This is a genomic window from Thermus kawarayensis JCM 12314, assembly GCF_055393575.1.
Window position 1 is genome coordinate 1 of the sequence record NZ_AP043758.1, and the last position, 50,994, is coordinate 50,994.

Genomic DNA, 50,994 nt, shown 5'->3' on the forward strand with positions numbered 1-50,994 from the left:
GTACACAGACTCTTACACATGTATCTTGCCTCCTGAGGGAGGCCCTACCGCCCTTACACTCGGGCCCCCACGCCCGCAGTTTTGATCGGTAGCCACCCGCCCCGGCCTCCCCGCCGCACAGTATCCCGGTCGTGAAAGACCGCATCCACATGGAAGGCCCACAGGGTCGGGTGGCCACCTCCCTCAGTCTACCCAAAGGAGAAAGACCATGCTCTGCGCAGGCATTGACGTCAGCAAGCCCCACCTGGACCTGGCCCTGGCCTCCGGCACCGCCAAGCCCACCCGCCTCCGCTTCCCCAACACCCCTGAAGGCCGCCAAGCCCTCCTCGCCGCCCTCGCCCACCACCGCCCCGCCTGGGTGGCCCTGGAGCCCACGGGCGCCTACCACTTCCCCCTCCTCAAGCTCCTGGTGGAGAAGGGCTTCCAGGTGGCCCTGGTCAACCCCTATCACCTGGCCGCCTTCCGCAAGGCTAAGGGAGAACGCAACAAGACGGACGGCCACGACGCCCTCCTCCTCGCCCGCTACGCCCAGGTCTACCACGCCGAGCTCCGGGCCTACACCCTCCCCCCAGAAGCCCTCCGGGAGCTCAGGGCCCTGGTGGGCTACCGGGAGGACTTAGCCGGGCGGGAGCGGGCCATCCTGAACCAGATGGAGGCGGTGGAGTGGGCGGGGAGTGAGGGGGTCCTCGCCCTCCTCCAGAGGGAGCTGGCCTGCGTGAGGGGGCTCCTTGGGGAGGTGGAGGCCAGGGTCCAGGCCCTCCTGGCCACCCTCCCTGAGGCGGAGGTGCTGATGGGCCTGCCCGGGGTGGGGCCCCAGGTGGCGGCGGCGGTGCTGGCCCTCCTGCCCCCGGAGCTCTGGGGCCGGGCGAAGGCGGCGGCCTCCTACGCGGGGCTCATTCCCGAGCGGGAGGAGTCGGGGAAGAGCGTGGAGAGGAGCCGGCTCTCCAGGAAAGGGCCTCCTCTCTTGCGGCGGAAGCTTTACATGGGGGCCCTGGTGGCGGTGCGGCACGACCCGGAGATGCGGGCCTTCTACCACCGCCTGCTCTCGCGGGGAAAGAGGAAGAAGCAGGCCTTGGTGGCTGTGGCCCACAAGCTCCTCAGGCGGATGATGGGGAGGCTCAGGGAGTACTACGCCGGTCGGTGGGCCCAGGGGGTGGCTTGACGTTCAAGACAGTATCATAACTCTTGACACGACCCTCCTCTTTCTTCCACCGGCCCGCCCGCCGGGCCGCCTCCTTTAGGAGGTATTCTATCTGGGCATTGACGCTCCGAAGCTCGTCCTGCGCACACTTCTCCAGGACGGCGTAGAGCCTGGGGTCCAGGCGCAGGAGGAAGGTGCGGAATGTGGAGTCTAGGGGGTGCATATGCGGAGCGCGCTCCAGATGAGCCTGGTCATAGGGCAAAAGAGGGAGCTAAGCCTGCTCTCGGATCAGCTCGTGAAACACCTCTTCTAGGGCTGGTTCACGCACCTCCAAGTCGCTCAGGTTGGGATCAACGGCTAGGATCTGGGGAATGACCGACTCGGGCCGCTCGGTAGCCAGCTCAACATAATCCCCCACTGCGGAAGCCTGGAGCACACCGGGCAGGCTTTCAAAGGCTTTAGAGCCGATGTGGCTGCGAAAGCGGATAACCTTGCCCCCTAACTGCGATTTTACCCACTTCACCGGCCCATCGGCCCGCACCCGCCCTTTGTGGAGCACGACGACCCGCTCCGCCCAGCGGTCGGCCTCATCTAGGTAGTGGGTGGTGAAGAACAGGGTCTTCCCCTGAGCCCATTCGTATAGGGATTTCCAGAAAGCCCGCCGGTAATCTGGATCTAAGCCTACGGTGGGCTCGTCAAGCACAAGGAGCTCTGGATTGCCGCAGATGGCTAGGGCAAACTGCACCCGCCGCTGCTGCCCTCCGGAGAGACGACCATACCAACGATCCTCGAGGCCCTCTAGCCCCGCCAGGTGGAGCGTTTCGGCCAAAGGGAGCGGGTCGGGGTAGTAGCTCCGGAAGAGCTCCACCGCCTCGCGCACCCGCAGGGTCGGGGGGATGGCGGCCGACTGCAACATGACCCCTAACCGGCGGCGGGCCCTGAGCGATTTAGGGCTCTCACCGAACAGCTCCACCCGGCCTGTGTCCGGGCGTAGGAGTCCCACGGACAAGTGCACCAAAGTGGTCTTTCCTGACCCATTTGGCCCCAGGAGCGCCACCTTTTCCCCCGGGGCAAGCGTCAGGCTCACCCCTTCAAGCGCCCGCACGCTGCCGTAAGCCTTGCTGACCTCTTGGAAGAACAGGATGCTATCTCTCATCATGCCCTCTACGCCAACAAGAAAACCGCGTCCCAGGCTTCCCCCAACATCCCTGACGCGGCCAGCAACACCAGAGCAACCCCGGCCGCTTGCTGCAAGCCAAATTCTTCGTAAAGGGCTTTGAGGAGCTTGGTGCCTTCCCCAATCTTCGTCGCATTGATTTCTTGAATAAGCCTCGAAGCTTGTAGCACCCTTTCAGTCGTCTCGCTGGGTGGGGAGGTTGGCGGGATCATGCGCGCAAGGTACGAATGAGGTTCCATCTCGGTGAGGGGAGGTCGCAAGGTGCTCAGGAGCACGCTTTCGTCCAGCAGTTTGAGCAGGAAGAGGTCGATATCGACTTCTGAACTCTGTGGGTAGCGCTCTTGCAGCCGGCGGATTAAGTCGCCATACTGGACTGGCCGAGCAGCGTATTCGAGGATTACTTGCACCGGATCGGTAAGGCGTATCCAAGCCTGTCCTGGATCCTGGCCCCGACCGTAGCCATCCCGGCAGGTAACGCGAATCCGGCTGTACCAGCGCAACAGTGCTGGATTGGCGTAAACGTAGAGTTCAGAGCGCAACGCCGGATCGCGCTCGAGGGACTGCACAAAGGCGAGCGCCTGGCCATAGTCCAATCGAGCCCGCTTCTGATGGCTGCCGAGGCCAGCCAACCGCAGCCGTGTCTGCTCCTCAATCGGTACAAATGCCACTCCAGCGAATAGACCAAACGGGGTGGGTCGCGTGGTGGCCCGAATGAGGTACCGCAACAGCCCTAACAGCTGACTTGTACCCGGCGCTTTCTCTCCGTCTCGCCAACGCTCGGCCTCGCGTGCCAGGCTTGGGCTCGCCAGCCACAACGCCTCCATGAAAGCCGGTTCGCGCAGGATTTCCAAAAGATAGTCGGCGAGCCCGTCTGGTGCAGATAGCGCCTGAAGATACCACTCGACGGGGAACAGCGGGACGCGCACCATAGCCCCTTGCACCGTGCACCCCCAGATCATCCGAAGGTGCTGCCCTCGTCGCGGCCAAAAAGCCACGCGGCCAGCAGCAGGAAGGCTATGGTATACGCGGCGAGCAGCACGAAAGAAGGAAGCGAGGGCGAGGCCAGGCCTACCGCACCAAGCGCTAAATCAATGAAGAGGGCGCTCGGAAGGTACGAGAAGATGGTCTGGATCCACTCTGGGAGGCGAAGCAAAGGCATGAACACCGGGAAAAGGACGAATGCCGCGGTATAGACGATAAGCGGCTGAGCCGAGTTCGGCCGCACGAGGTAGGCCGCGGCCAGGCCCAAGGCGGTGAAGGGCAGACTGCCCAGCACCAGGGCCAGCGTCAGCGAAACCCAGGCGTAGTAGGGCCAGGAAACCGCCCCGAAGACCAGCTCCACCAGGAGCACACCCAAGGCGGTCAGGGCGGCCATAACCGCCCCTGTGGAAACCTTCCCCAGGAAATAAGCCAGGGGCGGCATGGGCGCTACCTGGCGCAGGCGGATCCAGCCGTAGGCGCGCTCCGAGGCTGCCCCTAGCCCTATCGCGAGCAGCCCTACGTTCATGACCCCTAAGGCGGCGAAGCGGACGAGGAATTCCTCGCCGAGGCCGCCGAGGTCGCGGCCCATTAGGAGGAGCAGCCCATAAGCACCTACACCGCCAAGCGGGGTGCCGATGAACTGCCCGGGGATCCGCAGCTGCTGGAGTAGGTCGTATTTAGCCTCCAAAAAGTAGGGGTTACCCCTCGTCGCGTTCATAAGCTGCTTTGAGAAAAAAAAGGGGCCCCAACGACCGCTGAGGCCCGAAAGCGGCGCTCAAGCCGGCAGTTCCTCAGTTCGGGGACAGGCCAGCAGGGTGATGGTGACAACGCAGCACAAGTTGCTGCGAAAACTAATGACGATGGTTGCGCAGACCAAAGTACTTTGCGGGCTCACCGTACCTGCATCCATTGCGGCACTGGTCCTGATGTCTAGACTAGCCAGATCAAAAGGGTTGAGGCTTGCAACTGCCATACACAACCTCCCTCCTCTTTCCGCCCCAACTCTTGGGGGTCGCCTTTAAAATAGAGCCACGGGATTTTGGATTCAAGAGAAAAGCTCACATCCAAGCCAGTAAAAACTCACATCCCACGCCACCCACGGCAGTGGGGGAGCAAGCCCAGGTAGTACAGCGCGAGCTCCACTCGGTTCTCCAAGCCCAGCTTGTCCTGTAGGCTGGACACCCAGTTATACACCGTCCGCTTGGATACACTCATAAATCCTTACACGACCAGGGGGGTAGGCGCCTCAGCAGGTAGAGTCCCCCAGAAGCCGGAGACCTTCAAGCTCCTGGCTTGTGACCGAGGAGCCCAAAAGGAGCCGGTGGACCTCCTTGAAGGAAATGCGAAGGCCAACCCTAGAAGGGCAGGTACAGGATGGCGTTCTCCAGCTCCCCAGGTCGCGCGGCGGTCAGAAGGAGCTCCAGATCCTCCAAGATCCGGCCCACGCCGACCCCCCGGCGCAAGAGGATGAGCCCAGACATGGGCCTGCCCTCCTCTATGCGCCGCGCGGCCTCGGCGCTCAGGGTGGCGTGGTCCCTAGACACCAGTACCCGTCCTTCCCGGGCGGCCCACTCCAGGACCTCAGCGTCTGATCTCCCCCCAAGGCCCACGTCTACTACCCGCACCACGTCTAGCCCGGGATGGCGCCGCTTCAGGCCCAGGAAGAGGGCCTTTTCCACGTTCTCGTCCAAAAGGAGCCTCACGCCCTACCCAGCCGGGCGAGAAGGGCCTTGGGGAAGTGGACTCGGGCCCGCTCCTCCGCCTCCTGAGCCGCCCTCTTCGCCCTCTCCCGATAGGCGGCCACCTCCTCCGGGTGGCGCAGAGCCCAGGCGAGGACGGCGTACACGTCCGCAAGGCTTAGGCTGGGGTAGGCCAGGACCATCTCCTCGGGGGAGAGCCCCCCCTCGTAGGCGTCCAGGAGGTCTTCCAGGTAGACCCGGGTGCCCTCTACCCGGAGGCCTCCGGCCTCGTCCGCCACCAGGGGGATCCGCTCGGTCAGGACCATGCGCCCCTCAGTATACTCAGGAGCCGCTCCGCGCGCCTAGATTTTGTAGTCGGTCAGCACATGCCTTCGTACGCTCCTCCTCGCGGAGATTGGAGTGCCCTACGCCGTTTTGCCCGCTGACCGAAGAACCTTGGGTGGAGGGCTTGCATCCCTCGGGGTACTGTTATAAAACAGGTAGAGGAGGACCTATGGCACCCCCTTTGCCGGCTGGGCAAAAGCGGGTCTTTTTAGAAGTGGCGCGGCTCCTGCGCCAGGGCCTTTCCCCCACGGCCCACGACCTAACCCGGGCCTTGGGCTTGCGGCCGCAGACCGTGCGCCAGCACCTGGAGGCCCTGGCCCGGAAGGGCCTGGTGGTCCTCTATCCCCAAGGGCACGGCCGCCCCACCCACGTGGAGCTCACACCGGAGGGGAGGCTGCTTGCGGGCCTCGCCATTCCGGTGGTGGGAAGGGTTCCTGCGGGGCCCCTGGAGGAGGCTCTGGAGGAGGTGGAGGGCCTCATCCCCCTGCCCGCACGCCCTAACCTTTTCGCCCTCGTGGTGGAAGGGGACAGCATGGCGGAGTACCTCCTGGATGGGGACGTGGTGGTGGTGGAGCGGGGAGTAAGGCCGAGGCGAGGGGAGATTGCCGCCGTGCTTCACGAGGGGAAGACCACGCTCAAGTACATCTACCCCGAAGGGGACATGGTGGTCCTCAAACCCCACAACCCCGCCTATCCCACCCTACGCTTGCCCGCCTCGGAGGTGGAGGTCCAGGGAGTGTTTCGCTTCCTCCTGAGGGGAAGGGAGGCCCTCGAGGCGATGCGGCTTCTTTTGAGGTGGAGCTATGAGCACTGAAGCCCTTTTCCGCGTTCGGGTTGAAGAGGAAGGGAGGTCAGGGTTCCGGCTGTTGCGGTTGCTCCCCTCGCGGGAGCGGTTGGTGGTGGTTCTACGCGAAAGCGCCCTCGAGGGGCTTTTGCGCCTTCCCGAGGGCTCCTTCCGCAGGCTGGCCCATGGCGAGGCCAGCGTGGTGTCTATGGCCAGCCTGCTCCCCGAGGAGCGGCTGCAGCTGGAGACCCTGGGCTATGCTCGGACCTTCAGGCGGCCCAAGGGGGAGGTGGCGGCGGAGGTCTTCTTCCTCCAGGAGGAGATCCCCCTGGTTTGGGCGAGACTGGACCTGGACGGGGCGGGGGTGGTGCTGGAGGCCTTCTTGGAACCCGAGGAGGTGCTCTAAGGGCCCGGGGGCCTAGCGGCCCCACGGGAAGGGGCGTGGACCCACTCACCCAGGCGATCGAACACGGTGGACCTGCCGGAGCTCGTGGCCCGGCTCTTCCCAGAGTCGGGGGGGGCCAGGCCCGGCAGGCCCGGGCTTTACCGGGCGGTCTGGCGGGGGGACAGGAAGCCCTCCCTCTCCCTCTTCAAGGCCGGGGGAGTGTGGTTCTTCCGGGACCACGCCACCGGGGAGAGCGGCAACGCCTACCACCTGCTCCTGGCCGCGGGCTTCTCCAAGGAGGAGGCGGTGGCCATCCTTCTTGGGGAGAGGCCCCTCCCCGAGCTCCCGAAGCGGCTCCGGCGCGGGAAGGAGAAGCCCAAGCCCCCGGTGGACCTGGGGGCCGCCCTTTCCGAGGCCCAGGCCCGCCTCCGGGAGGCGAAGGAGCTTCCCGAGGTCCTGAGGGGGCGGGGCCTCACCCTAAAGGAAGCGCTCCTCCTCGGGATGGGGCTTTCCCCCGAGGGGGACCTCTACCTCCCCATCCACGACCCCGGGGGGAGGCTGGTGGCGGTGAAGGTGCGGCACCTGAGGCCCAGGGAGGGCCAGCGCTACCGCTACCTCACCCGGGGGTGCGGCACGCCGCCCTGGTACGGCCCGGGCTACGGGAAGCGGGCGGGGGTCCTGGTGGTGGAGGGGGAGCTCAACGCCGTGGCCCTCTACCTCGCCGTGGGGGACCTCCTGGACGTGGTGGGGGTGGCCGGGGTGAACGGCACCCTCCCCGAGCCGGACGGCAGGCCCACCTTCCTCCTCCTGGACGGGGACGAGGCCGGGAGGAAGGCGGCGGAGAGGTGGCAGGCGGAGCTTGGGGGCTACCTGCTCACCCCCCTCGAGGACGCCGACGCGTGCGAGGTGGCCGAGGCCAAGGGGCGGGAAGCCCTCAGGAAGGAGGTCCTGGCCCGGGTAGCCGAGGCTTTCCTGGAAAAAGGTGTAGCATGGAGTCCGTGAACGCTCACCTGGTCCCCTTCAAGGAAGGCCACCTCCTGGTCTCGGAGGCGGGCGTCTTCGCCCTGGCGGAAGAGGCGAAGAAGGCCGAGGCCCTGGGCCGGGAGGCCTACGCCCTCCTCGCCCTTCCCGTGGTGCCCCTGGTGGTGGGGAGCTACCGGCGGGGGTACCACGGGGGGGTCCTCCACGTGGCCTCCCTGGAGGAACACCTCCAGGCCCTTCCCCGCGTCCTCTCCCCGGCGGACGTGGACCGGATCGTCGCCTTCCTCAAGGGGGAAGGGGAGAGGCCGGAGGTGCGCCTCCTCGAGCCGGGGCGGCCCTCCTCTCCCCGCCCCCAGGAGGTGGCTCCTGGGGAGAGAACCCCGACAGGCCCTCCCTCGCCACCCCAGGACGGGGAGGCGCCTCCCGAGGTGGCCCCGCAAGGTAGCCCCGCCGACCGGGAGGGAAATCGGCCCGCCCCTCCCAGGGGGAGGGTCCTCACCCGGGAGCGGGAGCCCTTCCCCTTTCCTGAAGGGGAGAGGCGGCTTCCCCTGGTGTCCCTTCTCCTCCTCGCCGCCTCCCTTCCCCTCGTCCTCTACCCCGCCCTGGTGGGGGCCATTCCCGGGGCCCTGGCCCTCTTCCCCGCTCTCAACCTCCTCCTGGTGCAGGACCGCCTCCTGAAGCGCGGGGGGCTTGCCCGGGAGTACGTGGGCGCCTTCAAGGGGCTCCTCTTCGGCCTGGCCCTGGTGGTCCTCCTGGGGGGAGCGGTCCACGGAGTCCTCCCCTCCCTGGCGGGGGGCCTGGCGTGGGCCCTCCTCCCCGCCCTCTACGGGGTGGCGGCGGGCCTTTGGCCCCTCCCCTTGGGACGCCCCGCCCGCCTCTACGCCCAGGCGGTGGGGGACGCCCTGGGGCCCGCCGCCCTCTTCGCCCCCCTGGCCTTCCTCTACGCCGTGCCCCTGGGGCTCGCCCTGGCCGCCCTGGGCCTCCTGGCCCTCCTGGGGAGGTACTTGGGGGAGGACTAGCAACAAAAACTTGCTTAGAAGTGCAGAATGTGGCAACATGAGGGTATGCGGTTGCCTACCGTGTTGCTTGCCCTCACGATGGCCTTTCCGGCCCAGGCCCAGGTGGTGCTCAAGACCTACTACGCGGAGGACCTGGTGAAGACTCCGGGTCTTCTGGAGGTGAGCCCCGGCTTCACCACGGTCATAGACTTCTGGGACACGGTGGACGCGGCATTCTCCGCCAAGCGGGAGCTCCTTCGCCTCGAGGGGGGCGGGAGCAGGCTCCTCCTCTCCACGGGGATGATGGGCACCCAGGCGGGGGCCGTGCCCGTGAAGAGCGGGATGACCGACCTGGTGGTGGAGGTGGGGGGGCGGACCCTCCTCTTCACCGTGCGCATCGGGCCGGGGGAGTACCCGAGGCGCTACCAGGTCCTGCTCAAGAGGACCCAGGGGGGCACCTACGCTCCCGTGGGGGTGGGTTCCACAGGCTTCCGGGAGGCCCCGGCCCTCCCCGCTCCCCAGTCTCCCGCTCCTTCCCGCCCCGCCCAGGGGGTGCAGGCCTCGCCCCCGGAGCCCCAGGTGGCCTTCACCACCACCGTGGAGGCTCCTTCCGGAGAGGGAGGGAAGGTGAGCGTCTTCTTCACCCTGGAGAACCGGGGGAGAAACCCGGTGAGCTTCGCCCTCAACGACCTCCAGGTGCTTCAGGAGGGAAAGCCCCTCCGGTTTGAGGTGCGCCGGGACCCCCTGAAGGCGGTGCTCGGCCCTGGGGAGGGGCAGAGCGGGGTCATCGTGGTGCAGGGGGCGAAGCCCGGGGAACTCCTCCTCAGGTGGCGAGGGGTGGAGCTCGGGCCGGGGCGGAGCTTCCTTCTGGAGAGGCGGCTTCTGGGCAAGACCATCGAGGTCCAGACGGAAGGGAGGTAGGCCTTGGACCTCCTCGCTCCCTGGCTGGAGGGCCCCTTCACCCTGAAGGAGGCCCTGGAGCGCTACGGGGAGGCCCTGGTGGCGGAGGCCCTGAGGCGGCGGGCGCTGAAGCCGGTGATGACCCGGCTCGGGCCCGTCCTGGTCCCCGGGGGACGGGGGCGGGTGCTCCTCGGCCTCACCCGGTACTACACTCCCAGGCCCGGGCCCCTGGAGGTGGCCCTCCTGGTGCGGCGACAAGCGGAGGCCATGGCGAGGGAGGGCTACCGCGTCCTGAGGCGCGAGGGGGCGAGGGCCGTCCTGGAGCGGAACGGGGAGCGGGTCCTCCTGGTGGGGAGTCGTGGGCCCTTGGGAAGACGGCCCAAACCCCTGGACGACCTCGAGGCCACCGCCACCCGGGTGGTGGTCCTGGTCCCCGAGGGGACCGTGAAGCGGTCCCGGATAGAGGTGAGGGAGGTGGGGGTTGGAAGTAGCTAACGCCATGAGGGAACTCGTCCTGAGCCTGAAGCCCCCCGAGGGGGTCATCCTGGCCATCACCACCCTGGGCATCGCCCTGGGGGGCTTCCTCATCGCCATCGGGGAGCGGGAGCGGGGGGTGGGCTACCTCATCGCCGCCCTCCTCGGGGGCATCCTCGCCTGGAACGCCCAGGCCCTTTTGAGCCTCATCGGCATATGAACGAGGTCCTCTGTGCCGTGAGCCGGCTGGTGTGCGCCCTCACCCCACCTGTGGTCCTGGTGTGGGCGCTGGTCCTCTTGGCCGTGGTCCTCCTGGGCTACCGGGTGGTGATGGGGGACCTCCGGCGGGCCAAGTGGAGCCTGGTGGCCCTCCTCCTCCTCGCCGGGCTCCTCGCCCCGGTGCCGAACGGGCAAGGGGGGAGGACGGCGGCCTTCTACCCCCTGATCCGCATGCTCACCGGGGGGTACGGGGCCTGCACCTTCATCGGGCCGCCTCCCCGGTACACCCCTTCCCCCGACGAAAGGCCCGTGAAGGGCCTCTCGTGTGGGGGGTCGTGAGAGCTTTGGTGTAGAATGGCTTATATGGTGAAGAAAGCAGAGTTCACCACGCTCACCCTGGACGCCCAGGGCCGGGTGCTCCTTCCCCGTCCCCTCCGCCAGGCCCTGGGCCTGGGGCCGGGGGCCAGGCTGGTGGCCCTGGTGGAGGAGGGGCGTCTGGTCCTCATCCCCTGGGAGCGGGCGGAAGAGGAGCTCTGGGCGGAGCTCGCCGACCTCCGGGAAAGCCTCGCCGAGGAGCTTCTGAGGGAGCGCCGTCTTGAGGCCGAGCGGGATGCCTGAGGGGCCGCGAAAGCTCCTTGACGCCTCGGCCCTCCTCGCCTACCTGCAGAGGGAGCCGGGCTTTGAGGCGGTGCGGGAAGCCCTCCGGGAGGGTGCGGCCATCAGCGCGGTGAACCTGGCCGAGGTGGCGGGCAAGCTCAAGGCCAAGGGAAAGGACCCGGACCGCATCGTGAGGCGGCTTCTCGCCATGGGTTTAGAGGTCCTGCCCTTCACCCTGGAGGAGGCCCTGGAGGCGGGCGCCCTGGACCCCCTGACCCGGCCCCTGGGCCTTTCCCTGGGGGACCGGGCCTGCCTGGCCGCCGGGAAGGTGCGCGGCCTGCCCGTTCTCACCGCCGACCGTGGCTGGCTCGGGGTGGTGCCGGGGGTGGAGGTGCGTGTGGTGCGCTAGGTCCAGGGGGCCTCGAGGACCCTCACCCCGGGGAGGAGGGTCTTCAGGTAGGCCACCCGCTCCGGGACGGGAGCTCCCCAGACCTGGCCCACGAACCTCCGGGCGAAGGCCTCCCTCTTGGCCCGCACCCGGGCCCGGGCGTAGCCCCCGGCGTCGTACTCCACCGCCACGGGGCCCTCGGGGGTGAACCACACGGCATCGGGCTCCTCCACGGGGTGGCGGGGCTTGAGGCTTACCCGCCACGCCCCGGGGTCAGGCGGGACCCCCAGGCGGAGCCTCAGCTCGGCCACCCCCGCCAGGTGGCGTAGGGCGGCGAGGGGGTAGCGGGCCACGCTGGGGTGGGCGTAGAAGACCACGGGCTCGCTCAGGCGGTAGTAGGTGAGGCCCAGGTAGCCCTCCACCCGCACCGCCTCCTGGGGAGGGAGGAGGCCCCAGCGCCTGGCCTGCCCTTCGGACCAGGCGAGGTCCACGTGGAGGGGGCTCACTGCCCTCCCGCCCCCAGCACCAGGACCGTGAGGGGCGTGCCCTGGCCCACCTCCGCCACCCGCACCACGGCCCTGGTGCCCTCGGGGACGGAAAACAGGTCCGCCGCCGCCGCCCCCAGGAAGAGCTCCAGGGGCGGGGCCTGGCCCTGCTGAATCACCGTGCCCGAAGGCGTGGTGGTGACGGTGGTCTGCTGGCTCCGGGCCCGCACGTAGTCGGAGAGGCCCCTCAAGGACCCCCGCACCAGGTCGGCCACCAGGGAGGGGGCCTCCTCCCGCACCTGGGCGGGCAGGCCCTGGGCCAGGTCAGCCCCTAGGACCACGGCCCGCACGGGGAAGACCTTCCCCGCCAGAACCGCCTGGTCCAGGTTCACCTCCACCCGGCGGGTGGGGGAGAGCTTGGCCTTGCCCAGGAAGGTGGCCCCGTCCTCCGTCTCCAGGGCCACGGGGACCTCCTGCCCCTCGGGCACCACCAGCTTCACCGCGAGCCTCCCGGAGAGCCGGGTGCCGGGGAGGTAGGGGGAGGAGGTGGTGGCGGAAGGCGTGGTGGCCGGGGTGGAAGGCGTGGAGGAGGGAGCCTGTCCCCGCCCGAAGACCTCGGGCAGGTTGGCCTCGAAAAGACCGGGCCCCTGGGCCTGGGGCGGGGCGGGAGAGGAGGGGGCCGCCTGGGGCGCCTCGGCCTTCCTGTAGGCCACGAAGGAGGAGACGGGGGCCACCTGGCCCGAGGCGCTACCCGCCTGGCCCTGGTAGACGGCGAGGCCCGGCCCGGCGGAAGCTTCTTGGGCCTGGGCCTTGAGGGGCACGGAGAGGGAGGTCTGGGCCGGGGCCTCCCCCTGGGCCTGGGGGGCGTAGAGGACCATGGAGGGCGAAGCGGCCTGGGCCTCCCCGGTGGGGCGGAGGTAGAGGGTGAGGGAAGGCCCCTCAAGGTAGCTTCCCTGACCGGTGGCCCCGGCCTGGACAGGGTAGGTTCCCGTGCTCCCCATGGTCTGGGGTGGGGGAGGCACCTCCCCGGCAGACGATGGCGTGGGCGGAGGGGGGACTTCCCCTGACGGGGAAGCAACCTGGGCCTGCCCGCCCTGGGGGGCCTGGGCCCCGGTTGGCCCCGGGGTGGCTGTTCCGGGGGACGCCTGGGCTCCCACTCCCTGGGGGGCGGCCCCGAGGTGTTCCCCTGATGGGGAAGCGACCGCAGAGGCCACGCTCTGGGCCGGGGGAGGGGTCTGGGCCTGGGCCGCCGGGCGCTTGGGGCCACCCAGGTTGTTCATGGCCCACATGAGGATGAAGACGCTCATGACCCCGCCCACCCCCACCATGATCTGCTTGGGCCTCGAGGGCACCCACTCCCCGGTGAGTTCGTCGTAGCGGTTGAGGAGGCGGTTGTAGAGGTCCCGGAGGAAGGCCCGCTTCCTCACCTCCTGCCTCACCTCCTCCTCGGGGGGCTTCACCTGCTCAAACTCAATCCCCCCCTCCAGGAGGGCGGCCAGCTCCGGGTCCTGCCCCCTGAGCTCCTCCAGGAGGGCGTAGAAGCCGGGCTCATCCGGCTCGGGGAGCTTCCTGCCGAGCTTCTCCTCCACCTCCTTGCGCACCTCTGGGTTCAGCCTCACGCCCCTATGTTGCCACATAAGGGCGTGGATTTGCTATAATGGCAGTAGTGTGAGGTTGAAAGGGGGTGGAAACCTGGGGTGAGCGAGAGGGCGGGTTCGTAGGTCCTAGGCAGGAGGCTCGGCTCAGAGTAGGCGGCAAGGAGGTTCAGCGTGAAGGCGGTTCTAGAGAAGGTGAAGCGGTTCCTCGGCACGGAGCACGGCAGGTTCCTGGCCCTGGCCCTGGCGGTGGGCCTTACCCTCTTCGGGGTGGCGGAGGCCCAGACCACCCAGAACCCGGCGGACCAGGCCTTCGGCAACGTGGCGAACGCCATCTGCACCATCGTGGGCTACCTGAAGGGCCCCGTGGGCCTGGGGATCATCATCCTCATGTTCGCCATAGGCGGCATCAGCCTCGCCATCGGTGGGCGCAACGCCTTGCCCCTCATGATCGGGGCCGGGATAGGGGGCATCATCATCGCCGCCGCGCCCTACTTCGCCAAGATGTTCTTCGGAAGCGCCGGCACCGTGACCAACGCCCCCGCCTGTACGAACATCCTCTGATTAGCCATGCTCAGGCTCCGGGTGTGGCGGCTCTACCAGCCCCTGACCCTCCTCGGCCTCGAGCTGTGGCAACTCTTCCTCGGGGCCGTGGCCATGACCGTGGGGCTTCAGGTGGGCGGGGCCCTGCCGCACCCGGCCTTGGGCCTGGTGCTGGCGGGCGCGGCGGGGTTTCTGGCGGTGAAGTTTTCCGACCGCTTGCGGGTACGCTTCCCTGGGGCGAGCCTGTGGCAGGAGATCGCCTGGCTCACCCAGAAGGAGCGCTACCGCCCGGAGCGGGACGAGGACACGACTCCCCTTGTCTATGACGAGCGCTTCCAGAGGTAGCCCCTTCTCCCGGGCGCGGGAGGACTCCCTCACCGCGCTCTTGCCGTACTGGGAGCTTCAGGACGGCTTGGTGGTCCTGAACGACGGGCGGGTGGAGCTTGGGGTGCGGCTGGAGCTCCAGCCCACCCTCTTCACCAGCACCGCCTACATGGAGGGCTTGGTGGGAATGGTGAAGGCCATTCTCAGAAGCGGCGTGCCCGAGGGGAGCCGGGCCAGGCTCGTGGTGGAGGTCTCCCCGTCCCCCTTCGCCCGGGTGGAGCGCTACCGGGGTCTGGAGCCCTCCCACCCCACGGCCCGCTTCCTGCAGGAGCGGCGCTACCAGGCCTGGGTGGAGCGGTGGCAGAGGGGGCAGGTCCTGGAGAAGCGGGTCTACCTCAGCGTCCTCCTGGGCAGGCCCCGGCACAGGAGGCGCCGGGTGCCCTTCACCCCGGAGGAGTGGAAGGAGGTGGTGGCGGAGGCGGAGAAGGTGCGGGCCCGGATCGTCCAGGCGGCCTCGAGCTACCGCATCCCCGCCTTTCCCATGGACGACCAGGAGCTCTTCACCGCCATCTACCGCTACTTCAACCCCGCCCTGGCCCTGTCGGAGGCGCCCCGCTACGTGAGGACCTGGCAACGCTACCCCCGGGAGGCCATCCGCCGCATCCCTTCCCTGAGGCCTCCCACCTTGAGGGCCCAGGTGGCCCGGAGCGAGGTGGACAACTCCTACCGGGACGCCCTCTACGTGGGGGGCATGTGGGCGGGGATCCTTTCCCTCTACACCGTGCCCGACGAGACCTACGCGGAGATGGGGGACGTCCTGGCCCGGGCCGGGGGGGACCGCTTCTACCTGGTGATGGACTTCTTCCACGAACCCTTCGAGCTCGCCATCCGGGCCCTCAAAGCCCGGGCCAGGCGGTACTACGCCGCCTCCCAGTCGGGGACCTACGTGGACCCCAACGTGCGGGTGGGGCAGGTGGAGACGGAGGGGGCCATCGCCCACGTCTCCCAGACGGGGGACCACATCTTCCAGGTGGGGGTGAGCCTGGTCCTCCTGGAGCGGGACCGGGGGACCCTGGAGGGGCGGGTGAGCCAGGCGGTGAGCGCCCTGAGCCAGGTGCCGGGGAACCCCTTCCGGGTCCTGAGAAACGGCCTCCTCACCCCCTGGCTTACCCTGGCCCCCTTCTCCGGGGGCATCCCGGAGGAGCGGGTCTACCTCCTGGAGACCAACGCCGCCCACTTCTTCCCCACCACGGGGGCGTGGACGGGAAGCCCCAGGCCCGTGGCCCTCTTCCGGACCCGCCAGGGGGCCCTGGTCTACTTGGATCCCTTCAACAAGAGGATGCGGAACTACAACGGCATCGTGGTGGGGGGTACGGGCTCGGGAAAGACCTTCTCCGTGCAGTACCTCCTCTCGGAGCTCTTGCGGGATGACAAGGTGAGCGTGGTGATCCTGGACCGGGGGAAGAACTACCAGGCCCTGGTGGAGGCCTTCGGCGGGGCCATGGTGGACATCCGCCCCGGGGCGGGCACCTCCATCAACCCCTTCGACCTGGAGGAGGGGGAGGTGGAGCCCACCCCGGAGAAGAAGGGGGACCTCCTGAAGCTCCTCCGGGCCATGGTGCCCCCCGGGGACGACCCCACCCAGGAGGCCGTGGAGAACGCCATCCTGGAGGCGGCCATAGACCAGACCTACAAGCGGGCCACCACCGTGGACCTGGGGGAGGACGGCGCCGAGGAGAAGCGCTACCTGGGGGCCAGGCTCTCCGACCTGGTGAAGACCCTCCTCACCCTGGACGAGGTGGGAGGCCGGGGAATCTCCCCCTCGGAGAAGGAGGTGGCCCGGAGCCTCGCCCTCCGCCTCCAGTCCTGGACCGGGGACTCCCCCATGGGCAGTTTCGTGGACCGCCCCACCTCCGTTCCCGTGAGCACGGCCCGGGTGGTGTGCTACGAGCTGGAGGGCCTGGACACCTACGAGGGCCTGGACGTGGTGGGCACGGTGCTCATGGCCGACCTCATCTGGAAGCGGGCGAAGGAGGGGAAGAAGCGGGGGGAGGAGCGGAACCTCCTGGTGGTCCTGGACGAGGCCTGGAAGGTGTTCAAGAACCCCTACGCCGCGAGCCTGGTGGAGGAGCTCTACCGCAGGTTCCGGCACCTGGGGGGCGGGATTTGGAGCATCACCCAGAGCCTCCAGGACTTCACCGGGGAGAGCGCGGGGAGGATTCTCCAGAACACCACATGGGTCTTCCTCTTCCGGGTGCAGGGGGAGGAGGAGCACGTGCGGAGGGTCTTCGGCCTCCCCGACCGGGCCATGGCGGTGTGGAACTCCTTGGGGGGCGTCAAGGGGCTTTACGGGGAGGTGATGGTGTGGGCGGTGCGGGACGACCGGAAGGAGGGGGACGTGCTCCAGCTCTGGCCCACGCCCTACGACTACTGGCTCTTCACCAGCACCCAGGAGGAGGCGGCCCGGAGGAAGGCCGTGGTGGAGAAGCACGGCGGGGACGTCCTAAGGGCGGTGGTGGAGCTGGCGGAGGGGCGAGCATGAGGGCCCTCATTCCCCTCGCCTTCGCCCTTTTCCCCGCCCTCGCCGTGAGGGTGGAGTGGCTTTCCCCGAGGCCCGGGGCCTACCCGGAGGGGCGGGTCCTAGAGGTGGCGGCCCGGGTGGTGCCGGAGCCGGGGGAGAGGGTCCTCGAGGTGAGGGGCGTGGCCCTCCCCTCGGGGCGGGAGGTCTTCCGCACCACCTCCCTCCAGGTGAAGCGGTACTGGGACACCGGGGGCTTCGGCGGCACCACGGCGCTCCGCCTGGAGGTGGACTACACCGGGGAGAAGACGGGCACGGCCTACGCCCTCCTCGCCCTGCAGGTCCAGGGGACGGGGCTTTCGGGTCAGAACCTCCAGGCCCAGGGCCTCATGGAGGACCTGGACGGCTTCATCACCCAGGCCTGCCGCTTCATCGGCTTCTACGAGCTCGCCTCCGTGCGGTGGCTCTGCACCGCCCACCGGACCGTGAAGAAGGCGGTGAACTACTGGAACCAGCTGGGGGACATGTGGGAGGACTTCAAGAACCAGGCCATCTACTACGGCACCGGGCTGGCCCTGGACTGGCTGGGGAAGAGCCTGGGCCTCCACCAGCTGAACCCCCTGGTGGACCAGGTGGACCAGGCCCTCACGGACTTCATGGCCGACATCCGCAGGCAGAAGAACGCCGTCCTGAACGCTCTGGCCCGGGCGCGAGCGGAGCAGTTGCGGGAGCTGGACGCCTGGAGGCCCGGGGACGACCCCCTTTACTGGGGCCCGGAATGGTGGGCCCGGCTCCTCTCCGGGGTGGTGCCCCAGCTGGGCTTTGAGAACACGGTGCAAAGCCTGAGGGACCTCCAGCGCACCGCCCAGCTCCTGGAGAACCAGTCCCGGGTGGCCCAGAACGTGAAGAACCAGCAGGAGAACCTGAGCCTGGAGAACACCCTCCAGGACCTCTGGGACACCCTGGGGGCCGCCTGGAACTTCATCGCCGAGGCGGTGCAGAGGGGGTGGGCTTCCCTCACCGGGGGGCTTTCCGGGGCCAGCGTGGGCCTCCCCCAGGGACCCTTGGGGGCGCAGAGCGCTTCCCCTGGGGCCTCCCTGGGAGCCCAGCAGGCCTCGGGGGGTTCCGTGGCGGACCCCGGCATCACGGAGCGCCTGGTCTCCGAGGCCCAGACCGCCCCCTCCACCCGGGAGGTGATGGAGGTGGTGGTGGAGGGCTTCGCCGAGCTCATCCGCCTCCAGGCCCAGGACTCCTTCCGGGCGGTGCAGGAGATGAAGAACCTGGCCGCCCAGCAGGCCATGACTGTAGAACAACTGGTCCAGGTGAACCAGAACCTGGTGGAGCTCATCAAGAAGCAGGAGCAGAGCGCCCAGGACCAGCTACGGGCCGTCATGGCCCAGGTAGCTTCCCAGGCGGAGAAGACCTCGGCCAAGTACGTGGTGGCGGGGGAGGCCTTGGAGATTCTGGCGCGGCAATGGAGGGCACAGAGCGGCACCCCGCCGCCCTCGGGGGGTAGCCCGTGAGGCGGGCCCTTCTTGCCAAGGGGTGGGGCGCGAGGCTTCTCGCCTTCCTCCCCTTCCTCTTCCTCCTGGCCCTGGCGGACCCGCCCCCGCCGCCCCAGGGGCAGATAGACCAGGGGGTGCGGGACTTCCTAACGGGCATCCTCTCCGCCATGCTCAACCTCAACGACTGGATCGCCCTCTTCAAGGCGAGCCTCCGGGACTTCCAGGCAGGGGCCTACACCATCGGGCGGAGCCTCATCGTGGTGGGCCTCGTGTGGAGCCTCATCCGAGCGGTCTACTACGGGAGCCTGGAGGAGATTCTGGGGGCCATGGCCCGGGTGGTCCTGGCGGGGGGATTCCTCTGGTTCGGGGAGGTCCTGGACGAGAGCTTCGGCGGGACGCAGGGCGTGTACTACGCCGTGACCAACACCTTCCGCACGGAGCTGGCGGACGCCATGACGGAGGCCGCCAACAACCTGAAGGCCCTGGGGGCGGTCATCAACCCCCTCTTCACCCTGGTGGCCATCGCGGAGGCGGGGGTGGTCCACCTCGTGGGCACGGGGCTGAACGACGCCCCCAACATGCCGGGGTGGGCTCAGCAACTCCTCTCCGGCATCGGGACGGCGGCCCAGCTTCTCAACCCCGCTTCCCTCCTTCTCGTCCCCTTCGTCATCATCGCCATGGTCCTCACGGTGCTCATCAGCACCATGTTCATGCTGGCCTCGGCCTTCTGGCCCATCGTGGCGGGGAGCCTGGCCCTGCCCATCGGCCTCGGCCCCCAGCTCTTCGGCAGGTGGCTTTCCGTGGTGGTGTGGGCCTTCATCATGGGGACCATCGGGCCCTATGTGGTGCGGGGGGGCATGGAGCTTGGGGTCTCCCGGCCCGCGGCCTACATCGCCTCCCAGGCCAGGGAAATCGTGAACACCACCGTGGAGCAACTCGTCGGGCAGTTCCGGGAGAACCGGCGCATCTTCGCGGAGACCCTGAACGACCTGGCCCAGAGGAACGGGTGGGACCCCAGGGTGTGCGGCCTCGAGGTCTTCGTGGACACGGACGGCAAGCTCAACTACCGGAACGTGGCCCCGAACCCGAACGCCCTTCTCTCCCCCGTGGCGTGCGGGACCATGACCAAGGAAGCCATCCAGACCGGGCTCAGGCAGATGGGCACCTTCGTCCTGGGCATCGGTAAGGGGCTCGTGGACATGTTCCAGGCCTGGCTCCAGACCCTCCTCATGACGGCGGGGGGCATGGCGGCGGCCCTCCTCATCGCGGGCTACCTGGCGAGCCTCGTGGCCAGCTTCTTCGGAGGGCTCAGCCTGGCCGTGACGGCGGCGGCCATGAGCATGGCCACGGGGATGACGGCCCAGGCCATGGGCAGGGCCGTGGGCGGAGCCGTGGACGCCCTGGAGGGAGCGGGGCGGGCCGTGGGCGGGGCCGTGGGTGGGGCCTTGGGCGGAGCCGTGGGCGGGCCTGCAGGTGGGGCCGTGGGCGGTATGGCCGGAAGGGCCCTTTCCTCGAGAGGACAGGCTTCCGGCGGCGAAGTGCCCCCCGCCTATACGCGCACGGTGGAGGTGCAACCTTCCCAGGGGGCGCCCTACATGCACCGAGCGGAGTACGGGGAGGGTACGGAGCCCATCGTGGTGCGCCCCGCCCCCGGGGTGGGGCAGAGCGTGGGGTACACGGGCTCCGGGGAAGTCCCCTCCTACAGGGGGGCCCCCGTGGCCCCGGGGCGGTGGACCGACCGGGCCCAGGAGGTGCGGCCCCCGGAGGTTCCCTCGGGCACCACCCTTCCCGCAGGGGGACCGCCTCCTGGAAGATGGATTGAGAGGAGCGCTTACAGGAAGGGGGGTGATGAGGAGTGAAGCGTTGGATTGAGCGAGGTCTGAAGTGGGTCAAGCGGGACCCCCTGCCCAAGGGGGAGTTCCGCCTGAGCGAGGAGGAGTGGGCGGCGCTTCGCGCCCGGCCCCTGGCCCCCAAGGCCCCGGGGTACTGGATCGCCCGGGCGCGGGGGAGGAGGTAGGTGGAAGGGGCCTCCCTCTTCGAGACCCCACGCCCCCTCAAGGTCCTCCGGGCCTTGGGGTTCCTCGTCTTCCTGGCCACCCTGGGCTTCGTCTTCTACCTGGGGGCGCGGGGGGCCCTCGAGGCGGCGAACGCCCTGGCCGGGGCGGGCTGGGACCGGGCCGTGGGCAGACCCGGGGCGAGGGGGGTGGAGTTCGCCGCCGCCTGCATCCTGAACGTCTCCACCCCCTGTGGGACCGAGCTCAACCGGCTCTGGGAGGCCCGCCTCAACTACGACCTCCTCCGGCTGGCCCTGGTCCTGGGTTTCGTGGGGGGACTCGCCCCCTTCGTCTACAACCCGGCCCGCCCCCGGAAGCTCCCCGGGCAGGGGCGGTGGGCCACGGAGAAAGACCTCCGGCCCTACCTGAACCCCAAGGGGGTGGGCTGGTACGGGCAGGTGGGGAGGAAGCCCCTCCGGGTCTCCGAGGGCCAGCGGGTGGCCCACACCCTGGTGGTGGGAAAGCCGGGGCACGGGAAGACCTCGGGGTACTACCTGCCCAACCTCCTCCTGGACGCCAAGGACGGGTGGACAGCCATCGTCTACGACCTGAAGTACCCGGATCGGGAAGGCCTCATGGAGGCCATGGCCTACTACGCCCACCACGGGCGGGCGGTCTACCCCTTCACCCCGTGGGGGGAGAAGTCCTTCCGCATCAACTTCCTGGAAGGAGCGGAGGACATCACCCAGGCCAAGCTCATCGCGGAGATCTTTGTGCCGAGGAACCCCAGGGTGCCCGACTCCAAGGAGTTCTACCCGGGCCTCGAGCGCACCCTCCTCCAGGCCCTGATCCACGCCGAGGGGGTGGAGGGGCGGTACTCCCTGGCCCACGTCTACCGGGTCCTGGGGGACGGGGTGGCCGGGCTCAAGGCCTACGTGGAGGTGCGGCCCTACCTGCAGGTGGAGCTCAAGACCCTCCTGGAGATGCGGCAGGACCAGCTGGCGGGAATCCTGAACGGGGCCCGGAACCGCCTCTCTATCTGGCTGGACCCGGGCCTCGCCGCCGCCACGGAGCCCGGGCCCATGGAGGTCCCCTGGGCGAAGGTCTTCTCCGAGCCCAGCCTGGTCTACATCGGCGTGCCCCAGGAGCTCATCGGGGACAACGCCTCGGGGTACGTGCTCCTCAAGCTCCTGAAGCGCATCGTGGACCTGAAGACCCTCCAGTTCGCGAACAGAAACGGGGGAAGGCTTCCCCTCCCCGTGAGCGTCTACTGGGACGAGTTCCCCAACTTCGGCTACCTGCCGGGCATCAAGGAGAACCTGGGCACCATGCGCTCCCGGAGGGTGGCCTACCACATCGCCGTGCAGAACACGGACCAGGGGCGGGCGGTGTACGGGGACGAGGAGTGGGAGGCCATAGAGGGCACCTTTGCCCAGCGGGTCTACTTCCTCTCCGGCCTCTCGGACAACGACGCCCAGAGGCTCTCCCAGGTCCTCGGGGAGACCTCGGTGATGCAGGAGGTGCGGGGGGTGAGCCGGAGGGGAGTCCTGCCCATCCCCACGAGCCGCACCGTGGGGGAGCGGGAAGTGGCCCGGCCCCTCCTCTCCCCGGAGGAGATGCGCACCGCCCCGAAGGGGGAGGCGGTGGTGCTCCTGGAGGGCATGCCCCCGGCCCGCATGACCCTCTTCGGCATGTGGCGGAAGGACCACCTCCTGCACCGCCTCTGGAAGAAGGCGCGGGAGGCGCGGGCGGGGGAGGCGGGCTTCCCCCTCCCCAGGGAGCGGGGGCCTGTGTCCCTTCCTGCCTCCGCCTCGCCCGAGGGGGAGCCCGCTCCCTGGAGCCGGGACCCCTCGAGGCCCGAAAGCCTCCTCCTCTACCTGGAGGCCCTGACCCGGTGGGTGCCCGAGTTCAAGCGGCACTACCAGGGCTCGGAGACCCTTCGCCTGGACCTCCGCCTCCCCGAGGGCTTCCCCACCCCCGAGCCCGCCTGGGTCAAGCTGGGGTGGTGCGAGGTGGAGGGGGAGCCCGTGCGCCTCTCCCTCACCCGCAAGGGCCTCGAGGCCATCCAGGGGGCGGACCGGGCCGGGTACTGGGCGCTGGTGCGCTGGTGCCGGGTGGTGGAGTGGTGGAAGAAGGTTCACCGGGAGGAGCCCGTGCCCGAGGTCCTCACCCTCCCCAAGGAGGAGGCGGAGCGGGTCCTCATGGAAAGGCTTTGCGGCGAAGCGGTGGAGGTGAGGGATGCGGAGGTTCTGGTGCGTCCTGGTCTTGGCCTCGCTGGCCTCCTCTGCCCTAGGCCAGGGAACGTACACCCCGGAGGAGGCGGCGGAGGTGTTGCGGCGGGCCACAGGGGAGGTCCTGGTGCAGGTGGCGGTCCTGGACCTGAAGCCCCTGGCGGAGGCCCTGAGGGAGGCGATGGTGAGGGGAGGGGTGAAGGTGTACCTGCTCACCACGGATAGCGGCCTCACCCACCCGAGGAGCTACGCCCCCTCCCTGGCCCTGGCGGGGGCCGTGGTGCGCTTCGCCCCCCGGGTGGAGGGGGAGTTCGTGGTGGTGGACCGCAAGGAGGCCATCCGCCTCCTTCGGGGCTACGTGGGCCTCTCCCTGGAGGAGGCGAAGCCCGAACCCTTGGTGGAGCGCTTCTACTTCGCCTTCCTCCGGGCGGTGCCCTTCTCCGTGGAGGACTGGGTGCACCGGCTTTACATGCGGGAGTACGCGAAAGGAGGTGGAAGGTGAAGTGGGCGGAGCTTCTAGGTAAGGCGGTGGCCGTCTTGGGGGCCGTGCTCTTCCTCCTCTCCCTCCTCCGGCTGGACGGGACCGGGGTGGGGGCCGGGCTCGTGGTCTTCCTCTACGGGGTGGGCCTCCTCCTCCTGGCCGGGGTGTACGGGGAGCTCAAGGCGGTGCGGGCCCTCCTGGAGAGGGAGGTGGAGAGGAGGTGAGGGCGGCCTCCCTGGTCCTCCTCCTGGGGGCGGCCTTCGCGTGCGGGTACATCCCCCAGGACCTCTGGGCGAGGACCTGGCACTACGCCCGGGCCTGGGGACTGGACCCCTACCTGGTGGCCGCCGTGGTGTGGGTGGAGAGCGGATACTGCCCCCACGCCCGGGGAAAGGCGGGGGAAGTGGGCCTGGGCCAGTTCATGCCCGGGACCTGGAGGCGGACCACGGGGGCCCCTCCCGAGTGGCGGAGCCACCCCGACTGGGCCCTCTGGGCCACGGCCAAGCACCTCCGGGAGCTATACCACGCCACGGGGGACTGGAGGAAGGCTCTCGCCGCCTACAACGCCGGCCTTGGAGCGGTGCGGAAGGGGGTCATACCCGCCTCCACCCACAGGTACGTGGAGCGGGTGCTTTCGGTCTACCGGGCGTGGCGGAGGGGTTAGTGGAGTCTCTGCCTATCTTCCACGCCCTCGAGGCCCTGGGCCGAGCCTTTTCCCAGAAAGAGGCCTGGGTCTTACTCGGGGTGGGCGGCCTCTCGGGCTACGCCCTGGGCCGGGTGGCCCGGGTCCTCTTCCCCTGGGCGGCCCTCCTCTACCTGGGAGCGGCCCTCCTCGGGCGGGCGGACCTGGAGGCCCTCGCCTACCACCTGGGGGCGGCCTCCAAGGAAGTGTGGGCCTTCCTCTCCGGCCTTCCCACGGGCCTCTCCCTGGGGGCGGTGGTGGGCTTCCTGTCCGGGCTTTCGGACCGCTGGGAGTGAGGTGGAGTGAGGTATGGTGCGGCTTCGCGAGGGGTTTGAGAAGGAGTTCGCGGCCCTCATGGAGAAGCTTCCCCCGTGGGTGCGCAAGGAGGTGGAGCCCCACGGGGCGAGGCTGGAGGAGATCGCCATGGACCTGGGGGTGCCCCTGGCCTACACCGTGGACGGGGCCCCCCACTTCTCAGAGCGGGAGGTGGCCAAGGAAGACCTGAGCTTCGTCCTCCACCGGGTGGGGGGGTTCAAGGACAACAACCGGGCCGGGATCGAGGGCACCCTCCACCGGGTTTCCCGCATCCAGTCGGCCCTGGGGGAGATGACGGGCATCACCATCCGGGTGGGGAAGTTCGTGGAGGGGGTGGCGGAGCCCCTTAGGCCCTACCTCCTGGAGAGCGGGGGAAGCCTCCTCGTGGTGGGGCCGCCCCGCACGGGGAAGACCACCCTCCTCCGGGACATCGTGCGCGTCCTGGCGGAGAGGTGGGGCCCGAGGGTGGTGGTGGTGGACACCTCCAACGAGATCGGGGGGGACGGGCTCACCGCCCACCCGGGGATCCGGCCCGCCCGGAGGATGCAGGTGCCGGACCCCCCCTCCAGGAACCAGGGGCGGATCATCTACCAGGCCATCGCCAACCACTCCCCGGAGGTGGTGGTGGTGGACGAGATCGGCTACAACGAGGACGTCCAGGAATGCCTCACCGCCTCCCGGAGGGGGGTGCGGGTGGTGGCCACGGCCCACGGGGAAAAGCTCCTGGACGTGTTGGAAAACCCCGCCCTGCACCCCGTCCTGGGGGAGCCGGACCTAAGGGAGGGGAGGCGGAGGACCCGGCCCTCCTTCGGGATGGCCCTCCAGGTGGTGGCCAAGGGCCGCTACCTCGTCTACCCCGACCTGGCCCAGGCCCTGGACGACCTCCTCCAGGGGAGGGAGCCGGAAGGGGTGGAGCTCAGTGTGTAATGTGTTGCCATAAAAGTTAGTAAGTGATAGCATGTGGCTATGCGGCGAGTCGCCCTAGCTACCCTTCTGCTGGCGGGCTCGGTGAAGGCGCAGATGGCGGACGTGCCCCCGGGGCACTGGGCCGAGGGGGCGGTGCGGGCCCTCCTGGAAAAGGGCGTCCTCACGGGCTTCCAGGACGGCACCTTCCGGGGAAGCCAGGCGGTGAACCGCTACCAGGCGGCGGTCATGCTCTACCGGGCCTACCTCACCTGGACGGAGGAGGTCCTGGCCCGGGTGCGGAAAGCCCTGGAGGAAGCGGGGGCGGCCCCGGAGCGGATCGCCGAGCTCTACGGGCAGGTGGCCGATCTCCTGGAGGTGGTGCCGGAGGTGAGGCGGGCCCTGGAGGACCAGGGGGTGCGCCTGGAGGCCCTGGAAAAGGACCTGGAGGAGGTGCGCCAGGCTCTCCTCACCGCCCTGGAGGCCCAGGCCGCCCTCAAGGACCTGGGGGCCCTCGAGGGGGCGGTGGACCGCCTGGAGAAGGAGCTGGGGGCGCAGAAGGCGGCCCTCGCCCAGATGGAGGTCCGGGTGAAGGCTCTGGAGGCCACCCTCGCCGAGCTCACCCAGAAGGTCCAGGAGGACGAGGCGGCCCGGGTCAAGGACGCCCAGGCCACGGGGAAGCGGGTCTACGCCCTGGAGGAGAGGATCAGGACCCTGGAGGAGGGGATGGCCTCGAGGGCCAGGGCCCAGGTGTACGCCGGGGTGGGGGAGGAAGGCCCCATGGGAGGCCTCGCCCTGGAGTGGAAGGTTGCTTCTCCGTCAGGAGAACACCTTGAGGCCCGGGTGAACCTGGGCACCGACCGGGTGGAGGCCTCCCTGGAGGCAGGCCCCGCGCGGGTGGCCTACCGTTCGCTGGCCGTGGGCCGGGCGGAGGCGGTGGCCCGCTACGCGCTCTTCCGGGGCATCCGCCTGGTGGGGGAACTGGGGGCGGGGGACGGCGGGTACTACTTCGGGGCGGCCTACGTGGAGCACGAGCCTGAGGGCGGCATCCTCCCTGGGGTGCACGCCCGCCTCGCCGTGGGCGCGGGCCTCGTGGCGGGCGAGCCCGGGCGGTACTTCGCGGAGGCCCAGGGGGGTGCCCGCCTGGGCCCCGTGGACCTGACCCTGGGCTACGGGCGCTACTTTGGCCTGGGGGGCGGGGACACCCCCTTCTCCGCCCTCTTCGCCACCCTGACCTACCCCGGGGAGGGTTTCTCCGGGCAGGTGCGCCTGGCCTACGCCGTGCCCCAGGAGGACATCGGGCGGGACCGGGGCCTTTTGGTGGAGGGGGAGGTGGGCTTCCCCCTTCCACCCTTCCGGGTGAGCCTCCAGGCGGGGTACCGGGAGGGACTTCTCGGGAAGGGCGTGGCCTCCCACGTGGACCGCTTCCGCTTCACCACGGCCACGGGCTTCTACGGGGGCGTGCGGTTGAGCTATGAGGTTCGCTTCTAGCGCTTTCCTGGCCCTCGCCTTTCTCCTCTCCTCCTGCTCCGAGCTCCAGCAGGAGTTCCAGGGCCCGGCCCGCCTCGAGGTGGCGGGGGTGAAGGAGGGGGCGTGCGCCACGGTGAAGGTGGGAGGCCAGAGCGCTACCCGGTGCGGGGACTACACCTTCCGCTTCACGGGGCTTTCCGGGAAGCTCCCCCTGGAGGTGCGGGTGGAGTGGCAGGGGGTGGAGGTCCAGGGCTACCAGGGGGAGGTGGAGCTGACCCCGGGGGCCACGGCCCGGGTGGAGGTGGCCCGGAAGACCCTCGCCTTGCGGGCGGAGGTCCCCTGGGCGGGTAGCGCCGCCACCTACGAGGCCTGGGTGGATGGGGAGTGGGCCTTCGGGGTGGCGGCCTACCCCGACCCGGCCCCGGAAGGCCTCGAGGGCATGGCCCTGGTCCACCGGGGCGGGGCCTCCCTCGTGGTGCCCACGGCCCCCAGGGCGGTGATCCGGGTGTGGGACGGGGCCGGGGAGTCCCGGGTGGAGGTGGCCTTGCCCCAGGACGGCGCGGTGGTGCGGGTGCCCGAGCCCCGCTACGCTCCCATCCACCTCACCCCGGAGGGGGTGGCCGCGAGGGTAGGGTGCGTGGCCGCCCTCCTGGGGGGCGTGGAGGCGGCCCGCTCCTGCACCCCGCCCTTCACCCTCGCCGTGAGCCCGCCGGACGGGGAGTACCGGGAAGTCCTCCTCGTGGCCTACGCGGACGGCCTCCCCTTCCAGGAGGGGCGGGTGGTGGCCCGCTCCGGGGAGAGCCGGACGGTGCCCCTGGCGAGGAGGCGGGTGCGGGTGGAGCTCACCGCCCCGGGCTTCACCGCCGACACCGAGGCCGTGGGCGAGGCCTGGCTCCGGCCCGAGGACCAGGAGGGGGTGGCCCTCTATGGGGACGCGCCGCCTCCCGGGTACGAGGGCTACCGCCTGGCCGACCGGGCCCTGGTGGTGAACGGGGTAGCCACCCTCTCCGTTCCTACAGGGCGGATGGTCCTCTTCCGCATGGTGGGCGCCGCCCGCACGGCGGAGGGGGTGGTGGACCTGGTGGATGCCGACCGGAGGGTGGTCCTGCCGTGAGAGAGGGGCTTTCCCTGCTGGGGTTCACGTTCCTCGCCCTCCTCGGGGGGTGGGTCCTCCAGGCCCTAGTGGGCCAGGGCACCTTGCCCTTCCTTCTCGCCCTCTCCCCCCTTCTCCGGGCGCTTTTCCGGGGGCGGGTGGGGGTCTACTACGGTGGGGCGGTCCTGGGTCTGGCTGGGGCCATGGTGTGGCGGCTCGGGGGACCGTACGCCGTTCTGGCCTATCAGGCCCTGGCCCTGGCGGCGGACGGCTTCTTCCGGCGGGAGGAGGAGGGGCACGGCTTCATGGCCACCTTCTTCCCCGCCCTGCTGGTGTTCTACCTGGCCCTGGGGGTGTAGATGGAAGCGGTGTGGCAGGAACTGGAGGCTAAGCTCAGCTCCTTGGAGCCAGAGGTGGCCAAGGAGGTGGTGGCGCGGGCCAGGGAGGCCTCCCCCAGCCGGAGGGCGAAGGAGGTCTTTCGGGCCCAAAACAGGCGGGTAGCCACCCCCCTGGAGGAACCTCTCCTCCGGGTGGCCACCGTCCTGGTGGAGGAGAAGCTGGTGGGGAGCTACGAGGAGGCCTTTGGCGTCCTTGGGGTGGAGGCGGACCGGGGCCAGGCGGGGCTCCAGGGGGAAGCAACAGGGGAGGCCCCCTCGGCCCAGAAAGCCCCCGCTCCTGAGGCCCATCCCGTCCAGGCGGCTCCTGCTAGGGAGGCCTCCCCGCCTCCTCCCAACGGAACGGGGAAGCCCCCCAGGCCCCAGGACCAGAACGAGGCGGCGCAGGACTCGAGGTGGCGGCGGGCCTACCAGGAGGTCTTCGGCCAGGACCCCTCGGAGGACCCCCTCCTCTACCGGGAGAGGCTGGCCCAGGCCCTGCTCTTCTACCGGCAGGAGCACGGGCGGCGCAGGGCCTTCGAGGAGGTTCGGGAGGTGGAGCGGCGGCTCCAGGAGTCCCGGAGCCGGGCCCGGGAGCTTCTGGGCTCGGAGCCGCAGGTGGACGTGGGGGCGGCCTTTGTCCAGCTTGGGAAGCTCTCCGCCCAGCTGGAAGAGATGGCCCGGCGGGTAGAGCGCCTGGAGGAAGCGGTGCAGAAGGAGGCCTCCAGGTTCGGTGGGGTGAACGCCGCTCTTCGGCTCCACCACCAGGAGATCCGGGCCCTGAAGGTCCTGGTAGAGGGCCTAAGGGCGGGGGACGGCGTGGACTGGAAGCGGGTGGAGGCGGCGGTGCGAACGGCCAAGGCCGAAACCATCCGGGAGGTGGAGGAGCGCATCCAGGGAGCCACGGACCTCTGGCGGGGCGAGGTGGAGCCGAGGCTCAAGGCCCTGGAGGAGTGGGCCAAGCGCATCACCGAAGCCTTCCGGCGCACCCTCGAGGCCAAGGAGCGGAGGAGGGGCCTCTTCGGGCTCTTCGGAGGTGAGAAGTGAAGGGGGACGGAAGTGTGGCCTTCAAGGCGGGGGACGTGGTGTTCACCGTTCCCCGGAGCATGTTCCGGGCGGACGTGAACGGTGTGGTCCAGGTGGGGGAACACCAGGTGCCCGCCAAGGTGATCTACGCCGCCTGGGCCGTGGGCGTGGACCAGGGAGTGAAGGCGGGCGTGGCCCTGGGGGCGGGCTTGAGCCTGGTCCTGGTGGTGGGGGTCTTGCTCCTCCACCGGGCGGTGAACGCCTGGCGGGAGCGCAGGCGGTGGACGCCCCTGGACCGGATAGGGAGGTGAACGGTGCTACGGGTCTACGCCCAGGCCGCCATCGCCGCCGCCGCCATGCCCGTGGTGGGCTTCATCACGGGCAAGGTGGTGGGGGAGGCGGCGGACAGGGCTCCCCTCCTGGCGGGGGTGGGCGTGGTGGTCTACGCCATCGCCCTGGCCGCGAGCTACGCCCACCTCCGGCACTACTACGCCCGCTTTGACGCGGAAGGGGTGCGGGCCTCCCCCTTCATCGCCTTCGCCGTGGAGGTGGCCACCTTCTACCTCTCCTTCGCCTCCGTGGTCCTGGGGAGCGCCTGGGCCCTCTGGGGGAGCCTCGTGGGGGCGGGGGTGGTGTTCTGGGGGAACCTCACCTCCATGAGCCTGGGCCTGGCGGAGCGGAAACGGGGCGTGGACGCCCAGGTAAACAGGGACGCCCCGGAGCGAACGGTGAGCCTTGCGGAGACGGGTGCCCTCCGGAGGGGGGAGGCTCACGGGGAGGCGGGGAACGGGACCGTGAACGTGACGGGGGAAACCCTCCCCGTTCCCCTGGAGGAAGAAGAGCTTTCCCTCCTGGAGGCCCTCGAGGTTCCCAAGGGGCCGAGCGCCCTGGCCCGGGAGCTGGGGTGGCCCAAGTCCACGGTGGCCAAGCGGCTCCAGCGCCTGGTGAGCCGGGGCCTGGTGGAGGCCAGGGATGGTGTCTACCGCAAGGCAGAGAGGGCTTCGGCCTGAGCTTTTGGGGGCCCTGGCGGGGCTACTGGAAGGCCCCTGGGGGGCTTCCTTCACGGGGGCCCTCTTCGCCAGGCGGGTGGGGTGGAGGGAGGCCTTCTTCGCCGGCCTTGGGTGGCTCACGGCGGGGATGCGGGGCGCCCCGCCCCTCCTCGCCCTGTGGATGGGGCAGGGGGTCCTGACCCTCTGGAGCCGGGGGGGCAGGTGGCGCCTGGGGGCGGTCCTCGCCTTCCTCCTCGGGGGTCTGCTCTTCCGGGGCCTGTGGCTCGCCCCCCTGGGGGTGGTCCTGGCCGGGGTCCTTCCCGGGAAGTGGCGGTACGCCGCCCTGGGCCTCGCCGGGGTGGGCGTGTACGGGTGGACGGGGCTCCTCCTCCCCTTGGGGGCCTGGGCGGCGGAGACGGTGGGTCTGGAGAGGGGTGGGCGGTTCCAGGGCATGGACGTTCCCGCCCTGGTGTACGGGGGGGTCCTCCTTCTCCGGAACATGCTCCTGGAGGTGGTGAACGGGTGAGCGGGACGGCCCTTGCCCTCACCGGACTCGCCCTGGTGGCGGGGTACGCCGTCTACCTGGCGTTCACCGTTCTCCGCTACCGGGGTGTCCCCGTTCCCCTCGAGGCGGGCCTCTTCGCCGAGGAGGTTTTGCGGAAGGGGCTCACGGGCTTCCGGGTGCAGGTGGGCCGGAGAAACGGCGTGCGCTACCCGGAGCGGGGCGTCTACCTGACCCGAGCCGTGTACGGGGGGAGAAGCGTCTACCACCTGGCCGTGGCCGTTCACGAGGTGGGGCACGCCCTCCAATGGCGTGAACGGCCCGAGATGGTGCGGGCCGCGCAGGGGGTCCTGACCCTGGCCCTGGGGCTTCTCCTCCTCGGGCTCCTGGTGGGCCCGAGCCCCCTGGGGGCGGCCTTCCTCACCGGGGGATATGGCTTCTTCCTCGCGAGCCTCCCCCTGGAAGTGGACGCCAACCGGCGGGGCCTCAAGGTCCTGCCCCCGGAGTGGAGGGAAGGGGCGAGGAGGGTGATGGTCGCCCTCACGGCCTCCTACGTGGCGGTGCCCTTGGGGGGGCTTCTGGTGGCCGTGGGGTTCCTCGTGGGGTGGTCTTAGCTACACGACATCCCCCCTTACTCCTCTTGTGTAGCTAAGACAGGCCCAGCCCAAAACCCCGGAGCTTTGCACCCCGGGGTGCCATGGAAGAGAAGGCTTGGCCTTCCAAGGTCAGTATATCACGCCTGGGCCTTCCTCGGAGGGAGAACAGCGGCGTCCACAGTGCCGTCCTCCTTCTCCTGGATGGCTAGGACGGCCCCCTCCTTGGCCGCCTCCTTGAAGGCGGCAAGCCAGGCGTGGGTCCTTGGAGCGTCCCGGAGGTCCACGTCCAGGTAGGGGCCGAGGACGGGATCCTCGCCGATGACCATGCGGACCCGCTCCTCCTCCCCCTCCTGCTTGGCCACGGCCAGGAAGAAGCCCGCCAGGTTCTCCAGGTAGGCCCGGCCCTGCCCCTTGGGCCTCGCGTACTCGCGGAAGGCTTCGGCGAGCATGGCCCAAGTATAACACAGAGCTACCTCGTTGCCTAAAAGCGGCTTTAGTGATAACATTAGATTGCCATGGGAGAGAAGGTGCTGATCTTCAAGGACATGCGGCAGCAGGAGGCTTTCCGTAAGGCGCTGGAGAAGGCCAGCTTCGAAGCGGACATCCGCCACGACAACGGCTGGCCCAAGCCAGCCCTTCGGGTGCGGGGGGTGAATCCCTCGCACATCCTGGCCGCGAGCTTCTGGGCAGGCTTTGAGCCCGAGGCGGTGCTGTAGGCCTTCCGACCTTGCCTTGCCCTGGAAGGACGCCCTTATCCTTCCGGGGTTTCTTGTTGTGGCACGGGGAGCGCCTGAGGGAGTACCCTGGGGTCAAGAGCTTTTGGGGGTTGGAGATGCTTCGGGAACAGAACAAGCTATTGGCGAGGCAGGCGGTGGGGGAAGTTCTCCGTAGCCGTCTCTTCTGGCTCATGGTGGCCGGAGGGGTGGTCCTGGACCTTGCCCGGGGGGGCACCTGGCTCCTCTACCTGGCCGGGGCGGCCTTGCTCTTCCTCCTCGTCCTGGGGACCTTCTTCTCCAGGCCCCACCTGTTCCTCCCCCCGGACCCGGAGTGGTGGACCTACTGGGAGACCCGCAAGCTCCGGGAAGAGGTGCGCCGGCTGAGGCGGGGGAGGTAAAACCTTTCGGCCCCCGGCGGAGGGCCAGGGGCCTACTCGGTGGAGGTACAAAACGACCAACCGTACGGCTCAGGTAGGTCGGCACCTCTATTCTAGGACAAGGGGATAGCTCCCCGCAAGAGGGTAACCATATTGTGTTGCCACCCAACCCTCAACGAGGTATGATGGGGGTGGAGGTGGACAATGGACACCGTACGGCTCATGGCGGAAGGCGTCCGGCCTTTGGCCAGCAGGGAGCAGGTCATGAGGGCGTTTATGGCGGGGGACTACGAGGCGCTGGGGCGGCACTTCTACGCCCTGGCCCTCAAGGAGGGCTTCTCCCGCTTCCACCTCCTCGGGGACGAGGCGCTGGACCTCGCCCAGGAGGTGGCCCTCAAGGTCCACGCCTCCCTCAAGGCCTGGCGGACGGGCGAGCGGAAGCTCCCCAGCAAGTCCAAGAACCTCACTTTCTGGGTGATGGTGGAGGCCGACCGCGCCGTGCGGGAGTGGTTCTACCGGAACCGGGGAGTGGGGTACACGAACTCCCGGCTTGCGGCCAAGGTCAACCGGGCCGCGAAGGAGCTCCAGGCGGAGCTTGGGCGGGACGCCACGCCCGAGGAAATCGCCCTGAAGCTCCAGGTTCCTGTGGAGGTGGTGGAGGAGGCCTTGGCCATCGCCGAGGCCGAGGCCATCCTCAGCCTGGACGACACCACCGAAGAGGGCACCCGGCTGGAGGAGTTCGTGGGCCACGACCCCTGGGAGCGCGAGGAGGAGCAGGCCCGCGCCTTCGAAGCCCTGGAGGAGGCCATCGAGCGCTACGGCCTCCGGCGGAAGCTGGGCGGGAAGGAGGCGGAGCTTCTGGAGCGCTTCCTGGAGGGGGACGGCTTGGAGGAAGAGGAGCTTGTGGAGCTCGAGGCGGCCCTGAAGCGGGCCGTGGCGAAGGCCGCGGGGTAGGTCAGGCACCCTTTCCCACCCCGGGAGGACCACCTTATCCTTCCGGGGTTTCTTGTGTTGCTAGAAACCTTCAAAGGTCGTAGTATGGGATTGGAGGTGCGCAATGACCAAGGTCAGTGTGCGGAGCCTCTACTTCGCGGCTCAGGCTCAGGCAGGTTCGGTGGAGGAGGCCCTCGAGGCCCTCAGGAAGCTCTGGAAGGAGGACGATACGGTGCGGGAGCTCTTGACCAAGGCGGCGAGGGAGGGCTACGTCCTGGTGGACACCGAGGATGTGCCCACGCCCTTCGTTGCGGCGGTCAGGGTGGCCCTGGCCCGCCTCCGGGAGCGCCTGAAGGAGGAGACGCCCTCCACCCTTGTCGTGAAGGGCGGCACGGGTAAGGAGGAGCGGAAGGCCATGACCTGGGAGAGCCCCGAGGGGGTGAGGTACCGCGTGGAGCTCTACGACCTCGCCCCTAGGGAGGAGCGGCATTGGTGGGCCTACGACAAGCGGGTGGAGGACGCGGCCAAGTGGGTGGAGAAGTTCCTCTCCGGGGTGGAGTACGAGGAGGGCAGGAGCCCCCTCGAGGAGGCCCTGGAGTACGAGGATGACCCCCACTTCCGCCGGGAAGACCTCATCCCCGAGGACCTGGAGGCCGAGCTCCGGCTCCTGGGTTGGGACGGCACCTTGAGGAACCTCCAGGCCCTGGTGGACAGCCTCCCCGCCAGGGAGCGGGACTTCGTGGAGGCGGTGCGGTCCATCTCCGCCCTGGTGGACCGCGAGAAGGCCCAGGTGGTGGCCGTGAAGACCCCGGTGGGCTGGGAGGTTAAGGTCTTCTCCAAGCCCGTGCTCAACGCTGTCCTCGCCGTGGGCCTCTTGCAGGAGGCCGTGAGGGAGGAGGGCTGGAGCACCCGGGGCATGCGCCGCCACGTGGAGGCGGTGGCCGAGGTGGACTCCCAGCTGGGGGTCCTGAAGGCCAAGCTCGAGGCCATCGCCATCCTCCGCAAGGCGAAGTACCACCTGGACCAGATGGGGCGGGGCAGGGCGATCGCCGTCTACCGCGACCCTGCCACCGGGGAGCCCGTCTACCGGACCCCCGTCATCGGGTAGACACCCTTAACGGCCCTGGAAGGACCACCTTATCCTTCCGGGGTTTTCTGTTTGGCCCGGACCCGCTCTTCCTCGCTACAATGTTGCCCTACTACTCCCCTCCCCCAGCAAACATGCCCCCATCCGTGTTGCTCGCCCCTGGGAGAATGGCAAAACAAGGTAGCGCTCATCTCGTGAGGGGTACAAAACCGTGTGGCGCTCACTCCAAAGGGATGGCAAAACCTTGTAGTGCGCACCCCTAAGGCCGGGCAAAACGTGGTGGCGCTCACCCTTGGGGGGTGGCAAAACCCCGTGGCGGCCAAGCCGTAGCCCGGGCGCCACCAGGTGGCGAGGTTCGGCGGCTTGGGGCCACAAGGTAGCTTCGCTGACCAAGGTAGCTTCGCTGGCCCCGGAGAGGCCTTGACACACCTGTGCCACCGGTTGTGCCACCGGTTGTGCGAGGTAGGGGACAAGAGCTTGGGGCTTTCGCCCACAAGGTAGCTTCGCTGACCGAGGCCGGGTATGCGGGTCAAGAGGGGGAACTTTCTCACGGCGCTCGGGGATCGGAGGGCCGTCGTGGTGGCCCCCACGAACGGGGTGCTCACCCCCCGGGGCCTGGTCATGGGGGCGGGAGCGGCTAAGGCCCTGGCGGAGGCCGAGCCCCGGCTCCCCGCCCTCTTCGCCGAGGCCGTCAGGCGGGAGGGAACCTTCCGGAACGGGGTCTACCTCTACGGCTTCGTGGCCGTGGAGGTAGGAGGAAGGCTCTACGGGGCCTTCCAGACCAAGGGGCACTGGAGGAATCCAGCGGACCTTGGCCTCGTTCGCCAGGCCGCCTCGAGGCTCCGGCAGTTCCTGGAGGAGCACCCGGGCCTCAAGGTAGCTTCGCTGACCGAGGCCCACCTCGCCTTCCCCGGCATCGGCCTCGGGGGGCTCAGGCCCGAGGAGGTCCTCGAGGCCATGGAGGAGGCCCTGGGCCAGGTGGGTGCCCGGGTGGTCCTCTACCGCTTGTGAGCGGGGGGGCCTTCCGGCCCCTCAGGGGAGGCCGTTATGGAAGCGCTAAAGCGGTTTGCCCGGCTGAGCGGGAGCTTCGCCGTGGTCTTCGACCGGGGGGAGCCCGTGCGGGTGGTGGGCAGGCCCCGCCCCCAGGACCACCCCTTCCTCATGGAGCTCGCGGAGGAGGTGATAGAGGCCTTTGCTCCGGGTAAGAGCGGCCTCGTCCTGGTGAGCCCGGAACGGGTGCGGGTGGCGTACAGGGAGGAGGGCCTGGGGGCCTAGCGGCCCCACGGCCAGGGGCAGGAGGTGCAAGATGGTCGCGCTCCTGCCCAACACGGACGGCGTTCCCAAGGCCAGGCTCTCGGACCGGGCCCTGGAAGGTCTCATCCGGCGGCACGGGGCCTATGTCCACCCCCGGCTGGTGGCGGACGGGTGGGTGGACCTGGAGGCCCTCGAGGCCCTGGGCCACGTGGAGGTCCTGGAGGTCCACCCCCTTCCGGGGGAGCAGGTCCTCGTGCCTACCAGGACCGGGTGGGCGGTGCTGGAGGTGGCTTAGGGCCAGGGGGGGGCCGGATGGCCCCCCTCGTTCCGGGGTGGCCAAGTGGGTCAAGAGGATGAGCTCCCGTTGGGAGCGCCGTCAAGCAAAGCGCCTTCTGAGGGAGGTCTTGTGATCCGGGTCAGGAAGCACCTGGAGGAGATGGCCCAGGCGGCCAGGGCCCTCGCCCTCTACGCCGAAGACCTCCACGCCTTCCTCTCCGAGCGCCCCCTGGAGGCGGAGCGGGTGGCCCGGGAGGTGAAGGAGGCGGTGGGGGAGCTCAGGGGGCTGGTCTCCCGGCTCTACGCCCTCGAGGCCAGGGTCAGGGCCTCCCACGAGGACAACTCGGCGGCGGCGCTGAGGGAGCTCTTCGGGGAGGTCTGATATGGGACACACGCACTACTGGTACCTGAGGACAGCCGGCAGGGAGGCGGTGGAGAAGAGGCTCGGGACCATCCTTGAGGACTTCGCCCGGCTCCTTCCCCACCTTCCTCCCCTGGCGGGGCCGGACGGGACGGGGGGGTCAGTCCTCTACCCTCCCCAAATCGCCTTCAACGGCCCCGCCCCGGAGGACTACGAGAGCTTCGTCTTCCCCTGGTGGGAGGAGAGGGAGTGGTCCTTCGGGTTTTGCAAGACGGGGTTCGCCTGGGAGGAGAAGCGCCCCTACGACCTCGCCGTCCGAGTCTTCCTCCTCTTGGCGAAGCTCCACCTGGGGGACCTCATCCGGGTGGCCTCGGACGCTCCCCTCGCCGACTGGGCCGAGGCCGCCCTCCTGGTGGAGGAGGCGCTCGCCCTCCCCGTGGACCTCTACGGGCTCCTCGGGGTGCGGCTCCTGGAGGTGGAGGACGGCAGGAGGCGGCGCTTCCTCCTGGAGCGGTGGAGCCCGGACGACACCGGGCTTGGCGATTGGCTCCAGGCCCGGGAGCGCCTGGACCGGGAAGGCCTCCTCCTCTGGCCCTTCCGGGGACCGTACCGGGTCTTGGGGGAAGTTCACCTCCCCCAGGAGGAGCTTCCCAATCTCTGGGCCAGGGAGGGGTTCTACAGGCGGTGAGGAGGGGCCCTCAGGGCAGGGGGGCCTTCCGGCCCCTCGAGGGGGGACGGAAAGGAGAAGAGGTGGTGCAGATGGCGCAGATGGTCTGGGGTAGGGGGCCCGGGGAGGAAAGGGGCTTGTCTTAGCTACACGCTTGCCCCTTTCCTCCCCCCCGTGTAGCTAAGACCGAACCGGGAAGCCCTAGAGGACCAGGGGGCCTAGCGGCCCCACGGGAAGAGAACGGGAGGTGAGGGATGAAAGGTGGCTGTTGGGACGCCTCCGCCTTCGCCGAGGAGGCCCAGGCGGTCCTCGAGGACTGGCTCAAGGGGCTCCTCACGGACCGGGAGGCCCTGGAGGCCATCCTCCAGGCCGCCCAGGAGAACAACTTCTCCCCGGAGGTAGGGGAGAAGGACCAGGGGGCCTAGCGGCCCCACGGGAAGAGGTGAAGGAGGTGAAGGATGAACGACCTCAGGCTCACCCCCGAGCAGGCCGTGGCCCTCCTCAACCTCCTCCAGGCGGAGGAGGACTACGAGGGGGAGCTTTCCCGGCCACTTGAAGAGGTGAAGGAGGCTTTGAAGGTCTGGCTCAAGGAGGAGGGGCTTAGGAAGAGCCCCACGGGGAGCTACTACCTGGTCAGGCGCTAAAGGGCAGGGGGGGCTTTAGCCCCCCCGTAGGCCCGGTGAAAGGAGGAAGGATGAAGGCGATTCTGAAGGCGTACCTGGCGAGGAAGCCCGAGCTGGTCTACACCAATCAGGGCGTGGCCATCTGGAAGACCTCCGTGGCGGTCCAGGGGCGGCGGAAGGAGGACGAGACGGTCTTCGTTGAGGTCCTGGCCTTGGGCGGCCTCGCCGAGGCCTTGGCGGAGGTGGACCCGCCCAAGGGGACCTACGCCCACCTGGAGGGGAGGCTCCAGACGGAGACCTACGAGGGGAAGGACGGCAAGAGGACCCGGCTCACCCTGGTCCTGGACGACTTCGCTTTCCTGGTGCGGCCCAAGAAGGCGGAGGAGAAAGCGGAAGGGGCGGAGGGAACGCCGAGCGAGGACCTGTTCTAGAGGGCAGGGGGGCCAAAGCCCCCCCTAAAGCCCCGTGGAGGTGATGGAATGAACTATTCGGCCTACGCGTGCGCCCTTCTGGGCAAGAAGGCCCTGGAGCGGGAGCGGGTCCTGGAGCTTCTAGAGGAAATCCCCGACCTTCCCGAGCGGGCCGAGGTCAACCTGGAGGACGGGTACCTCTTCCTTGAGCTCGCCGAGCCCCGGGAGGAGGAAGTCTGGGCTCTGGCGTCTGTCCTCGAGGCCTTCGTCCTGGAGGCGGGGCCGGACTCCGGCGGCCCCGGGTGGGCGGGGACGAGGGAGGCCAGCGTGGAGCTCATCCCCCAAAACCTCCCGGCCCTAGCCCGCATGTACGAGGCCTGGCGGCGGGAGAGCGAGCCCGTGGGGGAGGAGGCCTTGAAGGCTTTCCTAGCCCTTCTGAGGGAGGCGGAGAGGGAGGTGGCTTAGGGCAGGGGGGCGGGTGCCCGCCCCCTCGGGCCACAGACGAGATGGTGCGGGTGAAAAGCGCGAGGACGGTGGCGTGCTCCCTGTGCGGGGGAGAGGGCTTCGTCCACACGGAGTGGTTCGGCCTCCAGCCCCTCCCCTGGAGCGCCACGGAGTGCCCTGTGTGCGAGGGGCTTGGCCGGGTGCAGGAGGTGCTGGAGGAGGTGTGTGGCCCCGAGCCTTCCCGGAACGGGCGCGGGATGGAGCTCCTCACGGCATGGGTGCGGGCCTACCGGGAGGCGAGGCGGCGGGGCCTCTCCCCCGAGGAGGCCAGGGAGGCGGCGGACGAAGAGATTGGCTACGAGGAGCTTCCCTTCTGAGGGCCTGGGGGCCGCAAGGCCCCTCGGGAATGGGCGAAGGAGGTAAGCGATGCCTCTCAAGGAAAAGCTCTTCCAGACCCTGGGCAAGCTGGAGAAGGCCAAGGCGCTCCTCGGGAAGGTCCACCCCGTGGCGGGGATGGACGGGCTTTTCGTGGTGGAGAGCGAGAGCCAGCCGGGGAAGCGCTACCTCGTGGACCTCGAGGCCGAGACCTGCACCTGCCCGGCCTACGCCCAGGGGAAGACCCGGCCCTGCAAGCACCAGGTGGCCGCGGTCCTCTTCCTCTGGCTTCAGGAGAAGCGGGAGCGGGCCCAGGCCCAGGCCGAGCGGGTGGCGGAGCGCCCGGTGGCCTAGGTCAGCGAAGCCACCTTGTGGGAAGGGGGGAACAGGGGGGCGGGGAGAACCCGCCCCTCGGGCTTCTTCTGGAGGTGAGGATGCGGCGGACTCTGGACAGGCTCATCGGCTTGGCGGCGGTGCTGGTGGGGGTGGGCATCCCCACCCTCCGGTGGATGAGGGGGGAGGTGCCCGTGCCCAGCGAGGGGGCGGGGCTGGTCCTGGCCCTGCTGGTGGTGGCGGGCCTGGTGCTGTTGTGGACCGGGAGGAAGGCGTGAGCCTCCGGGCGAAGCTTCAGGCCCTGGTCCTCGCGGCCATGCGGAAGGACCCCCTGGGCCGGCCCCCGGTGGCTCTGCTGGCCCGGCTCAGGGCGGAGCGGGGGCGCAGGCCCCAGGGGAGGAAAAGGGGATGGTAGAGCTTCTTCTGCTCCTCGCCTTCCTGGTGGGGCCCCTCATCGCCCTCGCCCTCCTGGTGGGGCTCCTGGAGGAGACGGGTCTCATCGCCAGACCCGAAGAGGAAGACCCGGAACGCTACCGGTGGCTCCGGGACCTCTTCGAGGAGGAGGGCTAGGAGGAGATGTCCACAGGCGTCCTTCAAGCCATCCTGGGCGTCCTGGACTTCGCCGTCCTCGCCACGGGGGTCCTGGCCCTGGTCCTGGCCCTCGCCCTCTACCTGGCCTGCAGGGAAGAGGCCCCGTGAGAGGGCCGAGGAGCCTAGGGGAAGAGAGCATGGGGGGCGTTAGCCCCCCCAGGAGAAGGCGAAGGAGGTGAAGGATGAAGGTAGCGGAAGCTATAGCCAGGCTCACCCGGCCCCTCACGGCGGAGGAGATTGAGTGGAAGGTCATCGCTAGCAAGAACGGGCAGACCACCATCGCCCCCTTCATCGACGCCCGGGCGGTCATGACCCGGCTGGACGAGGCCTTCGGCCCCTTCGGGTGGCAGGTGCGCTACACCCCGGCCCAGGTGGGAGAGGAGCACGGGGTCATCGCCAGCATCGCCATCAAGAACCCCGAGACCGGGGAGTGGGTGGAGAAGCAAGACGGCTCGGGGGCCACGGACATGGAGCCCTTCAAGGGGGGAATCAGCGGGGCCCTCAAGCGGGCGGCGGTGGCCTGGGGCATCGGCAGGGAGCTCTACCGCTACCCCCGGGTGGTGATTGAGGGGGAGCACCGCCACATCCCCTTCAAGGTCCTGGAGAGGCTGAAGGGCCTGCCCGAGGCGGTGGCGGCGGGAAAGCCTCTCCCGGAGGTGATTCGGCTCAACGCCAACGGGGAGACGGTGAAGCGGTAGGCGAGGACGGGCCGGGGGGTGGGAAGAGCCACCCCTCGGCCTCCTTTCGGAGGTGAAGGATGCTCGCGGTGGCGACCCAGGTGGAGACCTCGAGGCTCAAAAGCGCCCTGAAGCGCATGGTGCCTCCCCGGCACGGCATGGACTACGTGAGCTTCGATGGGGCGAGGGTGTGGTCCACGAGCCCCGGCGGGGTGGAGGTGGAGGCCCGGGTGGGGGAGGGGAGCTTCCCCCCCGTGGCCCTCCCCCGCAAGCCCCTCCTGGAGCTTCTGGAGGGGATGGAAGGGGAGGTGGAGCTCTCCCTGGAGAGCGGAAGGCTCCTGGTGCGGGGAGGCTCCCTCCGGGCGGAGCTCCACACCGCCCCTCCCTTCTCCCTGGCCGTCCTGGAGGCGGCGGGGGAGGAGGTCTTCCGGGCGGGAGAGGACTTCCTGGAGGCCTTGAAGAAGGCCTTCGCCCTGGGCAGGGGCCTCCTGAGCTACCAGGCCAAGGTCCTGGTGGAGGTGGAGGAGCCCCGGGCCCGGGTGGTGGCCACGGACGGGTACCGCCTGCACCTCTACACCGTGAACGCGGAAGTCTTCCGTGAAGGCGCCTACCTACTCCCGGCGGGGGTGGAAGAGGCCCTGAGGGGCCTGGAGGGCGGGGCTTCCTTCCACCTGGTCCAGAACGGGAAGGCCCTGGTGGCCGTGGCCGAAAACGGACGGGTAGGCTTCGCCCTGGCGGCGGACGGTTTCCCCGCCTACCGGAACGTGCTTCCCCAGGTGCCCCCCGTGGGCCGGATGCGGGCGGAGAGGAAGGCGCTCCTCGAGGCGCTGAGGCGGGCCCTGGTGGTGGCCGAGTCCCAGAGCCGGGCGGTGCGCCTGGAGGCGGGGGAGGGCGAGGTGCGGGTGCGGGCCCTGGAGGGGTTCACCCCCGTCTCCGAGGAGGTCCTGCCCGGGGAGGGGGAGGGGAGCGTGGTGGTCAACGGGCGCTTCCTGAAGGAGGCCCTGGAGGAGGTAGAGGAGGAGGACGTGGACCTCGCCCTCTACTCCGGGAACAAGGCCCCCCTGGTGGAGGTGAAAGATGGGCGCTTTTACGCCCTCATCGCCGGACTCCTGCCTCCCCAAGACGCCGGAGGCCAGGGCTAACCGGGTGGTGCGGGGGCTCCTGGAGGAGGCCGTCTTCGGGCTTCCCTTCCTGGAAAGCCGCCTTCTCCAGGAGCTCCTGTCGGGGAGGGAGGGGAGGAGGGCGGAAGGCTTGGTCCTCGCCCGGCTCCGGGAAGACCCCTACCTCGCCAGGGCCGTCCTCTCCCTTCCCCTTCCTCCCGGGTGGCGGGAGGCGGCGGAGGAGGGGGCGAGGGGAGACCCCAGGGTGCCCCTTTTCCCGGAGCTTCTAGCGGCGTGAGGGCATGGGGGGCTAAAGCCCCCCCGGGCAGAGGCGGGAGGTGAAGATGCGGGTGCTGATCTACTACAAGGGCGAGAGGCGGTTCAAGGTCCTGGAGGCCCACGGGCTGGAGTGCGCTCCCTACCCCGAGGAGGGCCGGGTGGTGGTGGAGCTCCATACGCCCATCGGGAGCGCGGTCCTGGAGGCGGAGGGGGACGCGGAGAGGATCAGCGAGAAGATCCTGGACGACCTCCTCTCCGAGGACAGGTACGTGGTCCAGGTGGTGGTGAGGGACGTGGTGCGCGAGCGGTGGTGGTGAGCATGCTTGGGCTTGAGAACGAGGTGAAGCGAGCGTTTGAGCGGTACCGGAAGGCCCTGGAGGAGGCCCTGGAGGCCACCCTGGAGCGGGCCCGGGCGAAGGAGGAGCTGGAGGCCCGCGTGGCCCAGGGCCTCCTCTCCGGGGAGGTGCAGGGCAAAAACGCCGAGGAGCGGGAGGCCAGGGCCCGCGCCCTCTACGCCGAGCTCTACCGGGCCCTGGCCGAGGCGGAGGAGCGCTACCAGAGGGCCAAGGCGGAGTTGGAGATCGCCCGGGCCTACACGGAGGAGGTGGGCCTCCTCGTGCGCCTGGCCTCGGAGGGGGTGAGGCCGTGAGCCGGGCCCTGACCCTCGCCTTGGCCCAGCTGGAGGTGGAGCTCCTGGCCGCCCTCCGGGCCCTGGAGGAGGGGGACGAAAAGGCGGCGGAGGCCTTCCTGGTGGCCGCCCGCATCTCCCTCCTGGAGCTCAAAGACACCCTGGTCCTCAAGGGGCTGGTGGAGGAAGAGGATGGCCCCGAGGGAGCTCTTCCCGTGGATGGGGCTTAGGGAGCAGGTCCTCCTCGTCCTCTACTACGAGGGGCCCAAAGAGGTGAAGGCCCTCGCCCTGGAGCTCGCCGGGCGGCCCCGGACCCTCCGCTACCTCTTGGAGCGGGTCATCCCCGCCCTGGAGAGGGAAGGAGCCCTGGTGGTGGAGGACGGGGTGGCCCGGCTCAGCCTGGAGAAGGCCCCGCCCGCCGGGCGCCAGGCCCCCGCCGGGGCTTCCGTCCTCGAGGCTCCCAAAGCCAAGAGGAGCAAAAAGAGGGAGCCGAGCCCCGTCCAGGCCCTGGCGGAGGCCAACCCCCACGTGCGAGGGCTCCTCCTCCAGGTGGGGAAGCGCCTTCCCAGGGAGGCCCAGCCCCTGGCCGCCTCCCACCCCGGGGTCCTCCTCCGGGCGGCGGAGGCGGCCCTGGTCTACCCCGAGGGGCGGCGGGCCAGCGCCCTCATCCTCTGGCTCCCCGAGGTCAGGGCCTGGGCCAAGACCCTCGGGGCGGAGGAGGTAGAGAAAGCCCTCCGGGAGGCGGCCAAGCACGCCCGGGAGCCCTTCCCCTACGCCAGGAAGCTCCTGGCCAAGGCCAGACCCCTCCCCGAGGAAGAGCGGGGAGAGGTCCTGCTCTTCTAGAAGCTCTGCAGGCACAAGTGGTGGCACAAGTGTGTCAAAGAGGCTTCTAGACGGGGCTTTGGCGAAAAGGAGGGAGGAGGTGGACCGGAGTAAGCTAGAGGAGATCCTGAAGAGCTTGAGGCCAAGGGGGGTGGAGCACGACCCTGAGCTTCCTCCCTGCCCCCTTTGCGGGGCGCCCGCCCTCCGGGGGTACGACTTCCGGGCCCCGCACCGCATAGAGCACGATTGCGAGTGCACCTACCAGGAGCCGGAGAGGTACCTGGCCGAGGTGGCGAAGGCCTGGCGGCGGTGGCATTGGAGCCGGGTGTACCGGGAAAGCCTTCCCCCCACCTACCGGGCCTACCTGGAGAGGCCCTGGGAGGGGAAGAGGGAGGTCCTAGAGGCCATCTCCTCGTGGCACGAGCAGGGGGGCGTCCTCTACCTCTTCGGCCCCCCGGGAACGGGCAAGACCCACCTGGCGGTGCGAGCCGCCTGGAAGAAGGCCCAGGAGGGGAAGAGGACCCTCTTCCTCTCCGAGTGGGAGTTCTACGAGCGGGCCCGCCTCGAGGCCCAAGACCCGGAAGCCCCGAGAATCCTGGACCAGGCGAGCGTCCTGGTCCTGGACGACCTGGGCAAGGCCAGGCTCACCCCCTTCGCGGCGGAGGTCCTCTTCGGCCTGGTGGAGGCGGCCCACCGGGGAAGCCTGGACCTCCTCGTCACCTCCAACTACCCCCCCGAGGAGGCGGCGAGGCGCCTCGGGGAGAACGCCGAGGCCCTCCTCTCCCGGGTGGAGCGGGCCGTGGAGGTGCGGGGGCCGGACCGGAGGCGTAAGGCGGGCTAGGGGAGAGCGCGGAAGCCGTGCGCGAAATTTTGCTTTCGCGCAGAACGGGGGAGAGCAGGCCCCAAAAGCGCCCTCCCCAAGCCTTCTCAGGGCCCGGGGGCCTGGGGGCCCCACGGGAGGGGGTGGGAGGTAGGGAAAGCATGAAAGCGGTGCTCGTTCTTCTCAAAAACGGCAAGCTCGTGCGGCGTGAGCGGCGCTTCCCCGACTGGAAGGCCTACGAGGATTTTCTAGAGACCCTGGCCCGGGGGCGATGGGCGAGGACCTACCGCTCAGGCGCCTACTTTGAGGCCAGGAAGGGGAACCTCTACCTAGAGGTCCTGGGGAGGGAGGAGGGATGAGGCGGGTGGTGATCCGCTTCGAGGACGGCACGGTCACGAGCTTTGACCTCGTGGAGGAACGCCTGGAGCGGGACCTCCTCCACCACCTCGGGCTCTTCCCCGGGAAGCAGGTGGAGCGGGTAGAGGAGCAGGTGTACGACCCCGCGCATCCTCGGAGGTTCCGGTATGAGCGGCGGGAAGACCTCGAGGCCCTCTGTCTTAGCTACACGAAAGGGGCCTCTGGAAAGAGCATGTAGCTAAGATGGGAGACAGGGGTTGGGAGACAGGGGTATGGAAGACTTCGCCAAGGCCCTCAAGCGGGCGGAGGAGCGCCTCCGCTTCCTGGGCCACCCCGTCTTCCGGGGCCTCTCCGACCGCCCCTGGCCCATGGTGCCCTGGGAGGGGAGGATGGTGCGGCTCGCCCGGGAGATGCGGACGGACGGCTGGAGCGTGTGGTACGAGGTCCTGGGCCGGAAGGGGGTGGTCCTCTACGCCCTCGAGGCCCGCGTGTAAGGCGACGAAAGACCCTTCGGAGCAATGTGGGAGATGAGGATGGACGCGAAAGTGATCCTGAAGACGGCGCGCGCGGCTTGGCTTCTCGCCCTCCTCCCCCTCCTCGCCGCCTGTGGGGAGCTTCCCGGGGCGGGGACGGAGGGAGAGTACCAGCTCCTCAACGCCGAGGAGCTAAAGATGACCATCAAGGATAGAAGCGGGAGGCCCTTCAACGGCACCCTCAGGGTCCTCACCCGGGAAGCCCCGGTGGTGGACGGGCGGGTCTACCTCTCCCTCCGGGGCCTCGTCCCCACCCCCGACCCCTACCTGGACGCCGACCCCTGGTGCACGGGGGCCCAGGTTCTGGTGGAGTGGTGGAACGGGATGAACGGGGAACGGGGTGGCCTCTTCTACCCCGGGGGCGGCGAGACCCGCCTCTATCTCGTGCCCCGCGCCCTCCCCTACCCCTATCCCGCCGAGGAATACTGGGCCCTGGTCTACACGGGAGAGGGGGTGGTGAAGAAGGGCCTCCAGGCGTGCGGGGGAAGGCAGGTGCAGTACGACCTGGAGTTCTCCCCAGGCTGGAACCTGGTCTACGCCGAACCACCCACCCCGGAGCACGCCGCCTGGGTGTACGGAAGGCGGGAAGCCTACTGGAAGGTGTCCTGGTACTGAGGCCGGGGCAGTCCCGGCTCCTTTGCCCTGTCTTAGCTACAAGGCAGGCAAGCTTTAGGGGAGTGTGTAGCTAAGATGCCCCCGGAAGCCCTCGCCAAGGCCCTCGCCCGCCTGGAGGCGGAGCTCGCCGACCTCGAGGCCCGCCTGGAGGAGGAGCGCAAAGCCCTCGAGGCCCTCTCCCCTCTCCCCGTCTACTGGCGGTGGGTCAGGTGTGGGAAGGAGAGCTGTACCCGGTGTCCCCACGGGCCCTACCCCTACCTCAAGGTGAAGAAGGACGGGAAGTGGCGCTGGAAGTACCTGGGCAAGGGCTGGCAACCCCCCGAGGGCTTCACCCGGCCCCGGGAGTTCCTGGAGGCCCTGGCCCGCTACCGGGCCCTTCTTAGGCGGAAAGAAAAGCTCCTGGAGCGGGTGGCGGAAGCGGAGAGGGCGCTACGGCCTCGGTAAGCAAACATTGCTATACTGAGGCTTGATGCGCCGCATATTGTTGCCACTCCTCCTGGTCCTGGGGGCCGCCCTGGCCCAAAGCCCCCAGACCTGCACCGTGCGCTACACGCCTCCCGAATACCCGGAGCTTCCCGTGGGGAGGCCCCAGGTCTACCTCACCGTCTCCCCCACCGCCCTGGCCTCCCCCGGCTCCTTCACCGTGCGGGCCTGGACCTCCTCCCCCTCCACCACGGCCTGGGTGCGGATCCGGTGGACGGGGAGCCAGCTCGCCCTCAAGGACGAGGGGCCGGGGAGCCCCACCTACACCGCCCTCCTCTCTCCCAACCCGGTGCAGGGATGTCCCGAGGTCCAGGTTTCTACCCGAAGCCTTTCCTTCCGGGACAACGGCTTCCACAACTTCGCGGCGGAGGCCTATGTCTACTGGAAAGAGTGGCAGGTGGACTGGTCCTGCCAGTATAGGGACCAGAGCGGCAACGTCCAGACCACCACCGTCACCACCTCCGGGTATACGCCGGGCTACCCCTACTACAACTGTCAGCAACTCCGGGGCTACTGGGTACCCCAGAGTGGGACGATCTCCACTTCGGGGCGGGGGGTGGCCTACCTCACCTGGGAGCGGGAGCTCTCCTACGACCAGGCCCTCCAGGAGTTCGCGAACCGCCTCGTGGAGGACCACAAGCGGGCAGGGGGCTCCATGCGGGCCTACGCCTACGCCAAGGAGGTCCCGGAGCCCGTGAGGGGCGCCCTGGCTAAGGTGGCCCAGGGGTACTTCTACGACTGCGGCCTCCTCGGAATCTGTAGCCGCGCGGACCCGGCGGGGGAGATCAAGATTCTCACGGACGTGCCCTCCATCCTCCACGGCCTCCTCTACACCGGGAGGCTTTGCGGCGGGTTCATTACCTTCTGCTTCGGTCAGCAGAACGCCCGGGGCGCGGACATCGGCCCCAAGGTGGAGATCAAGACCTTCCTCATGGTCAAGGGGTGGCGGCACGACTACCTCCTCCTGGACCGCCTCATCCCCCGGAAGTACTACGACCCCTCGGTGCCGGAGTACGCCGGGGTGCCCCAGGAGGAGAGGGACCAGGTCCTAAGGGGGTGTCAGACCTTCAAGGACACCCCGGAGGGGAGGCGGTGCCTGGCCCTGGTGGAAACCCCCACGGGCATCGTGCCCACCCTGAAAACCCTTCTCATGATTGACCCCATGTTCCAGAGGGGGAGGCAGTACCCGTAGGAGGTGCAGGGTGTGGTGGCGGTACGCTCTTGGCGCAGGCTTCGGAATGGTCCTGGCCTACACCTACGGACCCGGGTGGTTTTTCGTGGGCATAGGGTGGGCCCTTTTGCTGAACCTCGTGGACGCTTGGGGGGTACGGCGTGAAAAGGCTTAGCCCTCTCCTTCTCCTCTCTTCCCTGGCCCTGGCCCAGGTGGGCCTCGTGGGTGGCCCCCGCCCTTCCACGGAGGTCAGAGGAACGCTCCAGGGGGACGCCCGGCAGGGCTACAGCGTGGTGGTGGAGTTTTTGGTGGAAAGCGGGACCAACCCCACCCAGGGCTCCACGAACCAGAGCCTCTGGTGGAACGGGAGGCTCTACCTCTGCGTCTCCGGGTGCGACTACTTCACCCTCTCGGGGTATACCCCAAACATCCCCTACAACCAGGCGGTCTTCAACCTCTACGACTCAGGGAACCGCCTCCGGGGGCGGGCGGGGGTGACCACGGTTTACGACTCCCAGAACCGCCCCTCCTACCACCAGGTGCAGTACGCCGTGTGGCCCCTCCAGGGGACCAGGACCTGGATGCCCTCCCCGGACAACCCCGTGCCCCTGGAGGCGGGAGGGTGGCTTTCGGCCACGCCTCCAGGGGGTAGCGCCAGGGAGCGCTACCGCTACCCCGGCATGGAGTCCTACCAGCCCCCCTCGGTCCAGGGGTCCATCCTCTCGGGCATCTCCCCGGCGGACCGGGACGTGGTGGGAAAGAGCGTCCTCTCTTCCCTGGCGGACCTGAGGAGCTTCTACGCTCGCCAGCCCCGGGGAAGCACCCTCTGGTTCTTCGTTCCCGAGGTCTCCGTGTGGACCCAGACCCTGGCCCAGGAGTTCCGGACCCGGAACGGGGGGCAGGAGCGCTTCGTGGTGCCGGAGGGAACGGCGAGGGGGTACTGCTCCCTCTACCGCTCCGACACCCGCTTCCACGTGATGCCCCGGGACACCCTCGCCAAGGAGCAGGCCTTCGCCGTCATCTACCCCCCTTCCGGCTCCACCCAGAAGGGGGCGGTGATGGCGGGGCGCTACCTGGTGGACCGCCCGGACTGGCAGGAAACGGACTACCTCTCCTTCACCACCTCCCTCTCCCCCACCCAGGAGGGGCTTCCCGAGGCCCGGGCCCACGTGTGGGGCTACATCTCCCAGGCCAACCTCAAGGCCCGGGTGGAGTTCAAGGAGCTCTTCCTGGGAAATCCCTCCTGGATCTGGTGGGTGGAGATGCCTTCCTTCAACGGGAAGGCGTATCCCGGGGACTGGGACGGGAAGGACACCTTCTCCCTGGGCAACGGGAGCGAGGTCATCGGGATCACCCTCCCGAGCACCCCTCCCACCACGTGGACCCAGGTGAGCCCGGCCAGGGACGCCCAGGGAAGGGACCGAGGGTATGCCCAGGTGTACGCCAGCGGGACCTGGGAGCTCTCCGGGGAACAGTCCCAGAACTACTCGGGCTCCAACATCCCGCCCTGGCGGTTCACCTTCGGCGGGGACTTCGGAAGGGGCTGGGAGACCTTCACCCTCCGGTGGAAGGACCCCATCCTCCAAGTGAACCAACCCTGTGGGAAGCTCTTCCTGGGGACCACCAATACCTACCCCATCACCTGTGAAGTGGTGGACGCCGAGAAGAGGGTCAGGGGCACGGCGGAGGTGAGCCGGAGGACGGGGACTTCTCCCGTGAGCCCCTACCTGTACGACTACTCCATCCGGGTTCAGGGGTGGACCTTCCGGGTCCAGGGGTGGCGGGTGCGGTGGTACCTGTCCCAATGGCAGGCGCGGTGGCGCTACGCCACGGACAACGACCGTCCCGTGGAAGCCGGGGGGTACGTGACGGCGGAGGGGAAGCGGTACCGGATTCCCGGGCTGGAGGGCTACCTCATGCCCACGGGGAAGGACCTGGAGGTGGCCGAGGGCGACCCTTACGTGAGCTACATCACCCGGTCCATCTCGCCCCAGGGTAACCCCCTCGCCGGGACGGGGCGAGAGGAGGCCAAGGTCTGGTTCAAGCCCCTCTCCGACTGGTGCCGGGAGAAGGGGCTTTAGGGGGTGGAGCGTGCGGTGGACGATGGCGCTGACCCTGCTGACTACCGCCCTGGCCCTGGCCCAGGGGGGGCCCCGGTACGAGGAGTGGACCAAGTACCTCCTCTCGGCCCCCGACTACCGCCTGGAGCAGGTTCTGAAGGGAAAGTGGCCCTACCTGGAGGTTCTTCGGAAGGACCGCCTCCGGGACTACCAGAAGGGGAGGTGCGACCCCACCCAGGGGCAGGACTGCACCGGGCGGCTTCCCTGGGCGGAGGCCCAGGCCCACGAGTTCTACCTTCCCCTCTCCAGCCTCGAGGCCACCCGGGAGGTGGCGCGGGACCTCCGGAAGGCCTGGCAACGCTTTGAGGAGCGCTACTACTGGCGGACAGCGACAGAACTCAACAACCCCGCCTTCTGGTTCGCCTACTGCCTGGCCGGGGTGAAGGGGCCGGAGCTCAACCCCCCTCTCCCCGACCTCAAGCTCATGGTGCCCTCCGAGGGGGTGGACACCGCCTTCCTGGAGGCCGCCACCCGCTCCTCCCCCCTGGACCTGGGGAAGTGGGCCTCGGGAGGGCTCCACAAGCTGGACCGCTACCTCCCCGTGCCCCAGGTGGACCCGAAGGAGTTCTGCGATGGTCTGGGAGTGCAGGTTCTGCCCCTCATGTACATCCCGGGGTTCAAGGTTTTGGTCCAGGGGTACGAGGTCTTCCGCACCCCCGGGTATCCCTCCCAGCCCCTCTGGTTCAACTGGGACGAGGCCAACGCCCGGGTGGAGCGGGCCATGCAGAAGGCCCTCACCGACTACTACCTGGACTACCAGAAGGAGGTGGCGAGGGCTCTTCTCACGCCCCGGCCTTCCACGCCCCAGGACCTCCTCTCCCTCCTCCCCAGGGACTTCAAGAGCCTGGGGAGCCCTAAGGCCTACCTCCCCGTGCCCTGGCAGGGCCACCTCCTGGGCGGGGGGAGCGTGGTGGCCCCGGTCTACACCGAGCTCTTCCCCGCCGACCTCACCGCCCTCTGGGACCAGGTGCAGGCCCTCTGGAACACCTACAAGGGCCTCGTGGACCGGGCGGGAAGCGACCTGGAGAAGGTCTACCTCTACGTGCACTTCTACCGCTCGGCGAAGACCCTCTTCTCCCGGGCCTTCCTGGGCCTGCCGGGGGTGGACCTTGTGAAGACCAACCTGAGGAACCTACTGGACAGCCCTCTGAGGACCCTGACCCAGGGCATTCCCGTCCTCTCCCGGTGCACGGGGAGTCTTGACGACCTGGCCGACTGCTCCGCCGTGGCCCTCATGAAGGTGGACGGGCTCTGGAAGCTCAAGCGGGACCTCGAGGCCCGCCTCGCCCGGAACCCCAGGGACGCCGAGGCCCAGACCAAGCTCCAGGAGACGAACGAAAAGCTCAGGGAAGCCCTGGGGCAGAAGGTGCAGGAGCTTCCCATAAAGGCCGACCGGGAGTCCCCGGGCCTCTGGAAGCTAGAGGAAACCAAGCGCTGGCTTCCCCCTGCCTCCCTCCCCGTGTACGAGAGCTTCGGCTACACCACCTTCTTCCAGGCGGCGAACTTCCTGGAGGTGACCACGGTGCCCGACATCCGGGGCGTGGACCTCTCCCAGGTGAACCTGGGCAACTGGGTGGGGTGGGCCTGGAGCCAGCTCTCCCGCCTGGTGGTCTACTGGCACGTGCCCATCACGGTAGACGTCCGGGTGGAGTACTGCCCCCCGTGCGTCATCGCCTACCCCTCCCTGCCCCTGGAGGGCCCCGTCCAGCCCCTGGGGGTGCCCCCCTACGTGCTCCCCTTCGGACTGGAACGGACCCATTGGCGCTGGGTCTCCGTGCCCGAGGGGTACGAGGTGCCGGGGGTGCGGGGGGCGCCCTACACCCTCCTCTCCGACCTCTCCGCCTACGCCCTGGACCTGAGGGCCCTCTACCGGCCCCTTCTCGGGAGGTGAAAGATGCGGAAAGCCCTGGTTCTGGTAGCGGTCTCCCTGGTCCCGGCCCTGGCCCAGTTTGACTGGCTCAGCAACTTGGACTGGGGGGGCATCAGCAACAACCTGCAACAGGTGAACCAGGTGATGGCGTGCGACCCCTCTAGCCTCAGCCGGCTGGACTTCTCCCAGCCCTCCCTGGTCCTCCGGGGGGTCTACAAGGTGACCAAGTGCGTCCTGTGCGCCACCTTGAAGATGTGCGGCCTCCCGGACGACATGCTCTACCCCGCCTCCTGGGGGGAGATTCAGGGCGCTCTTTCCCGGGGCCAGGAGGTGATGGTGGTGGGTTCGGGGGCCGGGGTGGAGGCTTTGGCCCGGTACCTGGGGCTCATCCTCCACG

General features: G+C 69.2%; 77 protein-coding genes (1 of these 77 only partly in view). 67 read left to right on the forward strand and 10 right to left on the reverse strand.

Annotated features, from left to right (window positions below; translation table 11 throughout):
* Nucleotides 1–208: 208 nt before the first annotated feature.
* Nucleotides 209–1,162, forward strand: coding sequence for an IS110 family RNA-guided transposase (locus ACZ5RK_RS12705; RefSeq protein WP_464910266.1), 954 nt, complete (start codon nt 209–211; stop codon nt 1,160–1,162).
* Here the strand turns inward: ACZ5RK_RS12705 and ACZ5RK_RS12710 are convergent.
* From ACZ5RK_RS12710 to ACZ5RK_RS12740, 7 genes are all read right to left on the reverse strand, one after another.
* Nucleotides 1,119–1,364, reverse strand: a complete 246-nt coding sequence (locus ACZ5RK_RS12710; RefSeq protein ID WP_464910323.1) for a type II toxin-antitoxin system antitoxin — start codon at nt 1,362–1,364, stop codon at nt 1,119–1,121. The two genes, ACZ5RK_RS12705 and ACZ5RK_RS12710, sit on opposite strands and share 44 nt — an antisense overlap.
* Nucleotides 1,365–1,412: 48 nt before the next feature.
* Entirely contained in the window at nt 1,413–2,297 is an 885-nt protein-coding gene (locus tag ACZ5RK_RS12715; RefSeq protein WP_206201751.1) for an ABC transporter ATP-binding protein, read from the reverse strand.
* Nucleotides 2,298–2,305: 8 nt separating this feature from the next.
* The gene (locus tag ACZ5RK_RS12720) at nt 2,306–3,247 is read right to left on the reverse strand and encodes a lantibiotic dehydratase (RefSeq protein WP_464910324.1); all 942 of its coding nucleotides are present in this window, start codon (nt 3,245–3,247) and stop codon (nt 2,306–2,308) included.
* 26 nt (nt 3,248–3,273) lie between these two features.
* On the reverse strand, nt 3,274–4,017 hold the full coding sequence (locus ACZ5RK_RS12725; RefSeq protein WP_054647482.1) for an ABC transporter permease: 744 nt from the start codon (nt 4,015–4,017) through the stop codon (nt 3,274–3,276).
* A gap of 362 nt (nt 4,018–4,379) precedes the next feature.
* Entirely contained in the window at nt 4,380–4,514 is a 135-nt protein-coding gene (locus tag ACZ5RK_RS12730) for a LuxR C-terminal-related transcriptional regulator (protein ID WP_464910325.1), read from the reverse strand.
* Nucleotides 4,515–4,654: 140 nt separating this feature from the next.
* Nucleotides 4,655–5,002, reverse strand: coding sequence for a DUF5615 family PIN-like protein (locus ACZ5RK_RS12735; protein ID WP_126207015.1), 348 nt, complete (start codon nt 5,000–5,002; stop codon nt 4,655–4,657).
* Nucleotides 4,999–5,304, reverse strand: coding sequence for a DUF433 domain-containing protein (locus tag ACZ5RK_RS12740; RefSeq protein ID WP_014511052.1), 306 nt, complete (start codon nt 5,302–5,304; stop codon nt 4,999–5,001). The genes ACZ5RK_RS12735 and ACZ5RK_RS12740 overlap by 4 nt, the downstream gene beginning before the upstream one ends.
* A 188-nt stretch (nt 5,305–5,492) precedes the next feature.
* Here ACZ5RK_RS12740 and ACZ5RK_RS12745 point away from each other — a divergent pair, with 188 nt between their 5' ends.
* The 10 genes from ACZ5RK_RS12745 to ACZ5RK_RS12790 all read left to right on the forward strand — a co-directional run bounded on the left by ACZ5RK_RS12745 (nt 5,493) and on the right by ACZ5RK_RS12790 (nt 11,070).
* Nucleotides 5,493–6,137: a LexA family protein gene (locus ACZ5RK_RS12745; protein ID WP_014677643.1), complete on the forward strand. Its 645-nt coding sequence runs from the start codon at nt 5,493–5,495 to the stop codon at nt 6,135–6,137.
* 82 nt (nt 6,138–6,219) lie between these two features.
* The gene (locus tag ACZ5RK_RS12750; RefSeq protein WP_172596982.1) at nt 6,220–6,513 is read left to right on the forward strand and encodes a hypothetical protein; all 294 of its coding nucleotides are present in this window, start codon (nt 6,220–6,222) and stop codon (nt 6,511–6,513) included.
* 66 nt (nt 6,514–6,579) lie between these two features.
* Nucleotides 6,580–7,494 carry a toprim domain-containing protein gene (locus ACZ5RK_RS12755; RefSeq protein WP_464910326.1) on the forward strand — a complete coding sequence of 305 codons (915 nt, stop codon included), beginning with the start codon at nt 6,580–6,582 and terminating at the stop codon, nt 7,492–7,494.
* The gene (locus ACZ5RK_RS12760; RefSeq protein ID WP_464910327.1) at nt 7,482–8,492 is read left to right on the forward strand and encodes a hypothetical protein; all 1,011 of its coding nucleotides are present in this window, start codon (nt 7,482–7,484) and stop codon (nt 8,490–8,492) included. The genes ACZ5RK_RS12755 and ACZ5RK_RS12760 overlap by 13 nt, the downstream gene beginning before the upstream one ends.
* A gap of 45 nt (nt 8,493–8,537) precedes the next feature.
* A complete protein-coding gene (locus ACZ5RK_RS12765) occupies nt 8,538–9,392 on the forward strand; it encodes a hypothetical protein (protein ID WP_054647567.1) in 855 nt (284 codons plus the stop codon).
* Between the two features lie 3 nt (nt 9,393–9,395).
* Nucleotides 9,396–9,866: a hypothetical protein gene (locus tag ACZ5RK_RS12770; RefSeq protein WP_464910328.1), complete on the forward strand. Its 471-nt coding sequence runs from the start codon at nt 9,396–9,398 to the stop codon at nt 9,864–9,866.
* Nucleotides 9,867–9,870: 4 nt separating this feature from the next.
* Nucleotides 9,871–10,065, forward strand: a complete 195-nt coding sequence (locus ACZ5RK_RS12775) for a hypothetical protein (protein ID WP_054647568.1) — start codon at nt 9,871–9,873, stop codon at nt 10,063–10,065.
* On the forward strand, nt 10,062–10,403 hold the full coding sequence (locus tag ACZ5RK_RS12780; RefSeq protein ID WP_054647569.1) for a hypothetical protein: 342 nt from the start codon (nt 10,062–10,064) through the stop codon (nt 10,401–10,403). Before ACZ5RK_RS12775 ends, ACZ5RK_RS12780 begins: the two co-directional genes overlap by 4 nt.
* Before the next feature lie 24 nt (nt 10,404–10,427).
* Nucleotides 10,428–10,682 (forward strand): AbrB/MazE/SpoVT family DNA-binding domain-containing protein, encoded by a 255-nt coding sequence (locus tag ACZ5RK_RS12785; protein WP_464910329.1) that lies wholly within the window; start codon nt 10,428–10,430, stop codon nt 10,680–10,682.
* Nucleotides 10,675–11,070, forward strand: a complete 396-nt coding sequence (locus ACZ5RK_RS12790) for a type II toxin-antitoxin system VapC family toxin (RefSeq protein WP_464910330.1) — start codon at nt 10,675–10,677, stop codon at nt 11,068–11,070. The genes ACZ5RK_RS12785 and ACZ5RK_RS12790 overlap by 8 nt, the downstream gene beginning before the upstream one ends.
* On the opposite strand, the gene ACZ5RK_RS12795 is transcribed toward ACZ5RK_RS12790, so the two are convergent.
* Both ACZ5RK_RS12795 and ACZ5RK_RS12800 read right to left on the reverse strand, forming a co-directional pair.
* A complete protein-coding gene (locus tag ACZ5RK_RS12795) occupies nt 11,067–11,555 on the reverse strand; it encodes a hypothetical protein (RefSeq protein WP_464910331.1) in 489 nt (162 codons plus the stop codon). The genes ACZ5RK_RS12790 and ACZ5RK_RS12795 overlap by 4 nt on opposite strands.
* On the reverse strand, nt 11,552–13,153 hold the full coding sequence (locus ACZ5RK_RS12800; RefSeq protein WP_464910332.1) for a hypothetical protein: 1,602 nt from the start codon (nt 13,151–13,153) through the stop codon (nt 11,552–11,554). Before ACZ5RK_RS12800 ends, ACZ5RK_RS12795 begins: the two co-directional genes overlap by 4 nt.
* Before the next feature lie 150 nt (nt 13,154–13,303).
* Between ACZ5RK_RS12800 and ACZ5RK_RS12805 the strand changes: the two genes are divergently transcribed.
* The 20 genes from ACZ5RK_RS12805 to ACZ5RK_RS12900 are packed head-to-tail and all read left to right on the forward strand — an operon-like array spanning nt 13,304 to nt 30,693.
* The gene (locus ACZ5RK_RS12805) at nt 13,304–13,693 is read left to right on the forward strand and encodes a TrbC/VirB2 family protein (RefSeq protein WP_464910333.1); all 390 of its coding nucleotides are present in this window, start codon (nt 13,304–13,306) and stop codon (nt 13,691–13,693) included.
* Between the two features lie 6 nt (nt 13,694–13,699).
* The gene (locus ACZ5RK_RS12810; protein ID WP_464910334.1) at nt 13,700–14,017 is read left to right on the forward strand and encodes a hypothetical protein; all 318 of its coding nucleotides are present in this window, start codon (nt 13,700–13,702) and stop codon (nt 14,015–14,017) included.
* A complete protein-coding gene (locus ACZ5RK_RS12815) occupies nt 13,995–16,538 on the forward strand; it encodes a TraG/VirB4 family ATPase (protein ID WP_464910335.1) in 2,544 nt (847 codons plus the stop codon). Before ACZ5RK_RS12810 ends, ACZ5RK_RS12815 begins: the two co-directional genes overlap by 23 nt.
* Nucleotides 16,535–18,037 (forward strand): hypothetical protein, encoded by a 1,503-nt coding sequence (locus tag ACZ5RK_RS12820; protein WP_464910336.1) that lies wholly within the window; start codon nt 16,535–16,537, stop codon nt 18,035–18,037. The genes ACZ5RK_RS12815 and ACZ5RK_RS12820 overlap by 4 nt, the downstream gene beginning before the upstream one ends.
* Nucleotides 18,034–19,878 carry a hypothetical protein gene (locus ACZ5RK_RS12825; RefSeq protein WP_464910337.1) on the forward strand — a complete coding sequence of 615 codons (1,845 nt, stop codon included), beginning with the start codon at nt 18,034–18,036 and terminating at the stop codon, nt 19,876–19,878. Before ACZ5RK_RS12820 ends, ACZ5RK_RS12825 begins: the two co-directional genes overlap by 4 nt.
* A complete protein-coding gene (locus ACZ5RK_RS12830; protein ID WP_464910338.1) occupies nt 19,875–20,036 on the forward strand; it encodes a hypothetical protein in 162 nt (53 codons plus the stop codon). Before ACZ5RK_RS12825 ends, ACZ5RK_RS12830 begins: the two co-directional genes overlap by 4 nt.
* A complete protein-coding gene (locus tag ACZ5RK_RS12835; RefSeq protein ID WP_464910339.1) occupies nt 20,037–22,469 on the forward strand; it encodes a type IV secretory system conjugative DNA transfer family protein in 2,433 nt (810 codons plus the stop codon).
* A complete protein-coding gene (locus ACZ5RK_RS12840; protein ID WP_464910382.1) occupies nt 22,378–22,746 on the forward strand; it encodes a hypothetical protein in 369 nt (122 codons plus the stop codon). The genes ACZ5RK_RS12835 and ACZ5RK_RS12840 overlap by 92 nt, the downstream gene beginning before the upstream one ends.
* A complete protein-coding gene (locus tag ACZ5RK_RS12845; RefSeq protein ID WP_464910340.1) occupies nt 22,743–22,949 on the forward strand; it encodes a hypothetical protein in 207 nt (68 codons plus the stop codon). The genes ACZ5RK_RS12840 and ACZ5RK_RS12845 overlap by 4 nt, the downstream gene beginning before the upstream one ends.
* On the forward strand, nt 22,946–23,389 hold the full coding sequence (locus tag ACZ5RK_RS12850; RefSeq protein ID WP_054647414.1) for a lytic transglycosylase domain-containing protein: 444 nt from the start codon (nt 22,946–22,948) through the stop codon (nt 23,387–23,389). The genes ACZ5RK_RS12845 and ACZ5RK_RS12850 overlap by 4 nt, the downstream gene beginning before the upstream one ends.
* The gene (locus tag ACZ5RK_RS12855; protein ID WP_464910341.1) at nt 23,389–23,703 is read left to right on the forward strand and encodes a hypothetical protein; all 315 of its coding nucleotides are present in this window, start codon (nt 23,389–23,391) and stop codon (nt 23,701–23,703) included. Before ACZ5RK_RS12850 ends, ACZ5RK_RS12855 begins: the two co-directional genes overlap by 1 nt.
* Nucleotides 23,704–23,716: 13 nt before the next feature.
* A complete protein-coding gene (locus tag ACZ5RK_RS12860; protein WP_464910342.1) occupies nt 23,717–24,649 on the forward strand; it encodes an AAA family ATPase in 933 nt (310 codons plus the stop codon).
* 39 nt (nt 24,650–24,688) lie between these two features.
* Entirely contained in the window at nt 24,689–26,116 is a 1,428-nt protein-coding gene (locus tag ACZ5RK_RS12865) for an S-layer homology domain-containing protein (protein WP_464910343.1), read from the forward strand.
* Nucleotides 26,100–27,209: a hypothetical protein gene (locus ACZ5RK_RS12870; RefSeq protein WP_464910344.1), complete on the forward strand. Its 1,110-nt coding sequence runs from the start codon at nt 26,100–26,102 to the stop codon at nt 27,207–27,209. The genes ACZ5RK_RS12865 and ACZ5RK_RS12870 overlap by 17 nt, the downstream gene beginning before the upstream one ends.
* Entirely contained in the window at nt 27,206–27,547 is a 342-nt protein-coding gene (locus ACZ5RK_RS12875; RefSeq protein WP_054647680.1) for a hypothetical protein, read from the forward strand. The genes ACZ5RK_RS12870 and ACZ5RK_RS12875 overlap by 4 nt, the downstream gene beginning before the upstream one ends.
* Nucleotides 27,548–28,609 (forward strand): hypothetical protein, encoded by a 1,062-nt coding sequence (locus tag ACZ5RK_RS12880; protein WP_054647681.1) that lies wholly within the window; start codon nt 27,548–27,550, stop codon nt 28,607–28,609.
* A 14-nt stretch (nt 28,610–28,623) separates the two neighbouring features.
* Entirely contained in the window at nt 28,624–28,899 is a 276-nt protein-coding gene (locus ACZ5RK_RS12885; RefSeq protein ID WP_464910345.1) for a hypothetical protein, read from the forward strand.
* 3 nt (nt 28,900–28,902) lie between these two features.
* Nucleotides 28,903–29,598, forward strand: coding sequence for a helix-turn-helix transcriptional regulator (locus ACZ5RK_RS12890; protein WP_464910346.1), 696 nt, complete (start codon nt 28,903–28,905; stop codon nt 29,596–29,598).
* On the forward strand, nt 29,561–30,103 hold the full coding sequence (locus tag ACZ5RK_RS12895) for a hypothetical protein (protein ID WP_464910347.1): 543 nt from the start codon (nt 29,561–29,563) through the stop codon (nt 30,101–30,103). Before ACZ5RK_RS12890 ends, ACZ5RK_RS12895 begins: the two co-directional genes overlap by 38 nt.
* Complete coding sequence (locus ACZ5RK_RS12900; RefSeq protein WP_054647102.1) at nt 30,100–30,693, forward strand: zinc metallopeptidase; 594 nt, start codon at nt 30,100–30,102, stop codon at nt 30,691–30,693. The genes ACZ5RK_RS12895 and ACZ5RK_RS12900 overlap by 4 nt, the downstream gene beginning before the upstream one ends.
* A gap of 119 nt (nt 30,694–30,812) precedes the next feature.
* On the opposite strand, the gene ACZ5RK_RS12905 is transcribed toward ACZ5RK_RS12900, so the two are convergent.
* Nucleotides 30,813–31,124 carry a hypothetical protein gene (locus ACZ5RK_RS12905; RefSeq protein ID WP_054647103.1) on the reverse strand — a complete coding sequence of 104 codons (312 nt, stop codon included), beginning with the start codon at nt 31,122–31,124 and terminating at the stop codon, nt 30,813–30,815.
* 66 nt (nt 31,125–31,190) lie between these two features.
* On the opposite strand from ACZ5RK_RS12905, the gene ACZ5RK_RS12910 reads away from it, so the two are divergent.
* From ACZ5RK_RS12910 to ACZ5RK_RS13085, 36 genes are all read left to right on the forward strand, one after another.
* Nucleotides 31,191–31,391, forward strand: coding sequence for a hypothetical protein (locus tag ACZ5RK_RS12910; protein ID WP_054647104.1), 201 nt, complete (start codon nt 31,191–31,193; stop codon nt 31,389–31,391).
* A gap of 116 nt (nt 31,392–31,507) precedes the next feature.
* On the forward strand, nt 31,508–31,789 hold the full coding sequence (locus ACZ5RK_RS12915) for a hypothetical protein (protein ID WP_054647115.1): 282 nt from the start codon (nt 31,508–31,510) through the stop codon (nt 31,787–31,789).
* A 255-nt stretch (nt 31,790–32,044) separates the two neighbouring features.
* Nucleotides 32,045–32,722: a sigma-70 family RNA polymerase sigma factor gene (locus ACZ5RK_RS12920; protein ID WP_464910348.1), complete on the forward strand. Its 678-nt coding sequence runs from the start codon at nt 32,045–32,047 to the stop codon at nt 32,720–32,722.
* Nucleotides 32,723–32,825: 103 nt separating this feature from the next.
* Nucleotides 32,826–33,809, forward strand: a complete 984-nt coding sequence (locus ACZ5RK_RS12925) for a hypothetical protein (protein WP_464910349.1) — start codon at nt 32,826–32,828, stop codon at nt 33,807–33,809.
* A gap of 501 nt (nt 33,810–34,310) precedes the next feature.
* Nucleotides 34,311–34,799 (forward strand): hypothetical protein, encoded by a 489-nt coding sequence (locus tag ACZ5RK_RS12930; RefSeq protein WP_054647106.1) that lies wholly within the window; start codon nt 34,311–34,313, stop codon nt 34,797–34,799.
* A gap of 36 nt (nt 34,800–34,835) precedes the next feature.
* Nucleotides 34,836–35,063 (forward strand): hypothetical protein, encoded by a 228-nt coding sequence (locus ACZ5RK_RS12935; protein ID WP_054647107.1) that lies wholly within the window; start codon nt 34,836–34,838, stop codon nt 35,061–35,063.
* Nucleotides 35,064–35,094: 31 nt separating this feature from the next.
* Entirely contained in the window at nt 35,095–35,337 is a 243-nt protein-coding gene (locus tag ACZ5RK_RS12940; protein WP_054647108.1) for a hypothetical protein, read from the forward strand.
* 111 nt (nt 35,338–35,448) lie between these two features.
* Nucleotides 35,449–35,700: a hypothetical protein gene (locus ACZ5RK_RS12945; protein ID WP_054647109.1), complete on the forward strand. Its 252-nt coding sequence runs from the start codon at nt 35,449–35,451 to the stop codon at nt 35,698–35,700.
* Nucleotide 35,701: 1 nt separating this feature from the next.
* Nucleotides 35,702–36,367, forward strand: a complete 666-nt coding sequence (locus ACZ5RK_RS12950) for a hypothetical protein (protein ID WP_464910350.1) — start codon at nt 35,702–35,704, stop codon at nt 36,365–36,367.
* Nucleotides 36,368–36,600: 233 nt separating this feature from the next.
* Entirely contained in the window at nt 36,601–36,771 is a 171-nt protein-coding gene (locus ACZ5RK_RS12955) for a hypothetical protein (protein ID WP_464910351.1), read from the forward strand.
* A gap of 33 nt (nt 36,772–36,804) precedes the next feature.
* The gene (locus ACZ5RK_RS12960; protein WP_054647111.1) at nt 36,805–36,990 is read left to right on the forward strand and encodes a hypothetical protein; all 186 of its coding nucleotides are present in this window, start codon (nt 36,805–36,807) and stop codon (nt 36,988–36,990) included.
* 50 nt (nt 36,991–37,040) lie between these two features.
* Nucleotides 37,041–37,400, forward strand: a complete 360-nt coding sequence (locus ACZ5RK_RS12965; protein WP_054647112.1) for a single-stranded DNA-binding protein — start codon at nt 37,041–37,043, stop codon at nt 37,398–37,400.
* 48 nt (nt 37,401–37,448) lie between these two features.
* Complete coding sequence (locus ACZ5RK_RS12970; protein ID WP_464910352.1) at nt 37,449–37,844, forward strand: hypothetical protein; 396 nt, start codon at nt 37,449–37,451, stop codon at nt 37,842–37,844.
* Nucleotides 37,845–37,912: 68 nt separating this feature from the next.
* Nucleotides 37,913–38,200: a hypothetical protein gene (locus tag ACZ5RK_RS12975; protein ID WP_464910353.1), complete on the forward strand. Its 288-nt coding sequence runs from the start codon at nt 37,913–37,915 to the stop codon at nt 38,198–38,200.
* Between the two features lie 49 nt (nt 38,201–38,249).
* Complete coding sequence (locus ACZ5RK_RS12980) at nt 38,250–38,552, forward strand: SWIM zinc finger family protein (protein WP_464910354.1); 303 nt, start codon at nt 38,250–38,252, stop codon at nt 38,550–38,552.
* Between the two features lie 80 nt (nt 38,553–38,632).
* Nucleotides 38,633–38,809: a hypothetical protein gene (locus ACZ5RK_RS12985; protein WP_464910355.1), complete on the forward strand. Its 177-nt coding sequence runs from the start codon at nt 38,633–38,635 to the stop codon at nt 38,807–38,809.
* Nucleotides 38,806–38,946 (forward strand): hypothetical protein, encoded by a 141-nt coding sequence (locus ACZ5RK_RS12990; protein ID WP_464910356.1) that lies wholly within the window; start codon nt 38,806–38,808, stop codon nt 38,944–38,946. The genes ACZ5RK_RS12985 and ACZ5RK_RS12990 overlap by 4 nt, the downstream gene beginning before the upstream one ends.
* A complete protein-coding gene (locus ACZ5RK_RS12995; protein WP_464910357.1) occupies nt 38,940–39,101 on the forward strand; it encodes a hypothetical protein in 162 nt (53 codons plus the stop codon). The genes ACZ5RK_RS12990 and ACZ5RK_RS12995 overlap by 7 nt, the downstream gene beginning before the upstream one ends.
* 6 nt (nt 39,102–39,107) lie before the next feature.
* The gene (locus ACZ5RK_RS13000; RefSeq protein ID WP_464910358.1) at nt 39,108–39,230 is read left to right on the forward strand and encodes a hypothetical protein; all 123 of its coding nucleotides are present in this window, start codon (nt 39,108–39,110) and stop codon (nt 39,228–39,230) included.
* Nucleotides 39,231–39,304: 74 nt separating this feature from the next.
* Nucleotides 39,305–39,820: a Rad52/Rad22 family DNA repair protein gene (locus tag ACZ5RK_RS13005; RefSeq protein WP_464910359.1), complete on the forward strand. Its 516-nt coding sequence runs from the start codon at nt 39,305–39,307 to the stop codon at nt 39,818–39,820.
* A gap of 59 nt (nt 39,821–39,879) precedes the next feature.
* Entirely contained in the window at nt 39,880–40,941 is a 1,062-nt protein-coding gene (locus ACZ5RK_RS13010; RefSeq protein WP_464910360.1) for a hypothetical protein, read from the forward strand.
* A gap of 4 nt (nt 40,942–40,945) precedes the next feature.
* A complete protein-coding gene (locus ACZ5RK_RS13015) occupies nt 40,946–41,197 on the forward strand; it encodes a hypothetical protein (RefSeq protein ID WP_464910361.1) in 252 nt (83 codons plus the stop codon).
* Nucleotides 41,198–41,243: 46 nt separating this feature from the next.
* Nucleotides 41,244–41,495 (forward strand): hypothetical protein, encoded by a 252-nt coding sequence (locus ACZ5RK_RS13020; protein WP_464910362.1) that lies wholly within the window; start codon nt 41,244–41,246, stop codon nt 41,493–41,495.
* A gap of 2 nt (nt 41,496–41,497) precedes the next feature.
* A complete protein-coding gene (locus ACZ5RK_RS13025) occupies nt 41,498–41,827 on the forward strand; it encodes a hypothetical protein (RefSeq protein WP_054647822.1) in 330 nt (109 codons plus the stop codon).
* Nucleotides 41,824–42,036 carry a hypothetical protein gene (locus ACZ5RK_RS13030; RefSeq protein WP_464910363.1) on the forward strand — a complete coding sequence of 71 codons (213 nt, stop codon included), beginning with the start codon at nt 41,824–41,826 and terminating at the stop codon, nt 42,034–42,036. Before ACZ5RK_RS13025 ends, ACZ5RK_RS13030 begins: the two co-directional genes overlap by 4 nt.
* Complete coding sequence (locus tag ACZ5RK_RS13035; RefSeq protein ID WP_464910364.1) at nt 41,999–42,649, forward strand: hypothetical protein; 651 nt, start codon at nt 41,999–42,001, stop codon at nt 42,647–42,649. Before ACZ5RK_RS13030 ends, ACZ5RK_RS13035 begins: the two co-directional genes overlap by 38 nt.
* A 79-nt stretch (nt 42,650–42,728) precedes the next feature.
* Nucleotides 42,729–43,469 (forward strand): ATP-binding protein, encoded by a 741-nt coding sequence (locus ACZ5RK_RS13040; RefSeq protein ID WP_464910365.1) that lies wholly within the window; start codon nt 42,729–42,731, stop codon nt 43,467–43,469.
* Between the two features lie 140 nt (nt 43,470–43,609).
* A complete protein-coding gene (locus tag ACZ5RK_RS13045; protein ID WP_464910366.1) occupies nt 43,610–43,807 on the forward strand; it encodes a hypothetical protein in 198 nt (65 codons plus the stop codon).
* Complete coding sequence (locus ACZ5RK_RS13050) at nt 43,804–44,043, forward strand: hypothetical protein (protein ID WP_054647166.1); 240 nt, start codon at nt 43,804–43,806, stop codon at nt 44,041–44,043. The genes ACZ5RK_RS13045 and ACZ5RK_RS13050 overlap by 4 nt, the downstream gene beginning before the upstream one ends.
* A 34-nt stretch (nt 44,044–44,077) precedes the next feature.
* Nucleotides 44,078–44,299 (forward strand): hypothetical protein, encoded by a 222-nt coding sequence (locus tag ACZ5RK_RS13055; protein WP_464910367.1) that lies wholly within the window; start codon nt 44,078–44,080, stop codon nt 44,297–44,299.
* Nucleotides 44,300–44,338: 39 nt separating this feature from the next.
* The gene (locus ACZ5RK_RS13060) at nt 44,339–44,953 is read left to right on the forward strand and encodes a hypothetical protein (RefSeq protein ID WP_464910368.1); all 615 of its coding nucleotides are present in this window, start codon (nt 44,339–44,341) and stop codon (nt 44,951–44,953) included.
* A 75-nt stretch (nt 44,954–45,028) separates the two neighbouring features.
* Nucleotides 45,029–45,397 (forward strand): DUF6788 family protein, encoded by a 369-nt coding sequence (locus ACZ5RK_RS13065; RefSeq protein WP_464910369.1) that lies wholly within the window; start codon nt 45,029–45,031, stop codon nt 45,395–45,397.
* A gap of 25 nt (nt 45,398–45,422) precedes the next feature.
* Nucleotides 45,423–46,628, forward strand: a complete 1,206-nt coding sequence (locus ACZ5RK_RS13070) for a hypothetical protein (RefSeq protein ID WP_464910370.1) — start codon at nt 45,423–45,425, stop codon at nt 46,626–46,628.
* Nucleotides 46,629–46,768: 140 nt separating this feature from the next.
* Nucleotides 46,769–48,688, forward strand: coding sequence for a hypothetical protein (locus tag ACZ5RK_RS13075; protein WP_464910371.1), 1,920 nt, complete (start codon nt 46,769–46,771; stop codon nt 48,686–48,688).
* Between the two features lie 22 nt (nt 48,689–48,710).
* Nucleotides 48,711–50,618: a hypothetical protein gene (locus ACZ5RK_RS13080; protein WP_464910372.1), complete on the forward strand. Its 1,908-nt coding sequence runs from the start codon at nt 48,711–48,713 to the stop codon at nt 50,616–50,618.
* Nucleotides 50,619–50,621: 3 nt separating this feature from the next.
* Nucleotides 50,622–50,994 carry the beginning of a hypothetical protein gene (locus ACZ5RK_RS13085; RefSeq protein ID WP_464910373.1) on the forward strand. It continues 392 nt past the right edge of the window, so the window shows 373 of its 765 coding nt (coding positions 1–373); the start codon lies at nt 50,622–50,624; the stop codon falls past the right edge of the window.

Coding starts and splice junctions, on each gene's coding strand:
- ACZ5RK_RS12810 (WP_464910334.1), top strand. CDS start 13,700: ATGCTCAGGCTCCGGGTGTGGCGGCTCTACCAGCCCCTGACCCTCCTC.
- ACZ5RK_RS12930 (WP_054647106.1), top strand. CDS start 34,311: ATGCGGGTCAAGAGGGGGAACTTTCTCACGGCGCTCGGGGATCGGAGG.
- ACZ5RK_RS12910 (WP_054647104.1), top strand. CDS start 31,191: ATGGGAGAGAAGGTGCTGATCTTCAAGGACATGCGGCAGCAGGAGGCT.
- ACZ5RK_RS13050 (WP_054647166.1), top strand. CDS start 43,804: ATGAGGCGGGTGGTGATCCGCTTCGAGGACGGCACGGTCACGAGCTTT.
- ACZ5RK_RS12985 (WP_464910355.1), top strand. CDS start 38,633: ATGCGGCGGACTCTGGACAGGCTCATCGGCTTGGCGGCGGTGCTGGTG.
- ACZ5RK_RS12765 (WP_054647567.1), top strand. CDS start 8,538: ATGCGGTTGCCTACCGTGTTGCTTGCCCTCACGATGGCCTTTCCGGCC.
- ACZ5RK_RS12865 (WP_464910343.1), top strand. CDS start 24,689: ATGCGGCGAGTCGCCCTAGCTACCCTTCTGCTGGCGGGCTCGGTGAAG.
- ACZ5RK_RS12950 (WP_464910350.1), top strand. CDS start 35,702: ATGGGACACACGCACTACTGGTACCTGAGGACAGCCGGCAGGGAGGCG.
- ACZ5RK_RS12790 (WP_464910330.1), top strand. CDS start 10,675: ATGCCTGAGGGGCCGCGAAAGCTCCTTGACGCCTCGGCCCTCCTCGCC.
- ACZ5RK_RS12940 (WP_054647108.1), top strand. CDS start 35,095: ATGGTCGCGCTCCTGCCCAACACGGACGGCGTTCCCAAGGCCAGGCTC.
- ACZ5RK_RS12740 (WP_014511052.1), bottom strand. CDS start 5,304: ATGGTCCTGACCGAGCGGATCCCCCTGGTGGCGGACGAGGCCGGAGGC.
- ACZ5RK_RS13065 (WP_464910369.1), top strand. CDS start 45,029: ATGCCCCCGGAAGCCCTCGCCAAGGCCCTCGCCCGCCTGGAGGCGGAG.
- ACZ5RK_RS13060 (WP_464910368.1), top strand. CDS start 44,339: ATGGACGCGAAAGTGATCCTGAAGACGGCGCGCGCGGCTTGGCTTCTC.
- ACZ5RK_RS13025 (WP_054647822.1), top strand. CDS start 41,498: ATGCTTGGGCTTGAGAACGAGGTGAAGCGAGCGTTTGAGCGGTACCGG.
- ACZ5RK_RS13070 (WP_464910370.1), top strand. CDS start 45,423: ATGCGCCGCATATTGTTGCCACTCCTCCTGGTCCTGGGGGCCGCCCTG.
- ACZ5RK_RS13080 (WP_464910372.1), top strand. CDS start 48,711: ATGGCGCTGACCCTGCTGACTACCGCCCTGGCCCTGGCCCAGGGGGGG.
- ACZ5RK_RS12820 (WP_464910336.1), top strand. CDS start 16,535: ATGAGGGCCCTCATTCCCCTCGCCTTCGCCCTTTTCCCCGCCCTCGCC.
- ACZ5RK_RS13045 (WP_464910366.1), top strand. CDS start 43,610: ATGAAAGCGGTGCTCGTTCTTCTCAAAAACGGCAAGCTCGTGCGGCGT.
- ACZ5RK_RS12760 (WP_464910327.1), top strand. CDS start 7,482: ATGGAGTCCGTGAACGCTCACCTGGTCCCCTTCAAGGAAGGCCACCTC.
- ACZ5RK_RS12955 (WP_464910351.1), top strand. CDS start 36,601: ATGAAAGGTGGCTGTTGGGACGCCTCCGCCTTCGCCGAGGAGGCCCAG.
- ACZ5RK_RS12780 (WP_054647569.1), top strand. CDS start 10,062: ATGAACGAGGTCCTCTGTGCCGTGAGCCGGCTGGTGTGCGCCCTCACC.
- ACZ5RK_RS12710 (WP_464910323.1), bottom strand. CDS start 1,364: ATGCACCCCCTAGACTCCACATTCCGCACCTTCCTCCTGCGCCTGGAC.
- ACZ5RK_RS12745 (WP_014677643.1), top strand. CDS start 5,493: ATGGCACCCCCTTTGCCGGCTGGGCAAAAGCGGGTCTTTTTAGAAGTG.
- ACZ5RK_RS12980 (WP_464910354.1), top strand. CDS start 38,250: ATGCCTCTCAAGGAAAAGCTCTTCCAGACCCTGGGCAAGCTGGAGAAG.
- ACZ5RK_RS12815 (WP_464910335.1), top strand. CDS start 13,995: ATGACGAGCGCTTCCAGAGGTAGCCCCTTCTCCCGGGCGCGGGAGGAC.
- ACZ5RK_RS13000 (WP_464910358.1), top strand. CDS start 39,108: ATGTCCACAGGCGTCCTTCAAGCCATCCTGGGCGTCCTGGACTTCGCC.
- ACZ5RK_RS12775 (WP_054647568.1), top strand. CDS start 9,871: ATGAGGGAACTCGTCCTGAGCCTGAAGCCCCCCGAGGGGGTCATCCTG.
- ACZ5RK_RS12925 (WP_464910349.1), top strand. CDS start 32,826: ATGACCAAGGTCAGTGTGCGGAGCCTCTACTTCGCGGCTCAGGCTCAG.
- ACZ5RK_RS12725 (WP_054647482.1), bottom strand. CDS start 4,017: ATGAACGCGACGAGGGGTAACCCCTACTTTTTGGAGGCTAAATACGAC.
- ACZ5RK_RS12920 (WP_464910348.1), top strand. CDS start 32,045: ATGGCGGGGGACTACGAGGCGCTGGGGCGGCACTTCTACGCCCTGGCC.
- ACZ5RK_RS13055 (WP_464910367.1), top strand. CDS start 44,078: ATGGAAGACTTCGCCAAGGCCCTCAAGCGGGCGGAGGAGCGCCTCCGC.
- ACZ5RK_RS12905 (WP_054647103.1), bottom strand. CDS start 31,124: ATGCTCGCCGAAGCCTTCCGCGAGTACGCGAGGCCCAAGGGGCAGGGC.
- ACZ5RK_RS12895 (WP_464910347.1), top strand. CDS start 29,561: ATGGTGTCTACCGCAAGGCAGAGAGGGCTTCGGCCTGAGCTTTTGGGG.
- ACZ5RK_RS13035 (WP_464910364.1), top strand. CDS start 41,999: ATGGCCCCGAGGGAGCTCTTCCCGTGGATGGGGCTTAGGGAGCAGGTC.
- ACZ5RK_RS12705 (WP_464910266.1), top strand. CDS start 209: ATGCTCTGCGCAGGCATTGACGTCAGCAAGCCCCACCTGGACCTGGCC.
- ACZ5RK_RS12785 (WP_464910329.1), top strand. CDS start 10,428: ATGGTGAAGAAAGCAGAGTTCACCACGCTCACCCTGGACGCCCAGGGC.
- ACZ5RK_RS12730 (WP_464910325.1), bottom strand. CDS start 4,514: ATGAGTGTATCCAAGCGGACGGTGTATAACTGGGTGTCCAGCCTACAG.
- ACZ5RK_RS12960 (WP_054647111.1), top strand. CDS start 36,805: ATGAACGACCTCAGGCTCACCCCCGAGCAGGCCGTGGCCCTCCTCAAC.
- ACZ5RK_RS12965 (WP_054647112.1), top strand. CDS start 37,041: ATGAAGGCGATTCTGAAGGCGTACCTGGCGAGGAAGCCCGAGCTGGTC.
- ACZ5RK_RS12935 (WP_054647107.1), top strand. CDS start 34,836: ATGGAAGCGCTAAAGCGGTTTGCCCGGCTGAGCGGGAGCTTCGCCGTG.
- ACZ5RK_RS12915 (WP_054647115.1), top strand. CDS start 31,508: ATGCTTCGGGAACAGAACAAGCTATTGGCGAGGCAGGCGGTGGGGGAA.
- ACZ5RK_RS12970 (WP_464910352.1), top strand. CDS start 37,449: ATGAACTATTCGGCCTACGCGTGCGCCCTTCTGGGCAAGAAGGCCCTG.
- ACZ5RK_RS12720 (WP_464910324.1), bottom strand. CDS start 3,247: ATGGTGCGCGTCCCGCTGTTCCCCGTCGAGTGGTATCTTCAGGCGCTA.
- ACZ5RK_RS13005 (WP_464910359.1), top strand. CDS start 39,305: ATGAAGGTAGCGGAAGCTATAGCCAGGCTCACCCGGCCCCTCACGGCG.
- ACZ5RK_RS12860 (WP_464910342.1), top strand. CDS start 23,717: ATGGTGCGGCTTCGCGAGGGGTTTGAGAAGGAGTTCGCGGCCCTCATG.
- ACZ5RK_RS12715 (WP_206201751.1), bottom strand. CDS start 2,297: ATGAGAGATAGCATCCTGTTCTTCCAAGAGGTCAGCAAGGCTTACGGC.
- ACZ5RK_RS12870 (WP_464910344.1), top strand. CDS start 26,100: ATGAGGTTCGCTTCTAGCGCTTTCCTGGCCCTCGCCTTTCTCCTCTCC.
- ACZ5RK_RS12880 (WP_054647681.1), top strand. CDS start 27,548: ATGGAAGCGGTGTGGCAGGAACTGGAGGCTAAGCTCAGCTCCTTGGAG.
- ACZ5RK_RS12995 (WP_464910357.1), top strand. CDS start 38,940: ATGGTAGAGCTTCTTCTGCTCCTCGCCTTCCTGGTGGGGCCCCTCATC.
- ACZ5RK_RS13020 (WP_464910362.1), top strand. CDS start 41,244: ATGCGGGTGCTGATCTACTACAAGGGCGAGAGGCGGTTCAAGGTCCTG.
- ACZ5RK_RS13010 (WP_464910360.1), top strand. CDS start 39,880: ATGCTCGCGGTGGCGACCCAGGTGGAGACCTCGAGGCTCAAAAGCGCC.